This is a genomic window from Lentilactobacillus parafarraginis DSM 18390 = JCM 14109 (assembly GCF_001435895.1).
Classification (GTDB): domain Bacteria; phylum Bacillota; class Bacilli; order Lactobacillales; family Lactobacillaceae; genus Lentilactobacillus; species Lentilactobacillus parafarraginis.
On the sequence record NZ_AZFZ01000024.1, the window covers coordinates 1 to 41,132 of the forward strand.

Here is a 41,132-nt window from a genome sequence, read left to right on the forward strand (position 1 = left end):
TAATGTGTCAACTTGACAGGGTACAGTACCGCCAGGTTGGTGAAATTAATTCTTGGAAGATAAATCAGTTCATTCTGGTTTTGCGCAGCAGTTCAAGATTTGCGGCAATGATGTCGGCGTTACTTTGATTGAGTTTGTGATAATCCACCAGCTCGGGGTGTTTGAAAACGCTCCGGGTCATCCACGAAGGGACGTTTGTGAACGATGAAAAGATTTCCAGCATCGGCATTGACGACTTTTCCCACCAAGCTCAGCATTGGACGCTTAAATTAGGCTTCAAAAAAAACCGCCAAACGTTGGCGGTTTAACCCTTTATGGTAAGGGATTTGGTAATCATGATCAGAACATTGATTTTTGCTGTTATTATCTATAAACGCTCGGGTCTCATCAACTATTCTCAAATAACTTAGTTCTCATCGTTATTATCCGGAACCCCAGCAACTACTTGAAAGACATCAGATAGCGACATATTCTGATCCGCAAATTTTTTATGCAGAATCAGCTTGCGAAAATCTTCAATTGACATCATTTCCGTTTGCTTAAAGGGCAGTGCAGCCGATCCGTTTGCTCCGATTTGATTCATCCCAGTAATTAAAGTAATCACTAATCCGTCATGGCTATCCAAGCGAACAGTGTAATGCTCATAATACGACGGAATGTTATAGGAACCCGTTAATTCTTCATGATCCTTAAAGTAATTCGTAATAAATGTTTTAAAGGCTGCCGGTGACTTAAGTGCCTCTTTCCAACTTGTTCGATCTTCGTCCATCATTAACGCCCCTTCTCGTAATAACCGTTCCTAGCCATCATTTTACAAGCGGTCAACTAAATATTCTTGTAACTTAGCAGCCATTTGATCATCAGAAAATTCTCTTGCCGTTGTCCATAAGGTCATCACACGTGCTTCACTCGGCGCCTTGATGAAATTTCGTTCCCATTCATCTTGATCGTCGCCGTCACCAAAGGTTCTAATATAGTGGCGCAGGAACTTCAGCTGTTCTACTGCTAAAGGTACGTCATTATAACCATCGTTCTTGTAAAAGTCCCGCCATTTCCCCGCAGGATTGCCTTCTTGAGCAGCCAAAACATCCTTTAGTGTTTGATAGCTTTCATCCGCTAACAAAAACGGCCTTAAGAAATCTTTCTGAACTTTTGCTTCTTTGAATGCCGCGTAAGTCTCAATCAATAGGTTTAGTGCCTTTAATCCTTGAGCCTGATTCATGACACTCAAATAGTAATCATTATAAAGCAGCTCACGGTCATGCCCCTTAAGCTCTAACAGCATTTTCTTGACGTCCGTTAGCAATGCATCCCATTCAGCAAATTTCGGGAATATCATCGTATTAATTTTCTTAAGTTCATCGTCAAACTTAGCAGATCCTGTGAGCCAGCCGGTATCACTCATCTTTGGTGCGGCGGTAATCCAGGCCTTAATAATTCTTCTGATAAGATAGGGGGCAAACTCATCGCCCGCAGTTTCATCCTTATGAACACCATACTGAACAATTGCGTCCCAGTAGCGAGAATACAACCAGACAATGTCTGCTTGATGCTTGTCGTAATAGGTGGAAACATAGTCGGTTAGAATTTCTTGATCTGAACGGGCCTTGTAGTTGGCCAACCATGACTTAGCTACTTCACGAAGGTACAAAATATGGGGTTTAATACTTCCCGTATTAATCAACTCGAGCGTATCCATGTTATGCTGACGAACCTTCATTAATTCGCTGGAGACAAAGCTCGGCCTGTTCGACAACAATCCTAAAAAGTTCGACGCCTGCAAGTCATGAAATGCGACATGATAGTAAATGCCACGGGCCCGATTATGAGGGTTTGGAACATCCAGGACTTGTGAACGGGGATTGTCCAGATGCTGACGACGAGAAACCATTTTTCCGTAACCACTGTCCGCCCAAATCTCAATCACGTCGTCTGGAACTTTCAACAACCCTTTACTGTACATCGCAGTAACTTCACCATAGATATTAATCGCGGTTTTGGCTCCCGGATCAAGCTTTTTCACCATGTCATATTGCTCCTGGATAATTTCGTTAATGACATCAGCTTTTGCTTGATCGGTCCACTCGCGACTATCATCATCTAACCAGAATGGCTTATCGCCCTGCCCCCGAAATCCCAAGCTGTAAATAGTTGCCGTTCCCTTCTGTGACAAGATGGCATCTCGCCACAGTTTTTTGAAGAGCTCTGGATACTTAATGTAAGACGCTTCAAGGTTGGGATAGACCCGGGCGAACATCTGCGCTCCCAAGGGCTCAGCATGGTGTTGCGCAATGACCAACCCAAATTCCTGAGCAGGCTTCCGATAAGTATGCGAATTCACGTCCGTTCCGGGGACAATGACGTTGACCCCTGCCCGAACTGCCGTTTCAAATATCCGATCCCAAACATACGGCTTCGAGTCATGGTCTTTCCATCCCATAATCAGCAATTCATCATTCACAAACCAACCACGATAGGGAACCCGATAATTTGGCAAGTGCAAATCAAAGTTCGTCATTTCAATGACTGGCTTCGGGCTAACTGGCACGTCAAGCCAGTACCAAAAGTCATCAATTCCAAGAACGCTTCTTGAAATCGCAATTGCGCCATACATCACCCCAATTGGCGTTCTGGCGAGGACTTCAACGGTTGTCCCATCTGTTTGTGAAATCTGATAGTCGTCTCCGGCAAGCGTGGATTGCCGATTAAGCCTGAGCAAAATTGTATTATCATCAGCTTGGGTTGACGCTACCCGGTTGATATCTCGCTGCAATATCATCGCAGCATTTTTTAAGACCGGATTCAACGCGTCGCTTGTGACAACCGTTGTTGTTTGAGAAATTCTAAATGGATGTTGAGTCAAATTGATCTTCCTTTCGTTTACAAGCAATTACTAACTACTGCTTTTTCGCGCTCGTTGCTGACGTGCCTTTTTTCCAAACTGTAATTGAATCATAATCAACGCCTGTTAAATCTTCACAAACTTTCTTAGTCTCGGGGTCAACGCTGTCCATACTGCCACCCTTTTGAAGCCGAACCAATTCAGTAGCGAGCACTTTAAATGTCTTCTTGCTTAAATGGAAACGACTAGCAAAGAACAGGGCTAATAAAATCATGAATCCAACCCCACCGGAAACAATGAACAGAATCATATTGGTGGCACTGGCCGGCTGGGTCACTGCACCACTAGTTGACTGACGGAACCCGCCAAAGTCCAGCAAGTAACCAGCAACAACCGATGCCAACCCCTGACTAATCTGATTTACAAACACCATAACGGATGCAAATAAACCAGAACGGTTTTTACCAGTAATCAATGTATCCAAATCTGGAATGAACGGGAAAATATTCCATGGAACAAAGTATAGAATAGCCAATCCAATTTCATAGCAAGTCATCGCAATAATGAGTACAACCATCCATGCACTTGGCTTTGCTAATCCAACGTATGCCCATGACGCACAACTTATGAGAATTAGGGTATAGCCGAACGTATAAACTGCCCGTGGCGTCACTTTCGTAATCAAGTATCCGGCAATAATCGTGACCGGAATTGCGAGAACACTCAAACTTTGAAGGAATCCTGACGTACTTGTCGATTTACCAAGCACAAATACAATGTAGTAAACAAACGTTGTTGAAAAGAGAATTGTTCCAAAGTATGAGCTCAAATAGATCCCCATGTGGATTCTGAAACTCTTAATTCTAAAAGTTGAGAAATAGTTCTTTAGCTCGGCTTTCAAACTGTTGCTGTGGCCCTTGCCACCATTTTCGGTGGCTTGTTCAACGGCAATCTGTTTGGCTTCTTTTTTAGAAACGAAGTGTTCCCAAGTTGTAAAGTAAGTGATGAAGATCAAGAAGAACGTGACCCCGGAAAACATTGCCTGCATAATCAAATAAGGTTCAGGCGATGTCTTAGGGAAGAAACGGAACAATTGAGCAGGAACAAACTGAACAAGCATATTACCAAGCCCGGCAACCGTCATCCGAGTCGTGGACAGCGTTGTCCGTTCGTTGTAGTCCTTGGTCATTTCATTTGGTAAGGTCTCCCAAGGGATTTGTAAGATCGACATGAGAACCGTTGTGATCACATAGGTGATTAGATAGTACAGGAAGCTCATGTGAGCCACCCACATAAAGATCGCAACCAATACAGAAGGTGCGGCGATCAATACAAACAAGTGGCGTCGGCCATACTTACGCCCAAGCTTGTACTTGTAAATCCCATCCGAAAAGTTTCCCATAAACAGTGACGCAATTGCATCGGCAATCCGGCCAACCAAGAATATTGTTGCTCCTTGACCAGCGCTCAATCCACAAAAAGTCGTGTAGAAGAACATGAGCCATGCGCCCACAAGCCCCTGCATTGAGATACTGAAGAAAGAGAAAACCCCAAATCCTAGAGATCGTGTAATCCCAATTTTGCCTCGATGTTGGTAGATCTTTTTGTTCGCATATTCATCCCAGCCATCATGAACTGGCTGAGGTGACTTATTAGTCATTTTTGAATCCATTTTTGCGACACTCCTTTGTTAAGTTTAAATGTTCAGCGTAAATAGCGGACTATTCTGAAATTCTAATATATCAGTGTTTGGGAGCGATTTACCGTAAGCTGTTAATAGTGATCAATAAATAACCGATTGCCGGTAATGTAACTACCATTCGACAATTTCAGACGCGTGGTCAATCCATAACGAACAACTTTTCTGATATGCAGCACACTACCGTACTTATAGAATTTCATTCGATTCTGACGCAAGAACTTGAGACTATGATAACTAAAAATCCCAGAATGGTTGATCACTTTTAACTTTGAGACTTTTGTCGCGAAATAAAGCCGCTTGACAAACTTTGAATTGGTGGTAATGAAGCGACCATTGCTTAATTGGTAACGCCGAAATCCATTTGCTGACTTTGTCACGCTTACCACAATCAAAATCGTATGCTTGGAGACCTTTTTCGCTCTATTTGTTACTTTAAAAGTTGGTTTGCGATATTCATAGAAATGCTCACGGGCAAACACTTTAAACGGTGCCATTCGATTTTTGGCCATTGGGCGATTCGACTTATCAACAGGAACAGAAGATATGCTGCTAGATGAGCTGATTGTTGATGAAGATTGTGCCGGTGTTGCTACTGAAGAAGACGGCGTCGAACTCGATGACGTTGATGATGGTGTCGTTCCTGCTGGAGCCACATTCATAGGCTCTGAAACGCCAATACTAGGATTTGTAGAAATGGGTACTCCAAATAAGTCTTCTGTCGCAACGGCTACATTCAAACCGGTTAGTTCCATCGCCGTTCCCTTCCCTATTAATGGCGAATTATTAGCTATTTTGAGAGCAGCCAGGTCTTCAAATTGGGGATTAGTATCAAGCTGGCCTTTAAACATTGGATCATCTTTTAATGCATTGGCTTCTCCGTCAAGCGGCTTCAAAGGCCCACCAAAGTAATTATTATGGCTGTATGATACCCTTCTACCAACTAATGGATTTAAATCAGGACTATCTTGCGTGCTAAAGAAGTTATTGTTAAAAACAAATGCATGATCTTTTGTATTATTCATTCCTGGAGCACTACCAATAAAAGTCGCCTTAGGATACTGTCGGGTGTTGTAAAAATCATTATTGTAAATATAATGTTTTCCCGAATCGCCAAAAAGATCTACGTAATAAATTCCCGCTTGTCCTTTTTGATAACCTGGGATTGGCACAGCGTTATCTTTTAAAACGTTATAGCGAATAACCGATGTCCCATATCCAAATCCACAAAGTAATATGCCATCCCCATTACCATGAATGTAGTTATATTGAACGAGCATATTCGTTGTTTCCCGATCAGGGTCAATTCCAGCGGAATCTCCGCCACCAGCTTTACGCACCGCACCAGAAACATCGTTAAACTGAACCGTAATATGATCACAGTAATACATTTCTATTCCAACTGTACCGGTGCCCTTTGTAATGTTACCTTGAATCTTTGAATCCTTCGAACTTGTCAAATAGATCCCATCACAGGCAAAGTCGGACTTGGACTGATCTATATAATTATTCTTGATCGTAATATTACTATGTGGTGCCCAGTTCTTCGACTGGTAACCATTCTCTTCAGTCCCATCATCACGGGACGCCCATGCATGATCTGCTTTGCCTTCATGCTGCTTAATCGTAATACCACCGTACGAATTATCGTTAACAACGTTATCAGAAATTGTTACATCCCTAAACACGGTTGGCTTAGAATCAGGTCGGCTTGGTGTTTGAATGTCAAAAATAATTCCACCACTGTCCTTTGATCCATTCCAGCCGTTTTGATATGATGCCCCTTCTGGAGCCTTTCCGGATCCATTAATCCAAGCTACCGTCCCAGTTACATCGTGAACATAAAGGTCATGAAGGTAATAATTCGATAACGTTCCCTGATCCGCTCCGGTAATGTGAATGCCCTTCAAATCAGCCTTGAGTTTTGTTCCATCCTTACCATTAGCACCAGAAACGGTGTTACTCACATCTAAATTTGATATCTCAACGTGGTCCTCATTATTTATTCGAATAACGTCTTGAATTAGTCCATTTCCGGCAAGCTTCGGATATTCACCAGTTCCATAGCTACTAATTTTGAAATGATGACCTTTTGGAGAAAGGGTCGGTCCATCGCTCCAATAATCACCAGCCCGAAATAAAATCTGATCATTTGTAAAATCTGTTCCACTATTCACTCGGCGAATCGTTTTCCATGCATCATTAGGAGATTTCCCACTATTATTATCGTTACCATTTATCGAATCAATATAGTAAGTTGTGGAGTAATCTGACGACGGTGTCGAATTACTATCGCTTACCTTAGGTGTCGTCCCATTTACAATCGCTTGTCCTTTCTGATTTAATAGCGATAGCGCCGCTGATTCATCTTGAAAGGTGGTGTTGGCAGACGCGCGGTTAGCGCCAATCAAAAACGAGATTCCAAAAAAGACAACTGTCAAAACGCACAATCTCCATTTACTTCTCATCGACTTGCCCCTCTCTGAAAAAATTATCTGAAAAACCTTAGCTTAAAAATACAAATCAGCTGCAAATTAGTTTATCTGTATTCGCTTACAATTAGTGGAAAACTCTTATTTTGCTTTTAAATTCACATCCCCCCTCTCTTCACAAAATAAACTCAAAAAAGTTCAATTCAGATGTATCGGCTATTTACTCTGACTTAAATCTTTTGTACACTAAAATTGTAAGCGTTTTTAATGGAATGTTCTTTGCATTTTGGACATGATTTATTGCAAAAAGAGAAGTGATTAAATGAATCAAGTGAAATTGCCCCTGGATGGGACCCTCACCAAAGACATCGTCTGCTTTCATAATCGTGATAAAAATCACGATAGCCCCTTTCACCAACACAGCGATCATTACGAGTTGTATTTATTTGTTGGTGGTGACGCAACCTTTTATACCAAATCGGCCGCCTACCCATTGGTTCCTGGTGACCTAATTGCGATTCCCAATGGTCATTGGCACCGAGCTGTTACCACCAGTTCGGCTTTTTATGAGCGCGTTTTTCTTAACATTAACGTCAACTTAGTCAACCGACTATCCTCCTCAAAGACTGATTTATCAAAGTGCTTTTACTTATTTAAGGATCAAGAGGTCAGCATCAGAAAACTAACTGACGAACAATTAACGACCTACTTGGCACTCATCCACAAATTAATTGCATCACTAGAAGGTGACGCGTATGGAAGTGATCTTAACCAGCGCATCTTAATTACACAGATCCTTCTTCTTACCAATACAGTTGATCAGGTTAAACAAGCACCCACCAACATCATTCCTTCACAACTGAGCCAGATTATTGAATTTATCGACACTCATCTAAGAAACGATCTCAGTTTGGCCGTCCTCAGTAAATATTTTTACGTCAGTCCCACCTATCTAAACCGGTTTTTTAAAAGTTATATGGGATTATCACTTCACCGATACATCACTGAAAAACGACTGACACTGGCAAAAGAACTGCTTACCAAAGGAAAAAGCGTCACGGATGTTTGCGATACCTGTGGCTTTGGCAACTACAGTAACTTTATCCGGGCATTTACCCGCTATGTTGGGGTATCCCCGGGTAAATTTAAGAAACGTCAGTTTACTGGGGATAATCACTGAGCCATATGTGTTAAGCGACTGAATAAAGAAGCCTGCTTCTAAAATTGATTCATTTTTAACGCAAAAAAATAGGTCTAACCTTTCATCCGTAGAAAGACGAATGAGGGATTAGACCCTTTTTAATAGAGAATGTCAAACTAAGTGCAACATTTTATCAAAAATAACTGTTAGGGACACCACTGTGTAACAATATTGGATCAGATACCAAGACTTACCGGGTTCTAATATTTGCCAGTGTCTGTTTAATCGCCGCCTGCACCTTATGATTACCCAGCATTAGGAAGACAACCACTAATTCGATAATCCGGGTAATAATGATAAATTCAATTTCATAAGCCGATACCAATCCGGAGAATGGTCCACTGTTGGTGATGGGATAGCCAATCAAGTCAATCATTGAATGCAAGGCGACAACTATCCAAATATTTCCCGTATACAGCGTAATCACGCTGAAGACCATTCCAACCCCAAACGCCGCGAAGATTTGAAGGCATGTTTCAAGAACGCTCTGATGACCGACATTGGATGCATGGTAAAGGCCGAATATTGTTGAACTGATGAGAATGGCAACCAGGACCCGCGTTTTATCAGATTTAATTTTCATCATTAGAAGCGGCCAGAGTGTCAAATAGCGAAACATAAATTCCTCTTTTAATCCAGTCCAAACAATCGTCAACACAATCCCAACTATGGCTGTTTGCGCCACGGCTAAATCAAAATGACCAAATAATCGTGACCAACTTCCCGCAGTTAAGCCCCAGTTTAAAAGCGCGGTAATAATCGCCAGAAACAACCACCAATAATTAACCTTTGAATTGATGCCCCATCGAGGTAACCGATACCCCCACAATTTCATCACGTACATCAAAATGCCAAATATCAAAATAATCGCAAATGGCACAAGTGGTACCGTGTAGGAAAACGGGAATCCGAAAGTCTTTGAAGTGATCGCAATAAACGTGAACGAACTGATGAGTACGTACGAAGTCAGTATCCGCATGGTGATCCCGGCCGTTGGCCGAAGAACCTTTTGAATGTATAGAATAATGGCCCCTATGAAAACAACGAATGAAATGATAAGGACCAGCCATTTTTGGAAACTATGAGTGCCAATAAGCGGATGTGCCAAAATTGATATTGCAGTCATTACCGTGAATGGGAACAATGCAACCAAGATGAGTCTCAAAAAATTATTAGTGACCAAAACAAACCGATTCGACACTCTTTCCTGAAGCAAGAGCGCAGAGAAACATAAGATTCCGGCAATGATGATTTCCTTCCGTGGCGTCATCAAACTACTGCTTTTAAGCAGGAAGGCACCCCCAATAATGATGAATGCCAGAACGGCTTCGAGCTTAAATATGAATTGCATTCTATTTTTGATCAATTTAGGTCATCTCCGATTTTTAATTTACTTTCCGTGTTGATATAGTTGAAATTGAAAATACTGACTCAGCTGCCCCGTGTCCATTGAGGATTGATTACCCATATTTCAAATTGAGCACCCTGAGCCAGACCCTTCAGTGATTATTGGAGATTAGCTTGAAGACTGAAAATATCATTGACAAGAAGCCCAACAACAAAAATGACAACTGCTTCGAATGATGCTCACGGACCAATGACATCCAAACCGTCAGCAAACAGATTAGCGTTTTTCTCAAAAATGATAATCACTTTCCTTTCGTTGTTATTGTACTGCGAAAAAAATTATTGCAAGACAATAATTTATTATTGTATTACGAAAATTTTTTCTTAAGATATCATGACCATTGGTAAACCACACTTGGTGGCGGATTAGTAATTAATCATTAATCCAACCACTGAACAAGGGACACTCGCTCTTAAATTTTCCTAATTGATCCATGCTCGGTGTCAGTTAAAATTATTCTTTCACAAAAAGTAATTATTGTTTTACAATAACACATTTCCGTAATACAATAACATCGAAAGGAAAGTGATTAATATGACAAAGAATTTTTCCAACGGTTTTTTGACCGTCTTATGGGTGCTTAGCATCCTGAGTGTCGCATCCTTAACCATTGGTTTCGTTACCGTCGCGCTTGTCTTCATTGTGATTGCAATTGTAATGCTCGTTCACCCGTCATCAGCTCTTGGCATGCTCCGGTATGGTTACCCTAGCGCTCATCTCTCGGATATTTGGGTCCTAGCTTTGGCTGGAATTTTGGTTCTGGCCCTGTTAGCTTGCATGGCCCTGATTTCATATTCAGTTTTCCGGTTGATTGAAAACATTCGCCACAATATTTACTTTGAAGCCCGTAACCTGAAATTCATCCGCTATGTCCTGTGGGCATATGCTGGCGCAATCATTCTTCAATTCTTCGGCGCACTCGTTAACGATATTTGGAATCTGAATATGAATGGTCTTCTATCCGATCAATCGTCTGGCGGTCGCTGGATGATCTGGATCGTTGTCTACGTCATCTACGTGATGTTTAAACGAGGGATTGCCTTACAAGATGACGCCAACAAAATTGTTTAGGAGGTCGATAATATGATTCAAGTCAATTTGGACCGCGTTTTAGTCGACCGCAAAATCACCTCAAAGATGTTGGCGGCCGGTGTTGATATTACTCCGGCCAACCTCTCAATCTTAAAAACCGGCAAGGCCAAGGGAATCCGCTTTGAGACCCTGTCCAAGATTTGTGAAGTGCTGGATTGCCAACCAGGTGATATTTTGGAATACGTTCCGGATGAAAAGCCATCCGAAAATTAAATATATTTGCAACTCAAAAAGGCCATCAAGCACTCGCGTTCACCAGTGCAAGATGACCTTTCGATATACATAAGCCCGGTCCCATCAACATAAATCGTTTTTTGGTTCAATTTCATAAACCGATGCCGGTCCTGCAAATACGCAAGAAAGAACAAGTCAAAATATCAGAGATGTGACAATCTTAACTTGTAAAATTGTGCTGAGATTATATCTAAACTTACTGCTATAAGATTCTTGAACTCGTATGTAATTACATATATAATTACGTCTAGAAAAGGTGATAGTAATGACTGTTAAAACACGCCGTCAAGGCAACTCGATTATGGTGACCATTCCAGCTTCGTTTAACGTCGGGGAAAATGTTAAATTCGAACCAATCAAAGATGAAAACGGGGTCATCAGTTTGTTACCAGTTCGCCATAACATTTTCAGTGCAGACACAAATTATGATCTTCGAAAAGCAATGGAAGTTGAAAATATTGGAGATAATGGCACGCCGGTTGGACGAGAGGATATTTGGAATGATTAACGATATTCCGCAACAAGGCGATCTTATCTGGATTGACAGTGAGCCGCATGCAGGTCATGAATATGGTGGTCATAATCCAGCTTCTAATAAAACCTTTAGACCTTTGCTGGTCGTAAGCGATAAGGCCTACAATCAACGAACAGGGATGATTGTTGGCTTTCCAATCACCCATACGACTAGAATCAAAGCACCTTTTCAGATTGCGCTTTCTTCTCATAAGATAGAAGGTCATGTTATTTTAACGAGTTTGTTAGGCTACGACTACATTGCCCAATCCGGCAAGATTGTTGATCATGTCAATGCCGCAGAACTCACTCAAGCGATGAATGCGGTCAAGGATATATTTGGCTTTTTCGATTAAAAGCCCAAAGTGCCGACAAAAAAGCTGAGACAAATTTTCTGTTTTCTTGGAAAATTTGCCTCAGTTTTTCTATCTAATGAAGCGCTGCAAGATTATGCTGCTACATTAATTAATTATTATTCTGACAAACCGCTACTCACTAAACAATTCCATATTCTGCAAATAAGTCATTTCATCAATCGAGATCCGCTGCTGCAGCTTCTCGGCCAGTGCCGAATCGATTTTACCAGAGGCCAATGACTCCTGAATTAATTCGTACTCGCTGTGAAAGGCGCGCATGAACATCTGGTAAACGATATCGGCGTCGACATCCTTGCCGTGGATCCGTCGGTGACGGGTGCGGTAGAATCGACGGACCATGTTGGTCTCGACGCCGGAATCACCACTCTTATTTTTCAAGAAGTCCATGACCGCATCGAACCCGACCTGTTCAATTGGGAGAATGTCTTCGCCATGCTTTTGAAATTGTTCCCGCCAGTAGACTTCTTTAAGAACCACCGGGGCAGTTAGAAACGCGTCCTGAGCTCGATCCATGTTCTTGTAGAGTTTCCCAATGTGGAGACTGAATCGAATTCGCAGCATGACATTCTTCCAAATTTTTTCGTCGGCCGAAAAGTTGTTCAGCTTCAGAAACTGGGTATAGTACGTCAGCTCATCATCGGTGATCTTACCGTCGGCGTGCAGTTTTTGGACCGCCTTTAATTCGACGGCGTGGCTTTCCTTCATCAATTGCCGGCGTAATCGCAGATTGGGCGTGCTGTCCAAAACCAACTGCTGCTGCAGCGAGTCGATGACAATCTGAGCTTCGGCAGCGTGCTCCTTTTCTTTGACCAAATCACTGATAGCTGCCTGAATCATCCGTCGCACCCAGCGGAACCGCGGCTGATTTTGTTCCTGACTTGGCAATAACAGCGGCACGAAAATGGTGGGCATAATCAAACTCGTCAGGATGACAACCGCCGCCAAGAAGATCAACGGTCCCCGAAAGGTGAAGGGTTGGCCGTTCACCATGTTTGGCATTGAAAACGCCAGTGACAACGTAATGGTTCCGTTCGCTCCACTGAGGGCCATCACCATGCTGTCACGCCATTCTTGATTCGTTTTAACCCGCCTTTTCAACAAATAACGGGTCCAGACCAACCGGATAATGCCCTTCAAGAAGTAAATGAACAGACCCAGGGCAATCAGCCTGTAAACGCCAAAGTTTGGGTTGGCCGATACGTGCATTGCGGTAATGACTTCCGGTAAGGATAGCCCTAAGAGGACAAACACGGTTCCTGACAGCATCCCCGACACAATTTCCCAAACATTGCTGGTTACCAGCTGCATCCGCGACGACGTCAGCCGCAATTTGTCACGCTCCGATCCCTGAACCAGTCCAGCGGCCACCACGGCCAAAATCCCGGAGAAGGCCATTTTTTCAGCTAACAAATAAACCAAAAAAGGCGTCAGCAGCTGAATCAGCACCATGATCAGCGGTGTATCATCGTTATAGCGAATCCAAAATAACCGCGCGCTGACAATGACAACCCCGATGGCGCTCCCAAACAACAAGCCGCCAAGGAACTCCCACAGGAACGTCCAGACAGCAAGCTCCATTGAAAAGGTCCCCGAAATAAACGCGGTGAGGGCCATATCGAAGAGCACAATGCCGGCCGCGTCGTTAAACAGCGATTCGTGCTGCAAAATACCCGCCTGTTCTTCAGCAATTGGATTGGCCTCAAAAATTGAGTTAACCGCCGAAGCGTCGGTTGGCGTGACAATCGCCAAGAGTGAAAATGCCAAAGCGATCGGCAAAACCGGATAAATCAAGTGCAGTCCGGTTCCCACAATCAAAACGCTGACCAGAACCAGGCCAACCGCTAATGACAAGATGTTGGAAATGGACCGCCCAATCCACAGCCGGGAACTATTTTGGGCTTCGTTAAACAGCATGGGGGCAATAATTGCGAGCGCGAAGGTTGATGGGTCGAGGTGAAAATTTTTATAAACCGGTAACCCGGCAAGTAAAATTCCCAAAAAGATTAGGAAAAATGGCAGCGGAATTTTAGTGACGTGCCGGGCCAAAATATTGGCCAACACAACCGCTGCTAAAATAATGGTTAACAATAATACCTCGTCCATGAGTGACAATCCCCCCTTTGATTTCTTAACGATTATAGTTTAGCACTGGTAAACCCAAAAAGTGCCCAACAACACTTAGGCTTCGGGGCACTTGATCGATTAGCCGAGTTCTTGGTTCATGAGTTGCCAATATCCCAGTGCCGGGGCCAATCAGACGCCTTTCCAGTGTGTCGCAGCCGGCCGCAAAGTCAAAAATCAACTCACCAAAAAATCCCCACTCAGCATCACAGCCAGCGAGGATAAACATCGACGATTTATTAAATTAACCATCATAATTACTTCTGATCACCTTTTAAAACCGAGTTCCAGAAAAGACGTGAATTCAAATCATCTTTCAAGGTTCCTGAACGACGATTCTTTCTTTCACTGGTTCTTGCAAGCAAATTCTTTAAAGTCTTTGGCATAAAACATTCCTCCTTGGTCAATTCTTGGAAACTTATTATATCTTCTCTCTACATATATTATAGCGCGGGGCTTCTGGAGGGAGATAATAATATGCTTGAAAAATTTAGCCAATTTAAACACCCGACGCGGATGACTTTTTCCACTTCGGGTGGTTAACTGAAGGATGTTACCAATTGTTTTTCAAAAGTTTTCAGGAAATGTGATTATGCGGTGATCACCTCGGTTTTATTTGGATGAATTTGTTCAAGAAATAGCGTAACAGAGCCCGGTAAATTTGGTGTAAAAACAATGTAAAAGTTCTGTTTGTTTCAAAAATTTTATGAATTAAGATTCCAACATTTTCTTAATCCGTTTTTAGCAGATCTTACATGATAATTGCCACAAGGAAATCCTGTCTAAGGCCTCTCAAGAATCATCAAGATCCTGAAATTTAATGGTGCTGGGAGGTGCGGGCTCGCGGAAATCACCGCAACATCAACTTTTTTTAATCAACTCAAAATAATACCATTTGCTGCACAATATATGTCATTTACCGGCCATGGCAACGATGATATACTGTTGGAAGGGCTTACTAACCCTTAGAAAGTCGGGATTTTTCATGAAGCATACCCCAATTGCGATGACCTTTTTTTCACAAGTCCATCCGGTGGCCCTCACGCTGTACTTTACGGAGCTGATTATCTGCCTGCTGCTGTTTAATCACGTGGCCGTTGCCATGGCAGAATTTGTTGCCCTTATCATAATGGGGGCTTATTACCTTGGCGGTCGTTCAATCGCCCGCCAACTCAAGTATGGGCTGTCGTTTTTATTGTTAATTTTATTTTTTAATACCCTGCTTAACCAAAAGTTTCCACCAATTTTATGGCATTTTAAATGGGGAATTCTAACGTTTCAATTCTCATACCCCGCATTTTTGTACGGCATTGCGATGGCAATCGTCCTGATCGCAATGCTGTTTGTCTTCTCAGTGTTGAACCGGGTTCTGACGCCCAGCAAACTCATCTATGTGTTTTCGCCAATTGCCCCGCGGTTGGCAGTATTGGTGACAATTTCGTTTACCCTTGTGACTAATTTCACGACTAAATTTCGGCAAATTCTCCGGTTACAGAGAACCCGAAACGTGGATGCGAGCACCGGTTCTCTGAAAATTCGAACTCAAAAGATGATTCATATCTTCGAAATTCTCTTGCAAGATTCACTATCTTCGGCAATGGAAACCGCCAACTTAATGGACGCCCGGGGATTTGGGGCCACCAAACGGACTCACTATCGCTCGTATCACTGGCAGCTAAGCGATGTCACATTCATCAGCTTAGCAACAGCCATTTTGCTTACGGGCATCAGTCTGCGGGTTGTGTCAATGGGGGCCAGCCGGTCGGTTGCCAGTTTCACAACCATTTTCATGGTCAACGATGGCTGGCCAATCCTTATCACAGTCCTGTTGTTCTTATTACCACTGATATCAGAGGGGGTCTACCGTTTATGGGCGAATTAGTCACCGTCAAACACCTTACATTTTCCTATCCGGATCAGCCAACCCCCGTTTTAGATGACATCAATCTCACCGTTGACCCGGGGGACTTCATTGTCATCGCCGGGGATACCGGTAGCGGCAAAACCACCCTGCTCAACAACTTTAAAAAGGAACTAATGCCCCAAGGGACGCGCACAGGTACCGTCATGGTCGCTGGAAACCCGATTCACGAAATGGCCAAACTGGCAAGCGCGCAAACCATCGGCTACGTTGCCCAGGATCCTCAGGCTCAGCCGGTAATGGCAACGGTCATCGAGGAACTCGCTTTCCCACTGGAAAATATTGGCTGTCCCAGCAGTGAAATTGAACGCCGAATTACCGAGCTGGCTAATTTCCTTGGGCTGGATCAGAATCTGAACCGTCAAATTCACCAGCTTTCCGGCGGGCAGCTTCAACTTGTCAATTTGGCATCCGTTCTGATTCTCCGGCCTAAATTAATCCTACTGGATGAACCGACGTCACAGTTGGACCCGCTCACCGCGCAACATTTTTTAACCGTTTTAGGGCGGATTAATCAAGAATTAGGGATTACAATAATGTTGACCGAACACCGGTTAAGCACGGTGGCGGCCATGGCGAACCGCATGCTTCTCCTGCAGAACCACAAGCTCACATTTGATGGCACGCCGCAGGGTGGCTTAGAGAAAATGGCTGCTGATCCCCACTTAAAATTCTTCGTTCCATCAATTCCAAAACTATTCATTAAAAATCACGTTCAAGTCCCTCACCTGCCAATTTCGGTCACTGCCGCTCAGCAGGCAATTCGCGAGGAAGATCTCAAATTTCAAGGAGTTCCCGGCACCCCGGCATTTTCCCCAAAAGCTGATCAGAAATCAATTCTAACTGTCAACAATATTTCATTTAGTTTTGACGGTCAAAATAACGTGTTACAGCATCTAAACTTATCCGTTAATCGCGGGACTTGGTTATCAATTATCGGTAAAAACGGGTCTGGCAAATCCACCCTGCTGTCGTTGATTACCGGGCTGATGACCCCCCAACATGGTAAAATCCATTTCGATCATCAACTGGTTTGGAAAATCAAGATTGCCCAGCGAATCCGTCAGCTTTCGTTTCTATCACAAACCCCAAGCCTGCAATTTACGAGTGACACTGTTCGTGATGAACTCGTCGTTCAGGCGAACGAACTAAAGCTATCAGATCCGCAGACCCAGGTTGATCAGATGATCGCACGGCTGCATTTAAACCCCATTCAGGGCCAAAACCCGTTTGACATCAGCGGCGGCCAGCAACAATTAGTCGGGTTGGCAATTGCGCTGATGGCGACCCCTGATCTATTGGTTTTGGATGAACCAACCAAGGGGCTGGATCCCTATACCAAAATTCAGGTTGGCAATCTGTTGAAGCAGTACCAGCAAGCCGGGATGACCATCATCACTGCCAGTCACGACATGGAATTCTGTGCCAAATTTGCCAACCAGTGCGGCTTCATGTTTGCTGGTCATCTTAATACGCTGTTACCCACAAAATCATTTTTTGCCGACAACTTTTTCTTTACCACGCCAATTAATCGCATCGTCCGTGATCAGGTCCGCGACGCCCTTCTACCGGGCGACCTGAAGCTCATTAACTACCTTGAAAGGGGGTGAGCGTTACTTGAAACAATCATCGTTGTTGCAACGGTATCGCTTATTAATTGCATTAGTTTTAATGGCTGTTTTTCTGTTATTCATTGTCCTATTAAAGGGACAGCACTATCTGTTATTTAGTTTTATGTGTTTAATCTGTAGTATTTTACCCGCCTATTGGCGTTTCGAACACGATCCCATTAGTACACAAACGTTGATGTTTATCGCGGTGCTGATTGCCTTGGCAGTTGCTACCAGGGTGCCATTGGGAGCAATCCCCGGCGTCCAGGGAGCCAGCTTCGTGATTATTTTAAGCGGAGTGAGTTTGGGACCGGAATTAGGATTCATTACCGGATCGACAACAGCGCTTGTGTCCAATATGTTTATGGGTCAGGGGCCGTGGACCCCATGGCAAATGGTCGCGTGGGGATTGATGGGCTTAACAGCTGGTCTTTTTATGAAAGCCCGCCTATCTCACAGCTTAATTTTCATGATTATTTTCGCTGGGGTCTGGGGTTACTTATTTGGCTGGATTATGGATCTTTGGTACGCCCTAGCCTATGTATCTCCGCTAACCCTCAAGAGTTTCATCTTGGCCTTTGCGGCAAGCTTCTTCCCATTCGATACGTTTCACGCGGCCTTCAATGTCTTTTTGGTTGCGTTATTCTACAAACCATGGGAAAAGTTGTTTCACCGTTTAGTCACCAAATACAACATTTTACCGGATAAAGATCACTAGAAAAGGATGGATTAACCAATGAAATTATCTTCAAAATTACTCATGATCTCGGCTTCAACCTTACTTGGATTTGGCAGCGTTGCCCCAGCTTTTACAGCCAACGCAGCAAGCGTTAAAACTGCCAGCCGTAGCTACCAAAACCGTCAGATCAAAGTCAATTACCGTTATGCAAAGAACATGGTCATCAAGAATAAGACCGGGTTATCCGGCAAGACAACCGCTCTGTTCAGCCGCAAAGCCAACCCGACGACCGGAGCAGCTGGTGGTTACGCCGATTTACTGGTTGGGTTAAAGGGCTGGGGGTATAAATTCACCACCACCCAAAAGAAGCGAATTGCTTCAAGCTTGGTCATCAACTCAAAAAGTACTGCTGCCGACTACGCCAATGCGATTCAGGGCTTGAAAGCAGTTGGCCTGAACCCCACCAAGTTTAAGCCAGCGGGCGCCAAGAAGACGGTGAACCTGGTCTCTGGTTTGTACCGTCAATCAATGAGTAAGCAAACGCCAAATGTTAAGAGTCAGGTTCTGTTGGCCCTCACGATGTCATCAACATTTAAACGGCCATCAAACGCCAAGTTCTCCATCACCAGTTTGGCAAAATCTTTGGTTGCCGATCAGCAAAGTAACAATGGCTGGGCGTACAACAATACCGCTGCCAGCGTTGACAGTGATACCACGTCAATGGCCATCACCGCATTAGCCCACAGCAAGTCATCATTAAGCGCCGTTAAATCAGCCTTGGCAAAGGGCCAGGCCTACTTAAAAGCTAACGTAACCCCATCTGGTGCGTACGGCTACGTCTTCAATGGAAAGACGGTTGCTAACGCCAACTCGACCGCCGAAGCAATCATCGCACTATCATCGAAGCAGGCAACTGTGAAGTACGCCAACGGATACTTCACTACCAAGCAAGCCGCTTCCCCACTTCGGGCAATGCTTGGCTACGTTAACAAGACCGGTTCAATTAAGGGCGCTACCAGCCAATTGATCGGTGTCGGTCAGGTGAACTTGGCAACGGCTGCTTATCGGCAGGCTTTGAAGGGGCATTCGGTTTATACGATTAAGTAAAGCGAAATGGTAAGTATCCCGTCTGGAGGCAAGGTCAGTGAAAAAGGCAATGTTTATCGGCGCAATTGGGTGCGGCAAAACGTCCTTTATTCAGAAACTCAACGAATTACAAATGACTTACAACAAAACCCAAACCATTGAGTTTTATAATAATGTCATTGACACGCCCGGTGAATATGTCGAGCACCGCGCGATGTATTCAAACCTAATGACCACCGCAATTGAAGCCGACGTCATCGTCTTAATGCAGAGCGCCACTGATCCGCGAATTGTCCTGCCAACGGGCTTTAGCACGATGTTCACGAAGGAAACGATTGGCGTCGTCACGAAAACTGATATTGCAACGGACAAGCAAATTAAGTTGGTTGCCGAACGGCTGCGAGATGCCGGGGCTAAAAGATTATTCGAGATCTCAGCGAAAACTGGTGCCAATGTCCAGCAACTAATCGATTATCTGAAAAAATAAAAATAATGGATCCGAAGTTCGTTGTTTACTAACGACTTTCGGACCCATTTTTGTATGCATGCTAATGCTGGCTGTCAACAGATTCAATAAATTTTTTAATGGCGCCATTAAGCTGAGCACCAACCTGCTCATTGATAAGTCTATCCTGAGAATCAAATTGTTCGTGAACGTTGCCAACCGTAATAAAATCATTCATGACATTCATTCCGATGTACCGCAACAACTGTTGGATATGAATATTTGCATTTGCCCCACCCCGTGCGCCAGAAGAATCGGTAATTACTAACGCCGGCTTATGCGCAATATGCGGCTTTGGGGATGGAACGGACAAAACATCAATGGCGTTCTTTAGTCCGCCAGGAATTGACAAATTATATTCTTGAGTGATGAAGAGTAATGCATCCATTTGATCAATCACGCTTCGAAATACTTGCCACTCCAACAATGGTTCTTTCTCAAGATCTGGATTGTACAAAGGCAAAATTTCAAAGTTTACCTGAACGAACGTGGTCGAAAGATGTTGGCTCATCAAATAATTCGCAATCTTTTGACTATAAGAACGTTGACTGAGGCTTCCAACCAACACGCCAATATTTGTCATCACTCACACTTCCTTTGAATTGAATGGATGGAACAACAATATTTATGTACGCGGTTTTACAATCACATGAGCGTCGTAAAATATGGATCGCAATGGCCCTTCAGAATGCAAAACCACTTTCTATTCGAGTTTTAGATCATCAACAAAATCAATTAGGCATTGTTTACGCCAAAAATTTGTTCCTGATTTGCAATAAAAACGCTTCGTCGAGCCCCAACTGATCATGAAAGTAAGAATCGAAACCACCGTAACGATCGTTAATCATTGAAATCGCTTGTTGAAAGTAATCTTCTCGCACTGTTGAGAGATCAAAGATCGACTTCAAATAAGCTAAATTATTGCTGGCCAATTTGGCTTCATTTAGTCGATTGTTGATTCTCACTGCAGAAAACCGGTTACTGCGCAGATAATCAGTCTTAAGGGTTTCATCAGGAACTCTGAGCATCGCGAGGATCAAAATTGAAATGATCCCGGTCCGATCTTTACCAGTTGAACAATGAAACAGAATTCCCCCGGGATTGACATTGAGGAGAGTTAAAAAGAATTGCCGGTAGGCCTGCTGGACTTCATCGCTGGTAATCAGCTGATCGTAAATGCGCATCATCTGGTGAAACCCAGCCCGTTTGTCAGTCAATTTTCCCGCTAGATTTCTAACGTTGGTCATACTTTCGGTGAGGTCCTGTTCTAAAATTGGAATTTTTAGATATTGTGTCCGCCAATCATAATGATCAGGATACTCCCTAACTTCCACTGGAGATCTCAGATCAATAATCGTTCGAACGCCATAACGATAAAGCATCCGCTGATCGTTAATATCCAAATCAGATAAATACCCCGCACGAATCAGCCGCTTCGGTTGGACCATTAAACCATTTCGAGTTTGATAGCCGCCTAAGTCGCGACAATTAAAAGCGTTCTTTAAATTGATTTCTTGTGTGTGGTGCATTGACCCACCCCTCCTGAGATGACAAATCACCGGTTCTACTCTGCTTCAAGTGGCAAACCTGCTTTGGGTTGCAGGCCCTTCCCACCGATTGATTGAAAAAAGAGCCACGGTCAAAAAACTGGGCCCCTGGTTTTGTTTAGGTTCTCGTAATTCTAGGAATATCAAAACCTAGAAGATCATGCAATTTACTGACAACGTCCTTTAAGGCGGATTCAACTTCAGCGACTTCACCCACAATCACGACGGAACCGCTAAATCGATCGATAAATCCAAGCGTCACATTACTGGATTTAGTGGCAATATCACCAGCAATAATTGCAGCCTCACTGGGCGTAATGGTCAATATTCCCAGTGCGTTCTTGGGAGTTTGAATTCCTAACTTTTCATAAATATCAGGGGTTGGGTTAGCCACAATGTGTGCCAACGTCACCTGTTTGCCCGGAACGTACTCCTGGATTGTTCGTTCGATATCACGGCTCATAGAGCATCCCTCGCTAACCTAAACGATTCTTAACATCCTTGGTAATGCCATCCAAAAGAGAAGAACTGTCAGCATCAGAATCCGAAGATTGAGCTTGAATTTTCTCCTGAACAGAATCCCGCAGTTCTCTTAACAACGGCGAAATATCGCCATCATTTTGGGCGGGTTTGGCTGCTACGGCTGACTTCTGGCTTGCATTATTTCCGACTTCTTGGGCAATAATGTTACGAATAACTTCCTCAATTTTTCCTTGATCCATGTCCTAGTCACACTCCCTCGTAAACATATCAACAGCGATCTCACAAATTGCTTGATCCTGCTTAACAGTCCCGCCACTGACACCAATGGCACCAATGATATTGCCATCAACTTTAAGTGGGATACCGCCGCCAAATGACGTTAATTGACCATCCATCATCGTTTCAATCTGGTACAGCTCCGCTCCAGGCTGAACTTGTTTAGAAAGATCAATGGTCGGCTGTTGCATCGCCAAGGCAGTCCACGCCTTTTTGGGAGCCAGTGTACTGCTGACTAGGATTGCATTAGGCATGTGATAACTCATTTGAACAACCTGATCATTTCGCATAATGACAATCGTGATGCCAATGTTGAATTCACCGGCCCTTTTAACAGCGGCCCTGATGACTTTTTCCATTCGATCTAAGGAAAAGTAATCTGTCTGTTGCTTTTGAATCACACTTTTAACAACTTCACTTAATTGATCTTCATCCATCTTTACGCACGTCCTCAACTTTTGAATAAATTTTCATAACTTTCTCAGTCACGCTGCTGATTAGATCTTCATAATCCTCGGAACGCGCCATTATATAGAGAAAGTCTGAAAGTCGATTGATGTACCTCTCCAATTCCGGACGGAACTTAACATCTCTAGCCAGCTTCACAAATGATCTTTCTGCTCGACGACAAACAGTTCGGCAAATATGGAGTTGGGCCCCTGCCATGCTGGTCCCCGGTAAAATGAAGCTCCGAATTGGCGGCAATTCATTGGTATACTCATCAATCACCCGCTCCAGCATGTGGGTATCATCATCAGTGATTGCTTGACTTTGGTTTAAGAATTTCTCCGTATCCTTCGTCGCAATTTCACCTTGAAGATAAAACATTCGATATTCAACAGCCTGCAAAATTTTGCGATTCTTTGCACTTTTACAGAATTTATCGGCCAAACTAATATTGGCGTTAAGTTCATCAAAGGTTCCGTAGGTTTCAACTCGAATTGAATCCTTTTCAACCCGCAGGCCATCGAATAAGCTTGTTTTACCTTTATCACCACCTTTGGTATAAATAGCCACTCAGACTACCCCCTTAATACCAATCTACTTGTCAAAACGGTCAATTATCCCAACAATTGTACAATCATTTACGTCTGCTGCATCCCGTTGAGAATCGCCATCAGCTCGTCGAGCACCTGCACCTCTCACAACCAGCACATTGTCACCAATTCCAGCGTTAACCGTATCAGCGGCAACCTGCTCAAACCGAATCGGTTTTTGATCTGAGTCAATTGGGCGAACAATCATTAACTTTTTTCCAACCAGCGATGGGTCTTTTTGGGTAGATACAACACTACCAATCACTCTAGCCATATACAATTTTCATCAGTCCTAATCTTTATTTTGATATTCTTCTTATTACAGATTTCCAAGCCCTCATCCGTTAACGTCTGACTCGCAGTTTTTATTAGAAGCGCGTTATCCGGCAATGCGGCTATTTCTCCTCTAGAAATAATCTTATTATAGTTGGCTACAATAAGCGAATTTCGACCAACGATAAAATTGATTGGCCAGTCCAAGACCATGGTTCGTGGAATAAAATTAACGATCGGTTCATTGACTTGGATATAAAATTGAACATCATAGTTCAATCCACTTAGGATCCATGAAGTCCAGGCACTATCCCGTTTCAACGAATACAAATCTTTTATTAGCTGGACAGAAACATTTTTTAAAATGACACAGCCATAATCAATAAATACTTGCTTGTCCGGTGGAGATGGCAATTCATTAAAGAAAAGAATCTTATTTGAAGCCTGTCTTTTCTTCAACTTTTCAATAACTTTTTGAACTAAGTCATCCATCAGCACACCTCCGGCTCATTCAATATAATTAGATTATTGTTCCTCGGTGCTATCTGAAGCTTGAATCGTTGGTAAAATTGTCTCAACTTCGCTGTGTGGACGAGGAATGACGTACGAGGAAACAACTTCGCCGACATTTTTAGCTGCTTGAAGGCCGGCATCAACGGCAGATTTAACGGCCCCAACATCTCCTCTGATCATAACGGTTACCAATCCAGCACCAATTTTTTCTTGACCGGTCAATTCAACATTGGCGGCTTTTACCATCGCATCTGCTGCTTCAATCGAAGGTACTAATCCTTTAGTTTCAATCATTCCCAAAGCGTTGTTCATTGTTCTTCCTCCTATTTCTTCTTCGATCTATTTTTCTTCTCTAGTTCGGCTTTCTTCTTCAACTCATCATAATGGATGCATTTGTTATGTGGTTCGCCCTTCTTTCGAGGACACTTTGGATCACCACATAAATTACATGTCACCCTATCACCAGGCTTGTCATCATCTGACTCGCCGTCATCTTCCTCATCATCGTCGTCATCACTGGAATGCGTTTCCTGCATTTTCTCCTCTGGCTCTGCCGTTGGTTCTGCGGCGGCCGCTTGAACATTTGAAGATTGATGGTCCGGATGTGGCCCAAACATTGCTGATTCCTTCATTGACCCATCTGGATTGTATTTCTCAGGATTAAAGTTTTGGGGCGCAACGTCACTCGCTCCTGAGGTCCCCAACCCATCCAAGCCTTTGGCAGGACTACCAATTACAAGGCCAGCAACATATTGCTTAGGCAATGTTTGTTTAACCGTTTCCACAGCAACTTTCAGCGCGGCAATGTCACCCGTAAACTCTAGCGTAATCCAACCATTATCGGCATTGCGAATCCTGCTAAGTTTAACGTCACTTGTCTTTAACATGCGATCAGCGGCAACAGTTGCGCTGGACAATCCATTACACTCTACATATCCTAACGCTTCCATAATTTTATCCCCATTCATGATAGTTTCTTAAAGGGTATCCCCTTTACTAACCGAGCGGCATTTGCGCCTAGTCTTCGTAACTGTTGGTCATCATTAATCGTTAGATCAAACAGGGGAGCCTGCTCCGGTAAATTCTTATAATGAACAACATATCGGTTGTTCTCGTAAGCAATTCCTACCGATAATCGAGAAGCCAGTGCCGCTTGATATGCCCTGGAAACAATATTATTGATCGAAATATCCTTGGTGGAAACCGGAATTTGTTCCTCTTCGATCCCATTAAGAATTGGTTTCAAGTGGCTTTGAGACAACGATCCCGTGCCATTTATCCCAATGACAATTGTCGGTTTTTCAAGATTGTCAGCCATTTTGTTGCCCTCTTTCTTCCGCATATCGAAGAACAAGCCCCGTGGCCACCGCATTTCGCGGCCCCATGATTCCTCGAACGTTTCCCCGTCCTGAAACCAGGTTGTAGTGGGCCAGCTCATCCGTTACGAGTTGCGGAATTTCGAAGTCAAGGGCAGAACCGCCGACAATGACGACGAACGGGATATCCCGGATATTCCCTGTTGGGCTCACATATTTGAGAGCCCGAATGGCATTGGTAACAAACACCCGCTTCTTGGCACTTTGTCGAACAAGCTTAATCTTTTCAATGCTCAAATTACCTGTAACTGGTTCATATCCTTCAGGTTTGAGGACAACGATCCGGGCAAACAGCTCAGACGGCAATGGTTGTTCAAAGAACTGAACAGAACCGTCCTCGTGACGCAACTGAAACAGATTTTCAACTTTAGCCAGCGGATATCGCTTGATGTCTTCCGCAAGGTGAATATCCGACAATCCAAGTTCAGAGTTGATAATCATCGTAACCATGTCACCAGCACCAGCAAGATGAATGGCAACGGTTTGGTCCTCTTTATTAATAATCGATGCGTCCGTCGAGCCGGCACCAAAGTCCAGAATAGCAATCGGTTTAGATGTCCCCGGAGTTGTTAGAGCACCACGAATTGCGGATTCAACTTCCGCACCACCAATTTCAACCTTGGTACCTAACTCCTTTTCGATCAGCTTCGCAATCACTTCCATTTGAAGGTGATCGGATTTAACCATTGCGGCAATCCCAACGGCCGACTCATTTGAAAATTCTCCTGCCAGGCCGCCTTTAACTTTAACGGGAACCTGCGTATCAATGGCTAACAAGTCTTGAATGGCAACGTCCTTGTTTTGTTTACCGGTTAAAGTTGCCATTGTTTGGCGAACCTTTTCCAGCATGCCGCCAATATTTGTCCCCGATTCACCAGTAATATCATTAATATGACGGAAGCTGGAAACTTTATTCATGATCGCATCAGCGCCCTTAGAAACACTGACTTCTTCTTTTCCAGTTTCGCCATCAATAATAATCTTGCCCGCAGGAATTACTCTAGCTTTAACGTCGCCGGCCGGCGTCTTAATGACAACCGCAGAACGATTCCCGATGAGTGCCCGTGAAACCGGTACAATATTCTTGGTCTCGTCAGAACTCAAATTGAATAATGTGGCGATTCCGTACGGATTGGCCAATTGAGAAATGACCTGACCAGGTCCGGCAACTTCAACGGCTGCCATCATATTGAGCGGAACCTTTTCGATCATGGCAACTTCATCAACGATCGGAATCTTTTTACTCAACCGATTATCAACAAGTACCGCATCATCATTTTGAAGAATGGCTGCCGATATCTTATATCCGGCTCCAATATAGGCATTTATCAACTTGGCGCAGTTTTCAAAGTCGATTTCTTTGGAAACGACAACAATATAATTTTGATCTTTGTCGCTCTCACCCGCCAAGTCTAAAATCGGGATTGTGACGCCAGCCCCAGTCCCAATTCCACCTGGCGTATCAGGATTATGGCCAATCATGGTTGATTCCGTGACAATCGTTTCCGTGATCGTTTCCATTGCCACGTCTCCGATAACTGGAGTGGCTTCGTTAATTCTAATTAAATCAATATCATCAATTGATAAATTGGCTTTATTCAGAACTTGATTAATTGAATCACGAATGCCAACTAGGTTTTCTCTTGTCCCTTTGATACCTGTTGTTGCAGCTATCCCCGATCCAATAAAGTCAGCCTCCCCACTATCAGAAACATTAGCTAGTGCAACTTCAGTTGACGAATTTCCAATATCAACGCCAATCACTTTTTTCATTGCCATATCTCGACACCCTTTTTCGACTTTTGTTATCTGTCTCCTTTGAGCTTCTTACGACTCCAATAATATTTGGCAGCCTCTTCAAACCATGCGGCACAAATTTTAGCATCGTACTTTGTTCTTAATTCATCCGCAATGCCCAATAATTCTTCTTTCGTTGATCGGTATGGTCGTAATGCGTTATACATTTCCAACAACCGGTCATCGGGAATTTTAGTCAACTCCGCGGCGCGGTCAAAGTTCATCTGTAAGGTTTTACGGCCAGCTGCCCCGGCAACGTCCCCCTGCATTTTCAAGGCTTCTGCGGTAATCCGCAAGTCTTTTCGATCAACGCGATTATTCGCAATATCGTCCAGCGTTACATCGTCCAGCGCTTTTCCTGAAGGGGTTTTAATAATATCTCGGTGCTTTTGATAAAGTGGGTAGTCCTTCACCCCGTATTGCTTACCGTTACTACTGGTACTGCTAGTACTGGTTTTCTCGTTACTCGTACTTGCCTGCGTCGTGCTAGCCGAATTGGTAGTCGCGGTATCAGAATTGTTAACCTGTTTTAAAATATTGGATACTAAATCATTAATATCACTCATCGATACCCCTCCTTATAACGTTACTTGAATTTCTTCAGCTGGCTTGCCAGTCACTACTTGATGGGTCTCACGAATGTGCAAAATTGCTGAAATCGCCTGGAAGTTAGGCCGAGCCATCTGATCATTCGGTTGTGAAACGGGCTCTGGAGAATCCCCCTTGGCGTAACGAGCTGCATTTTTCCCGATTGCTCGAAACATCGCAGCATCAACAACCGGAGCTTCAGGGAACAATTCCAGATTATTTAAAGCTTCCTGGTCCTTCTGGTGAATAATCGCCGTTCCCTTTGACTGAATACCAATTGAAATCCCGGATCCGGACAACTGATCAGCTTCCACAGCCATGAAGGAAACATCGGAGGTATCATAAACTTTAACAACCCTGGCTTTAAGCCCTTCCTCTTCAATTCCGGCAATGACTTGCCGTAGTGCTTCCTTGTGGGAAACCTCTGACTCGGTTTTGGTCAATACGGTCGCAAATGCTGGGGCAACCGCAATCACAATTTCATCCTTGGAGTAACCGGGTTTTGCAGGCCCAATTGGCTGGAACCAAGACGGGTTCTTTTCCAAAACAGCTGTTGTGCTGCCAGAAGAGCTCTCGGAAGCGCTTTCAGAAGTGCCAACACTACTTCCCGTTTGGGCGTTATTCTTCTGGAAATCAATTGGTTTATCAATTTGCGTTTGAGCTAAAACTTCACGGACAATTTTACGAACTAAATCTTCATCAATATCGGCCATAATAATACCTCCTCCCCTTACATATCGAAGTGTTCTGGGTCAATGACTTGCGGAATGTCGGTTACTTTCTTCCATGCTTCCTTGTCATCGTATAGACGATAACCAGTACCTGGTCCTTGATAATCATTCTGCTCATTGACTGCAGATTCAACATTCCAGTCCTTATCAAAGATCGCTGAGGTTTGAAGATAATCGCCAACTACCTTTTGCTTCTGCAGATTAAGAATTGCATCAGCCACGTCGTTAAAGCCACCATCGATTAAAGCTTTGATAACATCAACAGCGGTGATCCCTCTTTCCATCAGATCCTGGGCAGCCTTCATGTCAACAACCTTGTCACGCTTTGGCATGTCTTCATGAACATCGGCATACGCTGCGGCTTCAACTTCTTCATCAGTAATTGTCGGCAATCCTAATCCCTTGAATACAGCTTGCAATGCTTTTGCAGCCTTACGGCGAACGGTAATGGCATCCTCTTCTTTAATTGAGTGGATTCCAAACGACTGACCGTAATCACGTGAAAGAAAATGAATATCATCGTAATCATAAACATCTTCGTTAGAGCCGGCAAAGGTATTATCAGGATTAGGTTCAGCACCGTAACCTGAACAAATAAAGTCAGTACCACCAATAAATTGTCCCATGAACCGCCATGTGCGGCGCATTGAAGAGTGTGAGAACGATTGATCACTACCACTGGCATTTTCCAGGTCGTACATCATGCACAGCAAGTTTTCACCAAGGACTTCCCGCAACCCATTTGGAACGGCCGTTGGAATCGAGATACAGCTTAATGACCCGTTTTGAAGTCCTTGAACCCCGGAAGCCTTTGATAATAAGATGCAGCGAGCTTCAAGGTAAAGCATTGATTTGCCTTCAGGATAACCCATCAAAACTTCTGAACCTGACCCGGATGTGAACCGCATTTTAATGCCTCGGGATGCGTAGCATGATGCTAAGAATCCTTTGGACCACGGCGTATCATCGCCATCAGTAAATGAACGGTCAGTTCCATATACCGAAATTGTTTCGGCATATGACGTTAAGCCGCGCATCCCCAGCTGCAATTCAGTTGATTCATCAACAGAACATTGATGAAGAACGCCTGGGCGCCCAGTTTGTGAGCCAACCAATACCGAAAGGGCGTTAAAAGGCGCGTCACGACTAACAGCGGTTGTCGTTTCCTCTTCAGCGAATCCTCTTAGGGCAGCTTCAGCAGCATCGGCAGCTAATTCAACCGGATTGTCAATGTAGTTGGTAACGTGACATTGATTTGCTGGTTTCCGCCGTTCACGCATCTTCTTGGCACCCATAATCATCTCGCCAAAATCTAGCTGATTAATCACGTCTTGGCCTTTGGCAGGTGTCATCGCAGTCGTATATTTCAGAACTTCTTCATGAGAAACATTGGGATCAATCAGCATCTTAGCGATCTTGGTTGAATCGGTTGCCATGACTTTTTCAGCATTTTCAATGTTAATGCCGTAGTTTGCAATATACATATCGATTAAATCGAAATCGGAACGTTTCTTGCCGTCCATTTCAGTAATAACCCCGTTTTCAACCTTGACGCTTGGTTCAGGGTCATTGGGGCTCTTCATTGCAACGAAGCCTTCTTCAGGCCACTCTTTTACAATGACGTCTTTGTTGATTGAGCGCTGTTCCAGCTTTTCAAATCTTTTCTGACGTTTCATTAATTATTCCTCCTTAAAATAAGAATTTTAATGAATGTAGGAGGGATAGTCATTTTTAGGCTTATCTCCCATTTGTCCTAAGAGCTCTAATCCGCGTTCACGGCCAGCGATAATTGCCTGGCGGACAGCCCCTGATTCGCCACTAATGGTAAGAGTCGCTTCATTGGAAGGGCTACCATTATGACTTGGAGTTGCCAATGCAATTGTTTTAACCCCTGCGGTCTTCAAAGCTGCATCTGCCATCACAATACCGATTGCGGCTGGACATCCGTTCAGAACCCCAAATGCCTTTCCTTCTTCAGCATTTAAACCCTCGCTTAGGCAACCAGCAGCTCGAGCCGTATATTGTAATTCAACGAAACCAGCATCATTACCGTAAACGTCACCAAAGAAATGATGTAAGTTCTCGAATGTGACCTTGATTGCTTGGCGAACATCTGAAGGATCATAACCGCCAATGACGATCATGCATCCTTGGCCACCGCCGCCCTTAGTATCGTTAGTCCATTCAACATCGATAACCTCGGTATTGGTGGATTTAACACCTTCATCCATTGAAAATAATTGTGGACCACCACCAGTACGATCGCTGACGATCCCAATTACTGAATATTTTTTCTTAACGTGCATCTTTTCGAGAAGCTGGGGATCAACGTTAGGAATACAGATACCAATCGTATCCCCAGCCTTATCAGCACCAACAAACTCCGGCGCAACGCTGGTGGAATTCAAAAAATCAATCATAGGACTGCCTCCTAGTATTTTTTCACGGAGAGTTTTCAATCGTAACGGTTCTTATTACTAAAAAAGGTTCTTATTTGTCCTCCACTCAAACAAAATAAGAACCAATTTCAATGATTATTCTTTGTGTGGAAGAATCTTCTCAACATCTGTGTGCGGACGCGGAATGACGTAGCTAGAGATAACCTCGCCAACATTTCCTGCGGCTTGAACTCCTGCATCAACAGCTGCCTTTACAGCTCCAACATCGCCACGAACCATGGCTGTTACAAGACCTGCGCCAATTTTCTGTTGGCCAATTAGGGCAACGTTCGCAGCTTTAACCATCGCATCTGCTGCTTCGATTGAAGGGACTAAGCCCCGTGTTTCAATCATTCCAAGTGCTTCTTGTTCCATAAAGAAAGCCTCCTAAAGTCATATTGTGCGGCGCTTGTAAGCGCTTGCTTTTTAATACATGCTTATTATATAACAAGTGATTCTGATTTTCTTGATAATGTTTAGCAGCAAATTATGGTATTTTACAAAATATTATATTTTTTTATTACACATATTTGATTTTTGTCAATATTTAGGCTACTGTGTACTCATTAACAAAGCCAGTGAGATATAAAAGGAGATTTTTTTATGAACTTTACTTCACAAGAAACTCACTACATCCGAATCAAGCGAATTCTATCTTTGTTTTTCCAACTGACGAAGACCCATCTTTCCTTTATTGACAGCACATTACACCTGGTAACGAGTGACGGTCTTTTCTTAGATTCCAAGAAGGTTGATACCTTCTTTTACAAAAAAAGTCCGTCATTATTTTTTCCACTCATCACCAATGATCAATTTAATGGCATGTTCATCGCAAGCAAGAACAACATTCCTGTAAGCGCCACTTCTTTGCATCAAGATGCTCTCCAAAATATTTCAACCAGCGTTCTGGATGCTTACTATCAAAAAATCGCCATTCTTTCGCCATTGACCAAAGAAGACTTGGAAAAGGGCGGTCAACTGTTGAACCTGCTCACCTCTGGCTTTTCAGCCAGGATTGACCCAGATGTCCATAAATTCAAACCCTCAATTGATCTCGACGGTAACGAAGGAATTAATAATATTGACATCGCATTATCCTATATTGAACAAAATATTGATCAGAAACTCACACTTGTGAACGTTTCAAAAAATTCATACCTATCCCCTGCCTACCTGAGCCGATTATTCAAAGAATACTTTAAAATCAACTTTTCTAACTATATTCGAACCCGAAAAATTGCCCTTGCTCAAAAACAACTCATCTCAACTGACGAACCGATCGACAAGATTTCAAAATCGATTGGATTTGCCCGGGCGAACTACTTTAACAAAGTGTTCAAGGAAACCACAAATCTCACCCCACTCCAGTTTAGAAAGCGCTACAACGGCGCAAAAAAGGTCTATACGATTCCCCGAGAATTGGAATGGAACGAGAATCTTTCCGTTTATGCCGTCTCACATCACTTCTTTCAAAAACAAGGGGTTATTTTAAAAGAGCAGAGCATTAACGGCTACCCCTGCATCATGTCAATTGATGGTCTTTCTTCCCTCAACAATGCCAACGGTTGGATTTATTTAATTGACGGCGTTCAACCACAAATCTTACCAAGTGAGACCTACGTGAAGGATAAGTCTGTTATTCAATGGATTTACGTCAACATTTAATTGGCCTGGAAAATCCCTGATTCTATAAACCAGGTCGCCAAAACAACGTCCAAGAGGTTGTCGCTTGACCAGAAATTTTGTGTACTCTTAAACAATTTAAAGAGCAGCTTCTTAAAAAGATTTTTGAAAAATCACAAGATATTGTAAAATCACAAGATGAAATGTTTTTTGAATTCCTGCCGGAATAACTACCAAGGCGAGTGTCTTACAAGCACCGTTGACTTCAAGTAACAACGATCACCATCCCGATAGTCATTATTGAGATTTGAACGAAACTACAAATGAAATAACGCATAGACTACCCATCTGATCTGTCGATTGGATGATTTAGAATTTGTTCATTAATGCATTATTGAGTCTTAACTGTGAAATGAATCATGAATCCCGTTAGAAACGCGATTCATGATTTTTTTGCACCCGTTGAAGTTAAATAATGGCAATATTTATTGATGACAATAAAAAAAGAGCATTTATAAATATTTTGTATTAATTTCACAAGAAAGGGGTTTTCGTCAAAATGAAAGCGCTTTACACGCTTTAAAACTGTGCTTTATAATACCTTTGTAACAAACTTTGGAATGGAGGCTTTATAATGGGACGCTTGCAAGGTAAGGTTGCATTAGTTACTGGTGGATCAAAAGGAATCGGCAAAGCCATTGTTGAACGTTTCGCCGAAGAAGGCGCTAAAGTCGTATTTACGGCAATTGAAAAAGAAGCTGGCGACGCTTTAGAAAAAGAATTAATTCCCGATCGCCTTGTATTTATGCAACAAGATGTTTCAAAAAAAGAAGACTGGGATCGCATTATCAACGCAACGATTAGCAAATTTGGAAAAATTAATATCATTGTGAACAATGCTGGAATTGGTGTATTCTCCAACATCGAGAAAATGGATGAAAAGAATTGGAATGCCACGATTGGCGTTAACCTTACTGGGACAATGTGGGGCGTCAAATATGGTATTCAAGCAATGAAGAACAACCACGAAAAGAATTCAATCATTAATCTTTGCTCAGTTGAAGGTTTAATTGGCGATCCTGATTTACTTGCTTACAATGCATCAAAAGGCGGTGTTCGTCTGTTAACTAAGTCTGCGGCGCTACATTGTGCCCGTGAAGGCTACGATATCCGGATTAATTCCGTTCACCCAGGCTATGTTGACACGCCACTGGTTGCAAATCTTGAAAAGACGGATCCAAAGGTTGCCGATCACCTCGTTTCACTACATCCAATGGGTCGTTTGGCTAAACCGATCGAAGTCGCAAATATGTCGTTGTTCCTCGCATCTGATGAATCATCATTTAGTACCGGTTCTGAGTTCATCGTCGACGGCGGTTACACGGCACAATAATACGTTTCAATAAGGCATAATGTTAATTTTCTGATTTAGGATTATGCTCTTTTTTGATTTAATAGTGATCGAACAATAGAAATGAGGAACTTTCAATGCCAGATGTAAATGAAGATTTAATTAGAGAGGTCGTTAAACAGGTCCTCGCTGAATCCAAATCTCAATCAAAATCGAGCCCCGCTAAGACGCCAACTTCAAATGGCAAAAAACGAATCTTTGCCTTTAGCATCCGCAAAGATGAAGAACCATACGTTAAAGAATGGGCTGGCAAGCACCCCGATATTGAGGTTGGATACACAGATGAACTACTATCCCCTCAAACTGCAAAGTATGCCAAGGGGGCGGATGGCGCCGTTGTTTACCAACAATTATCATACACGGCGGATACCCTCCAAGCACTTGCTGATCAGGGTGTGACTAAGATGTCGCTTCGAAATGTTGGTGTGGATAACATCGACATGGATAAAGCAAAGGAGTTAGGTTTCCAAATTACCAACGTCCCGGTTTATTCCCCGAACGCAATTGCTGAACACGCCGCCATCCAAACTGCCAGAATTCTCCGTCAATCTAAGGTCTTGGACAAAAAGGTTGAAAGTGGGGATCTTCGGTGGGCACCAACGATTGGCCGCGAAGTTCGGGACCAAACCGTTGGGGTTATTGGAACCGGTCATATTGGGCGCGTATTTATGCAGATTATGGAGGGCTTTGGCGCTAAGGTAATCGCTTTTGATCCATTTGAAAACCCGGAATTAAAGCGCAAAGGCTATTACGTTAACACCTTAGACGAGCTCTACGCGCAATCTGATGTTATCTCGCTTCACGTCCCTGCCACCAAAGATAACAATCACATGATCAATACTCAGTCCATTGCGAAAATGAAAGATGACGTTGTTCTAGTTAACTGCTCAAGGGGCCCATTAGTTGATACGGATGCCGTCATTAAAGCACTCGACAGCGGTAAAGTCTTTGGCTTCGTGATGGATACGTATGAAGACGAAGTTGGGATTTTTAATGAAGATTGGAAGGGAAAGGCCTTCCCAGACAAACGTCTCGAAAACTTGATTCATCGTTCAAACGTTCTGGTAACACCTCACACTGCCTTTTACACCACCCATGCAGTTAAAAATATGGTACTGAAGGCATTCGACAATAATCTGGCGTTAATTAGCGGTCAACCAGCTGAGACACCAGTAAAGGTTGAGTAATTATACTTGCACGTGATATTTCCAAATATTAATACCAAAGTTAATAGGCCACCAGCAAAATCAAAGTTCCAGGATTTTACTGATGGCCTATTTTTTAAATCACTCGCAACATCAACCCAGCGCTAATACCCCTTCGTCGTAAAGTACCAACGAACGTTATCACCGCTCTTGAGCTTGGTTAAGTTTGCAGCGTGGTCAATAAACTTCTTGTTAACGCTGAACATCCAACCGGAGCCGGCCTTAACGTCATTTTCTTTGAGGCCGTTAATGCCGTTCACGTAAACGGATGGGCCCGGAATATAACTGATCTTCAGGTTCGTTTGCTTTAAAATTGAAAACGCGTTGGCGCCTTTTTTAACGCGCATGTTCTTGGAATAGAAAACTTTTTTATACCCGTCAACCGTTAAATGAATTTGAATTGTATTCTTAGCACTAGGCGACTTTTTAGCCCCATGATGCGTATCCTTAACCACCTTGGTTTCTGCCTTGTGATTAATTTTACCCAGCTTATCAGATTTAGGGGTGTCTGACTGCTTACTTTTAGCGGCCTTATTAGAACTTGCCTTTGCACTGGATCCGGTCGCCTGATTAGGGCTCGTGCTTGACTGGGAACTAGCAGCTTGACGCTTGTTCGCCGTCTTTTGAGCCCGCTTATCTGTTTTCGACTTTGCTTTGCTGTCACCCTTCGCTTTTTGATGGTGGCTGGACTGCTTGGGATTACTTGAGCTAGTCGAACTTGAACTCGAAGCAGTCGCTTGTTTAGAAGTCGTCGGCTTAGGGGCTGCGTTTCTCGATGAAATCACCTGTTGGGCACCAAAAGCGATTCCGATTGTAAGAATGAACGCAAGAATGAAGCCAATTGCTTTTTTCATATCGTCTTGTCACCTCTCATTTTAAGTGTTTACCGATTAATTGATAGTATAAACCGAACGATTCTTTAAAGCAGCTTTATAAGCGGCAACCGCTAAGTTGACCTGCCCGACACCATAGAGCTGGGTAGCTGCGTTTTTAATTGAACCGGATTTGTTAACATAAGTCAGCATTGCATAGAGTGGCGTCCTAGTTTGACTTACTTTCATCGCAGCGTTATTCACATATTTCTTCATGCCGGAATCGTTTGATAAGGCAATGATTGCTTCGGCAGTTGAATTGGCATTTGGCGTTGTTTTGCCATTAAACGTGTAGCCAAAGGCACCGCTGGGCTGCGCTATCCCAGCTAGAAATTTTTGGCCTTTCAGCATGCTGGTCTTAACGTTAGTTGTATGAACATTCCCTCGAGCCAGGCCAGTGAGAACCATGCTGGTTGTGTCGGCATCCTTGGCCCCTTGCTGATTATTATACGTCCAACCGTGATTATTTAATTGGGATTTCACTAGGCGAGCGCTTAAACTTGCTTTGCTAAACTTTGCTCCCTTCGGCTGCTTGAACTTTGAACTCATCGAAACGGCAATCAGCACTTGAGACTGGGCACTCACCGTCTGTTTCGAGATGCTTGTCTTGTACAACTTGGTTACCAGATTGATTCCTTTCTTGTGGCCATATGGCTTATAATTTCGAGCATTCAGCCCCATCGCCTGAACGGCCATCACGGCATTAGCCATCATTGCAGCCGGGGTCGTTTTTTTAATCACCAGATTTTTTCGCAATAACGTTTTTTCCTTGGTAGTAAATTTATAACCGTTTCCCTTGAGCCCTAACAGGAAGTCAGAGTACCCAGCGGCCGCACCGGTATCAGGATTGAGTTTCTTACTAAAAATATCACTAGTTTGATCGGAAAGCCCGGTCTTGTTTTCTTTAATCATCTTTTTGGCATAGGAGTAGGTCCGGGCAACCCGGTTGTGAATGGTGCTGGTACTAGCTTTCTTAATCGATGCAGCGTTGGTAGTCGTTGAGAGCGTTAAAGTGGCAACGACCAAAGTGGCAGAAGCCAAAATTGATTTCATATATTGATTCATAATTGTGATCTCCTTAGATAACGCATAAAAGTGGCTGGGGTTTTCGTTTTCCCCAACCACTTTGATATTTGATTGTCAGATGCAGAGTTACTTATTGTAGGTCATCGAAATTTGATCCCCATCTTTTAGAATGTAGGCGCCCATCGATGAACCAGGTTCGGTGCCATTAATTGAATAGAGCCATCCGGTCATTGTCCCGGCTGGACCGGCAATGTAACCACTAATTCCGGTAACGTATGCGGTAGCCCCCGATCCTTTATAAGTTAAAGTCAATCCTTGTTGCTGGGCAAATGCCTGCAAGGCATCAAATGCGCTGGCTCCACTGTTAACCTTGATGCTGCCACTCGCAAGGGTCGCCCCATCAGCGTGAATACTAATAGTGGTTGTGATGGCTTTAGCATCGTTTGATGACGTAACCGGATTTGTGGGTGTCACTGGCAAAGTTGGCGTGGCACTAGGTGAATTAGTGGTAGCTGTTGTCCCCGTCGTTGTTGGCTTAGAATTCGTATTGGTTGTCGTAGTCGTTGTCGTCGACCCTGAGTTAGTTGATGGGTTACTCGTTGTGGTTCCTGTGGTTGTGGCAGCAGGTGTACTTGGCCGAGTATTTTGGGAGCTCTTTTTGATCTTAGTAGCCAAGATGAGCTTCTTGTTAGCGGTGATGTAGTGGCCGTTTGTAAGTTGCATCCGGTTGGAACGCCCATAGTTAACAACTTTTTTGACATTTAATGACGCATTCTTTTTAACATGGCGCTTTTTGCTCGTTAAGTTAACCTTACCATACTCGTTGATTCCCTTAGGATTGATAACTTTAATGCGGGTCACCTTTGCGGAATAGTAGGCATGGGCAAAATACTTCGAACCGGAAAGCGTGTAACCGGTTTTGCCAGAGTTCATATCCTTTACTCGGTAGATCGCATGACCCTGTTTGTTCGTCCGCTGACTGATGACCAGGAACATTGGGCGGTTAATCCGGGCACGTTTATTATATGTTTTCGAAAGGTTTGATTTAGTGAAATTAGTGTTCTTATATAATTTAACAGTCGTCAATGCGTAAACAACCGGTTGTTTAGCTTGCGCAGCCTTCTTGGCTGGCTTCTTAGTAACAGTTGTTGTCGTCGTTGGCGCACTGCCGGACGATGAAGTTGTTGGTGTTGAGGTGCTCGAGGACCTGGCAGAACTATTAACAACAGTCGTGTAATTGTTCGTCACCGTAGTAGCTGGCGTTGTTGGTGTCGTTGGAACTGCCGTGTGCGAAGCGTTCACATTGTTAACAGCCGTAACGCCATCTGCTTGATCGGCAATTGCGGCACTACTAGTGGTATCGGCATTTATTTTGCTTACATAAGTGGCCAAAACTTGGTCAACCAAGTTAAGCGCATCGTTTTTAGCAGCCGCCGTTGCTTGAGAATCATTAATGATGGCTTGCTTTCTGGCGGTTGCAGCTGCCTTAAAACTTGCAAGTGTACCGGGCTTTGCTGCGGCGTTTTGATCAAATGCAAAGATGGAACCTTTGCCACCGTCGTGGGTGAATTTGGCTTGCTGAAGCGTATAAGTTCCTTGTTGAATCAGCATGTAGAAACCGTCTGGAGAGGTTACATTTTGATCAAGTAAGTTCTGTACTGGTGACTTATAATCCGCTTCCCCGTTAAGAGGAGAATAAACGTCGACACCCGCAGCCGCTAAACCGTTAACCATGGTGATATCATTGTACTCATCATCGTTTATGTTCTGTGAATCATTTGAAAAGCCGCCATTTTTTTGATAATAAGTGTTAGTGATTCCAGTCACAGCTTCACTTATGGCCGTCTTAACTCCGGGCAAATTTTCATTCATGGATAACCCTAATAATATTCGGCCATCGATATCGATTGGACTATACTTCGTATTCCACAAATGTGTTTTAGAATCCTGAATTGATAGTAACTTTTCAACTAATGAGATCCGTGCCTGTTCACTAGCCGATCCGTAGTTTCCTGTGCTCAGCGCCTCTAAATCATTAGCAATATTTATTAAATCGCGATAGTCGGTTGGATCAATGTTTGGATCATTAATAATTTCTGGTACCAGATTTTTAGTATTAACTCTCGTAGGATCTTTTCCGATTGCCCTTAAACCATTGACAGCGGCAACGTTACCAATGCTACTACCAACAGGCTCTTTCCCACTAATAAACGGATTATTGGTAATTACATTATTATAAAAGTTCTGTGCTTGTGCATCTGTCAGCCCACTGTTACTAAACGCTAAAATGGATGCATCCCAACTATCCAAAGTTGTTTTATTGGACGTATAATTAACCCCAATACTGATCGCTGAATCAACATCCGAAGCAGTATCAGCCTTAACCTGACTATCACCTGCGAAAAATAACAGGAACACCCCCATTAAGAGTGCGAACCAAGAAATAAATTGCTTTTTCTTCATGAATAAACTCTCCCCTATAATGAATCAAATATTGTCAAACGCAAAGTATCGCTAAGCTAGCCAACTTTTGACACCACAAAAAAAGCCTAGCTAGTCTATCTAGCTAGAGCCAATTTTCATCATTAATAACTAACGTCCGACAATTTTGAGCAGAGAAATCCCCGGAAAGTCTATTATTAATTGACAAAGTCGACCCTAAGAAGCTTTGCAATCAGCATAATAAACGTCTCCTGACTTGACCTCATCCCAGAATTGTCCTCTTCCCAGTTTTACCCAGTGAGTGGTGACAATCTGATCGATCTTACAGTAGCGAAGGGGCTGTAAAGGCTTTTCACCTTTTTCCGGATTATTATACTTCTTAACATCGCTGATTATAGCATTTTGTGAAATCGTTTACAATACCGTCAACAATCAAGGTGCTGAATTTGAAGTAGTGATTAATAAAAATGACAAAAATGTTAATTCCACCTAAGAAATTATGATTAGCTTAGGCTTTTTCATTCCAAGTTGATCACTTCAATATAAACTGCAACCCCGCTGCCGCAATCCCACCGATCAGCGGGCCAAACATCGGCACCCATGCATATCCCCATTCAGCGCTTCCTTTATTGGGAACTGGCAAAATGGTATACGCAAGTCGTGGTCCCCAATCACGGGCGGGGTTGATCGCAAACCCGGTCGTGGTTCCCAAGCCCGCACCGATCACCAATATCAATGTGCCAACAATGAACGGTTTCATCCCCTGGGTGAAGTCCCCCAAATTTAACAAGATAAAGATGAATGCAAAGGTAGCAATGACTTCTGATAGGAAGTTAAATAGTGGCGATTTAATGGCTGGTTGGGTCGCAAAGATCCCCACCTTATTACCGGATTTTTCATCGGGAGTTGCCTTGAAATGGGGTCTAAATTGAATAATAACTAACGCTGCGCCGACAAAAGCGCCTAAAAATTGCCCAATTAAATAGGGCATCACCTGATCCCACGGGAAGAAACCGAATAGTGCGTAACCGATTGTCACCGCTGGGTTCAGGTGCCCAAGCGACCCTAAAGATCCCGCAACGTAAACACCCATCGTCACCGCCAATCCCCAAGAAACGCAGATAAACAACCAGTCTGCACCCTTGGCATAGGATTGGTTAAGGTTAAAACCCGCACTCGTCCCTGCTCCTAATAAAATCAAAATCATCGTCCCAAAAAACTCACCAATGAAACCATGCATGTGAAAGCACCTTCTCCTCTATGTTTATAAATGTCCTTATTAAGGATAGCATAGGTTCACGACGCATTCACGATATTTCGGAAAGCGCTATCATATCGCATCAAATAACAAAATTTGATTTAAAAAACCGGCAATTGTCAACCTCCTTGACAACTAATATATCTGTTAGCTGTTTATTAAGCATAAACTGTATCCAGATACTCTAGAATTTCGGGCCCATAATAACAATTGAATTATTTAATTCAGCAATTATCGCTATTGATCGACGAATTGGAAGCTTTGCGGCACCGCATTCACAATTTATGAAAGCGTTGACAAATATATCAGTTTCCAATATACTATTAATGCTGCTAATTAGTATATTAATAACTTAGTTTTTATTTCTAGGAGGAGATTCGTTTGACAGCTGACTTACTTTCACTACTGTGGGTCGTTATTGGGATTGGCATCTTAGTATTCATGATTGCCAAGCTTAAAATCCACAATATTCTGGCATTATTAATTTCCCTCAATTGTCAAGTTAAGTGCAACACT

The 41,132-nt window shown here is 43.3% G+C and carries 41 protein-coding genes and 1 riboswitch; of the genes, 13 read left to right on the forward strand and 28 right to left on the reverse strand.

Annotation, left to right across the window (positions count from 1 at the left end; genetic code table 11):
• Nucleotides 1–406: 406 nt before the first annotated feature.
• The 4 genes from FD47_RS07055 to FD47_RS07070 all read right to left on the reverse strand — a co-directional run bounded on the left by FD47_RS07055 (nucleotide 407) and on the right by FD47_RS07070 (nucleotide 6,982).
• Nucleotides 407–769 (reverse strand): hypothetical protein, encoded by a 363-nt coding sequence (locus FD47_RS07055; RefSeq protein WP_054734350.1) that lies wholly within the window; start codon nucleotides 767–769, stop codon nucleotides 407–409.
• A gap of 42 nt (nucleotides 770–811) precedes the next feature.
• A complete protein-coding gene (locus FD47_RS07060) occupies nucleotides 812–2,863 on the reverse strand; it encodes a glycosyl hydrolase 115 family protein (protein WP_054734335.1) in 2,052 nt (683 codons plus the stop codon).
• 34 nt (nucleotides 2,864–2,897) lie between these two features.
• Complete coding sequence (locus FD47_RS07065; RefSeq protein ID WP_225425080.1) at nucleotides 2,898–4,514, reverse strand: MFS transporter; 1,617 nt, start codon at nucleotides 4,512–4,514, stop codon at nucleotides 2,898–2,900.
• Nucleotides 4,515–4,615: 101 nt separating this feature from the next.
• Entirely contained in the window at nucleotides 4,616–6,982 is a 2,367-nt protein-coding gene (locus FD47_RS07070) for a DUF5776 domain-containing protein (RefSeq protein WP_056980349.1), read from the reverse strand.
• A gap of 313 nt (nucleotides 6,983–7,295) precedes the next feature.
• Here FD47_RS07070 and FD47_RS07075 point away from each other — a divergent pair, with 313 nt between their 5' ends.
• Entirely contained in the window at nucleotides 7,296–8,153 is an 858-nt protein-coding gene (locus FD47_RS07075) for an AraC family transcriptional regulator (protein WP_054734324.1), read from the forward strand.
• Nucleotides 8,154–8,364: 211 nt separating this feature from the next.
• Here the strand turns inward: FD47_RS07075 and FD47_RS07080 are convergent, their stop codons facing one another.
• The gene (locus FD47_RS07080; RefSeq protein ID WP_225352832.1) at nucleotides 8,365–9,540 is read right to left on the reverse strand and encodes a CPBP family intramembrane glutamic endopeptidase; all 1,176 of its coding nucleotides are present in this window, start codon (nucleotides 9,538–9,540) and stop codon (nucleotides 8,365–8,367) included.
• Between the two features lie 576 nt (nucleotides 9,541–10,116).
• On the opposite strand from FD47_RS07080, the gene FD47_RS07085 reads away from it, so the two are divergent.
• From FD47_RS07085 to FD47_RS07100, 4 genes are all read left to right on the forward strand, one after another.
• Nucleotides 10,117–10,653: a DUF2975 domain-containing protein gene (locus FD47_RS07085; protein WP_056980352.1), complete on the forward strand. Its 537-nt coding sequence runs from the start codon at nucleotides 10,117–10,119 to the stop codon at nucleotides 10,651–10,653.
• A 12-nt stretch (nucleotides 10,654–10,665) separates the two neighbouring features.
• A complete protein-coding gene (locus FD47_RS07090; RefSeq protein WP_054734316.1) occupies nucleotides 10,666–10,887 on the forward strand; it encodes a helix-turn-helix domain-containing protein in 222 nt (73 codons plus the stop codon).
• 286 nt (nucleotides 10,888–11,173) lie between these two features.
• Nucleotides 11,174–11,416, forward strand: a complete 243-nt coding sequence (mazE, locus tag FD47_RS07095) for a type II toxin-antitoxin system PemI/MazE family antitoxin (protein WP_054734313.1) — start codon at nucleotides 11,174–11,176, stop codon at nucleotides 11,414–11,416.
• Nucleotides 11,409–11,777, forward strand: coding sequence for a type II toxin-antitoxin system PemK/MazF family toxin (locus FD47_RS07100; RefSeq protein WP_056980354.1), 369 nt, complete (start codon nucleotides 11,409–11,411; stop codon nucleotides 11,775–11,777). The genes mazE and FD47_RS07100 overlap by 8 nt, the downstream gene beginning before the upstream one ends.
• A gap of 132 nt (nucleotides 11,778–11,909) precedes the next feature.
• On the opposite strand, the gene FD47_RS07105 is transcribed toward FD47_RS07100, so the two are convergent.
• Nucleotides 11,910–13,901, reverse strand: coding sequence for a cation:proton antiporter (locus tag FD47_RS07105; protein ID WP_056980356.1), 1,992 nt, complete (start codon nucleotides 13,899–13,901; stop codon nucleotides 11,910–11,912).
• 275 nt (nucleotides 13,902–14,176) lie between these two features.
• The gene (locus FD47_RS16085) at nucleotides 14,177–14,305 is read right to left on the reverse strand and encodes a hypothetical protein (RefSeq protein ID WP_263849883.1); all 129 of its coding nucleotides are present in this window, start codon (nucleotides 14,303–14,305) and stop codon (nucleotides 14,177–14,179) included.
• Between the two features lie 599 nt (nucleotides 14,306–14,904).
• On the opposite strand from FD47_RS16085, the gene FD47_RS07110 reads away from it, so the two are divergent.
• From FD47_RS07110 to FD47_RS07130, 5 genes are read left to right on the forward strand one after another with little or no spacing between them, the layout of a single operon-like run.
• Entirely contained in the window at nucleotides 14,905–15,801 is an 897-nt protein-coding gene (locus tag FD47_RS07110; protein WP_056980358.1) for an energy-coupling factor transporter transmembrane component T, read from the forward strand.
• Nucleotides 15,789–17,450: an ABC transporter ATP-binding protein gene (locus FD47_RS07115; protein WP_054734311.1), complete on the forward strand. Its 1,662-nt coding sequence runs from the start codon at nucleotides 15,789–15,791 to the stop codon at nucleotides 17,448–17,450. Before FD47_RS07110 ends, FD47_RS07115 begins: the two co-directional genes overlap by 13 nt.
• Before the next feature lie 7 nt (nucleotides 17,451–17,457).
• Nucleotides 17,458–18,168 carry an ECF transporter S component gene (locus tag FD47_RS07120; protein ID WP_054734308.1) on the forward strand — a complete coding sequence of 237 codons (711 nt, stop codon included), beginning with the start codon at nucleotides 17,458–17,460 and terminating at the stop codon, nucleotides 18,166–18,168.
• Between the two features lie 18 nt (nucleotides 18,169–18,186).
• Nucleotides 18,187–19,236: a prenyltransferase/squalene oxidase repeat-containing protein gene (locus FD47_RS07125; RefSeq protein WP_056980360.1), complete on the forward strand. Its 1,050-nt coding sequence runs from the start codon at nucleotides 18,187–18,189 to the stop codon at nucleotides 19,234–19,236.
• Between the two features lie 37 nt (nucleotides 19,237–19,273).
• Nucleotides 19,274–19,702 carry a EutP/PduV family microcompartment system protein gene (locus tag FD47_RS07130; RefSeq protein WP_054734305.1) on the forward strand — a complete coding sequence of 143 codons (429 nt, stop codon included), beginning with the start codon at nucleotides 19,274–19,276 and terminating at the stop codon, nucleotides 19,700–19,702.
• A gap of 61 nt (nucleotides 19,703–19,763) precedes the next feature.
• Here the strand turns inward: FD47_RS07130 and FD47_RS07135 are convergent, their stop codons facing one another.
• The 17 genes from FD47_RS07135 to FD47_RS07215 all read right to left on the reverse strand — a co-directional run bounded on the left by FD47_RS07135 (nucleotide 19,764) and on the right by FD47_RS07215 (nucleotide 31,154).
• Nucleotides 19,764–20,303 carry an NADPH-dependent FMN reductase gene (locus FD47_RS07135; RefSeq protein ID WP_054734303.1) on the reverse strand — a complete coding sequence of 180 codons (540 nt, stop codon included), beginning with the start codon at nucleotides 20,301–20,303 and terminating at the stop codon, nucleotides 19,764–19,766.
• Between the two features lie 163 nt (nucleotides 20,304–20,466).
• A complete protein-coding gene (locus FD47_RS07140) occupies nucleotides 20,467–21,249 on the reverse strand; it encodes a tyrosine-protein phosphatase (RefSeq protein ID WP_054734300.1) in 783 nt (260 codons plus the stop codon).
• Between the two features lie 136 nt (nucleotides 21,250–21,385).
• Nucleotides 21,386–21,730, reverse strand: coding sequence for a BMC domain-containing protein (locus FD47_RS07145; protein WP_054734297.1), 345 nt, complete (start codon nucleotides 21,728–21,730; stop codon nucleotides 21,386–21,388).
• 13 nt (nucleotides 21,731–21,743) lie between these two features.
• Complete coding sequence (locus FD47_RS07150; RefSeq protein WP_054734295.1) at nucleotides 21,744–21,989, reverse strand: hypothetical protein; 246 nt, start codon at nucleotides 21,987–21,989, stop codon at nucleotides 21,744–21,746.
• Between the two features lie 3 nt (nucleotides 21,990–21,992).
• Entirely contained in the window at nucleotides 21,993–22,463 is a 471-nt protein-coding gene (locus FD47_RS07155) for a GlcG/HbpS family heme-binding protein (RefSeq protein ID WP_056980362.1), read from the reverse strand.
• Nucleotides 22,456–23,043, reverse strand: coding sequence for a cob(I)yrinic acid a,c-diamide adenosyltransferase (locus FD47_RS07160; protein ID WP_054734292.1), 588 nt, complete (start codon nucleotides 23,041–23,043; stop codon nucleotides 22,456–22,458). The genes FD47_RS07155 and FD47_RS07160 overlap by 8 nt, the downstream gene beginning before the upstream one ends.
• A 24-nt stretch (nucleotides 23,044–23,067) precedes the next feature.
• Complete coding sequence (locus tag FD47_RS07165; RefSeq protein ID WP_054734289.1) at nucleotides 23,068–23,337, reverse strand: EutN/CcmL family microcompartment protein; 270 nt, start codon at nucleotides 23,335–23,337, stop codon at nucleotides 23,068–23,070.
• On the reverse strand, nucleotides 23,325–23,828 hold the full coding sequence (gene pduM / locus FD47_RS07170) for a PduM family microcompartment protein (protein ID WP_054734287.1): 504 nt from the start codon (nucleotides 23,826–23,828) through the stop codon (nucleotides 23,325–23,327). Before pduM ends, FD47_RS07165 begins: the two co-directional genes overlap by 13 nt.
• Nucleotides 23,829–23,861: 33 nt before the next feature.
• On the reverse strand, nucleotides 23,862–24,161 hold the full coding sequence (locus tag FD47_RS07175) for a BMC domain-containing protein (protein WP_054734285.1): 300 nt from the start codon (nucleotides 24,159–24,161) through the stop codon (nucleotides 23,862–23,864).
• A gap of 11 nt (nucleotides 24,162–24,172) precedes the next feature.
• Nucleotides 24,173–24,799, reverse strand: coding sequence for a BMC domain-containing protein (locus tag FD47_RS07180; protein WP_082402617.1), 627 nt, complete (start codon nucleotides 24,797–24,799; stop codon nucleotides 24,173–24,175).
• A gap of 14 nt (nucleotides 24,800–24,813) precedes the next feature.
• Nucleotides 24,814–25,167: a glycerol dehydratase reactivase beta/small subunit family protein gene (locus tag FD47_RS07185; RefSeq protein WP_225352828.1), complete on the reverse strand. Its 354-nt coding sequence runs from the start codon at nucleotides 25,165–25,167 to the stop codon at nucleotides 24,814–24,816.
• A complete protein-coding gene (locus FD47_RS07190) occupies nucleotides 25,160–27,004 on the reverse strand; it encodes a diol dehydratase reactivase subunit alpha (protein ID WP_082402614.1) in 1,845 nt (614 codons plus the stop codon). The genes FD47_RS07185 and FD47_RS07190 overlap by 8 nt, the downstream gene beginning before the upstream one ends.
• 26 nt (nucleotides 27,005–27,030) lie before the next feature.
• Nucleotides 27,031–27,588: a diol dehydratase small subunit gene (locus FD47_RS07195; RefSeq protein ID WP_054734276.1), complete on the reverse strand. Its 558-nt coding sequence runs from the start codon at nucleotides 27,586–27,588 to the stop codon at nucleotides 27,031–27,033.
• Between the two features lie 12 nt (nucleotides 27,589–27,600).
• Nucleotides 27,601–28,323 (reverse strand): propanediol/glycerol family dehydratase medium subunit, encoded by a 723-nt coding sequence (locus FD47_RS07200; RefSeq protein WP_054734275.1) that lies wholly within the window; start codon nucleotides 28,321–28,323, stop codon nucleotides 27,601–27,603.
• A gap of 17 nt (nucleotides 28,324–28,340) precedes the next feature.
• Nucleotides 28,341–30,017, reverse strand: coding sequence for a propanediol/glycerol family dehydratase large subunit (locus FD47_RS07205; RefSeq protein WP_054734273.1), 1,677 nt, complete (start codon nucleotides 30,015–30,017; stop codon nucleotides 28,341–28,343).
• Between the two features lie 27 nt (nucleotides 30,018–30,044).
• Nucleotides 30,045–30,761 (reverse strand): propanediol utilization microcompartment protein PduB, encoded by a 717-nt coding sequence (pduB, locus tag FD47_RS07210; RefSeq protein WP_054734270.1) that lies wholly within the window; start codon nucleotides 30,759–30,761, stop codon nucleotides 30,045–30,047.
• Nucleotides 30,762–30,875: 114 nt separating this feature from the next.
• The gene (locus tag FD47_RS07215; RefSeq protein ID WP_054734268.1) at nucleotides 30,876–31,154 is read right to left on the reverse strand and encodes a BMC domain-containing protein; all 279 of its coding nucleotides are present in this window, start codon (nucleotides 31,152–31,154) and stop codon (nucleotides 30,876–30,878) included.
• Nucleotides 31,155–31,382: 228 nt separating this feature from the next.
• On the opposite strand from FD47_RS07215, the gene FD47_RS07220 reads away from it, so the two are divergent.
• From FD47_RS07220 to FD47_RS07230, 3 genes are all read left to right on the forward strand, one after another.
• Nucleotides 31,383–32,444 carry a helix-turn-helix domain-containing protein gene (locus FD47_RS07220; protein ID WP_056980364.1) on the forward strand — a complete coding sequence of 354 codons (1,062 nt, stop codon included), beginning with the start codon at nucleotides 31,383–31,385 and terminating at the stop codon, nucleotides 32,442–32,444.
• Between the two features lie 592 nt (nucleotides 32,445–33,036).
• Nucleotides 33,037–33,795 carry a glucose 1-dehydrogenase gene (locus FD47_RS07225; protein WP_054734258.1) on the forward strand — a complete coding sequence of 253 codons (759 nt, stop codon included), beginning with the start codon at nucleotides 33,037–33,039 and terminating at the stop codon, nucleotides 33,793–33,795.
• 95 nt (nucleotides 33,796–33,890) lie between these two features.
• Nucleotides 33,891–35,000 carry a D-2-hydroxyacid dehydrogenase gene (locus FD47_RS07230; protein ID WP_082402612.1) on the forward strand — a complete coding sequence of 370 codons (1,110 nt, stop codon included), beginning with the start codon at nucleotides 33,891–33,893 and terminating at the stop codon, nucleotides 34,998–35,000.
• Between the two features lie 122 nt (nucleotides 35,001–35,122).
• On the opposite strand, the gene FD47_RS07235 is transcribed toward FD47_RS07230, so the two are convergent.
• The 4 genes from FD47_RS07235 to FD47_RS07250 form a co-directional block, all read right to left on the reverse strand.
• A complete protein-coding gene (locus FD47_RS07235) occupies nucleotides 35,123–35,872 on the reverse strand; it encodes a DUF4430 domain-containing protein (RefSeq protein WP_054734255.1) in 750 nt (249 codons plus the stop codon).
• Between the two features lie 36 nt (nucleotides 35,873–35,908).
• Complete coding sequence (locus tag FD47_RS07240) at nucleotides 35,909–36,955, reverse strand: fucose-binding lectin II (protein WP_056980366.1); 1,047 nt, start codon at nucleotides 36,953–36,955, stop codon at nucleotides 35,909–35,911.
• Between the two features lie 87 nt (nucleotides 36,956–37,042).
• On the reverse strand, nucleotides 37,043–39,379 hold the full coding sequence (locus FD47_RS07245) for a DUF5776 domain-containing protein (RefSeq protein WP_056980368.1): 2,337 nt from the start codon (nucleotides 39,377–39,379) through the stop codon (nucleotides 37,043–37,045).
• Between the two features lie 205 nt (nucleotides 39,380–39,584).
• A riboswitch (cobalamin riboswitch) is annotated at nucleotides 39,585–39,766 on the reverse strand.
• A gap of 124 nt (nucleotides 39,767–39,890) precedes the next feature.
• Nucleotides 39,891–40,598, reverse strand: coding sequence for an MIP/aquaporin family protein (locus FD47_RS07250; RefSeq protein WP_054734252.1), 708 nt, complete (start codon nucleotides 40,596–40,598; stop codon nucleotides 39,891–39,893).
• Nucleotides 40,599–41,132 lie beyond the last annotated feature (534 nt).

What these genes read in the sequence shown, in the direction of transcription:
- FD47_RS07055 (WP_054734350.1), bottom strand. Translation starts at nt 769, where the DNA reads ATGGACGAAGATCGAACAAGTTGGAAAGAGGCACTTAAGTCACCGGCA.
- FD47_RS07065 (WP_225425080.1), bottom strand. Translation starts at nt 4,514, where the DNA reads ATGGATTCAAAAATGACTAATAAGTCACCTCAGCCAGTTCATGATGGC.
- FD47_RS07075 (WP_054734324.1), top strand. Translation starts at nt 7,296, where the DNA reads ATGAATCAAGTGAAATTGCCCCTGGATGGGACCCTCACCAAAGACATC.
- FD47_RS07085 (WP_056980352.1), top strand. Translation starts at nt 10,117, where the DNA reads ATGACAAAGAATTTTTCCAACGGTTTTTTGACCGTCTTATGGGTGCTT.
- FD47_RS07090 (WP_054734316.1), top strand. Translation starts at nt 10,666, where the DNA reads ATGATTCAAGTCAATTTGGACCGCGTTTTAGTCGACCGCAAAATCACC.
- mazE (WP_054734313.1), top strand. Translation starts at nt 11,174, where the DNA reads ATGACTGTTAAAACACGCCGTCAAGGCAACTCGATTATGGTGACCATT.
- FD47_RS07100 (WP_056980354.1), top strand. Translation starts at nt 11,409, where the DNA reads ATGATTAACGATATTCCGCAACAAGGCGATCTTATCTGGATTGACAGT.
- FD47_RS07105 (WP_056980356.1), bottom strand. Translation starts at nt 13,901, where the DNA reads ATGGACGAGGTATTATTGTTAACCATTATTTTAGCAGCGGTTGTGTTG.
- FD47_RS16085 (WP_263849883.1), bottom strand. Translation starts at nt 14,305, where the DNA reads ATGCCAAAGACTTTAAAGAATTTGCTTGCAAGAACCAGTGAAAGAAAG.
- FD47_RS07110 (WP_056980358.1), top strand. Translation starts at nt 14,905, where the DNA reads ATGAAGCATACCCCAATTGCGATGACCTTTTTTTCACAAGTCCATCCG.
- FD47_RS07115 (WP_054734311.1), top strand. Translation starts at nt 15,789, where the DNA reads ATGGGCGAATTAGTCACCGTCAAACACCTTACATTTTCCTATCCGGAT.
- FD47_RS07125 (WP_056980360.1), top strand. Translation starts at nt 18,187, where the DNA reads ATGAAATTATCTTCAAAATTACTCATGATCTCGGCTTCAACCTTACTT.
- FD47_RS07135 (WP_054734303.1), bottom strand. Translation starts at nt 20,303, where the DNA reads ATGACAAATATTGGCGTGTTGGTTGGAAGCCTCAGTCAACGTTCTTAT.
- FD47_RS07140 (WP_054734300.1), bottom strand. Translation starts at nt 21,249, where the DNA reads ATGCACCACACACAAGAAATCAATTTAAAGAACGCTTTTAATTGTCGC.
- FD47_RS07145 (WP_054734297.1), bottom strand. Translation starts at nt 21,730, where the DNA reads ATGAGCCGTGATATCGAACGAACAATCCAGGAGTACGTTCCGGGCAAA.
- FD47_RS07150 (WP_054734295.1), bottom strand. Translation starts at nt 21,989, where the DNA reads ATGGATCAAGGAAAAATTGAGGAAGTTATTCGTAACATTATTGCCCAA.
- FD47_RS07155 (WP_056980362.1), bottom strand. Translation starts at nt 22,463, where the DNA reads ATGGATGAAGATCAATTAAGTGAAGTTGTTAAAAGTGTGATTCAAAAG.
- FD47_RS07165 (WP_054734289.1), bottom strand. Translation starts at nt 23,337, where the DNA reads ATGGCTAGAGTGATTGGTAGTGTTGTATCTACCCAAAAAGACCCATCG.
- pduM (WP_054734287.1), bottom strand. Translation starts at nt 23,828, where the DNA reads ATGGATGACTTAGTTCAAAAAGTTATTGAAAAGTTGAAGAAAAGACAG.
- FD47_RS07175 (WP_054734285.1), bottom strand. Translation starts at nt 24,161, where the DNA reads ATGAACAACGCTTTGGGAATGATTGAAACTAAAGGATTAGTACCTTCG.
- FD47_RS07180 (WP_082402617.1), bottom strand. Translation starts at nt 24,799, where the DNA reads ATGGAAGCGTTAGGATATGTAGAGTGTAATGGATTGTCCAGCGCAACT.
- FD47_RS07185 (WP_225352828.1), bottom strand. Translation starts at nt 25,167, where the DNA reads ATGGCTGACAATCTTGAAAAACCGACAATTGTCATTGGGATAAATGGC.
- FD47_RS07190 (WP_082402614.1), bottom strand. Translation starts at nt 27,004, where the DNA reads ATGGCAATGAAAAAAGTGATTGGCGTTGATATTGGAAATTCGTCAACT.
- FD47_RS07195 (WP_054734276.1), bottom strand. Translation starts at nt 27,588, where the DNA reads ATGAGTGATATTAATGATTTAGTATCCAATATTTTAAAACAGGTTAAC.
- FD47_RS07200 (WP_054734275.1), bottom strand. Translation starts at nt 28,323, where the DNA reads ATGGCCGATATTGATGAAGATTTAGTTCGTAAAATTGTCCGTGAAGTT.
- FD47_RS07205 (WP_054734273.1), bottom strand. Translation starts at nt 30,017, where the DNA reads ATGAAACGTCAGAAAAGATTTGAAAAGCTGGAACAGCGCTCAATCAAC.
- pduB (WP_054734270.1), bottom strand. Translation starts at nt 30,761, where the DNA reads ATGATTGATTTTTTGAATTCCACCAGCGTTGCGCCGGAGTTTGTTGGT.
- FD47_RS07215 (WP_054734268.1), bottom strand. Translation starts at nt 31,154, where the DNA reads ATGGAACAAGAAGCACTTGGAATGATTGAAACACGGGGCTTAGTCCCT.
- FD47_RS07220 (WP_056980364.1), top strand. Translation starts at nt 31,383, where the DNA reads ATGAACTTTACTTCACAAGAAACTCACTACATCCGAATCAAGCGAATT.
- FD47_RS07225 (WP_054734258.1), top strand. Translation starts at nt 33,037, where the DNA reads ATGGGACGCTTGCAAGGTAAGGTTGCATTAGTTACTGGTGGATCAAAA.
- FD47_RS07230 (WP_082402612.1), top strand. Translation starts at nt 33,891, where the DNA reads ATGCCAGATGTAAATGAAGATTTAATTAGAGAGGTCGTTAAACAGGTC.
- FD47_RS07235 (WP_054734255.1), bottom strand. Translation starts at nt 35,872, where the DNA reads ATGAAAAAAGCAATTGGCTTCATTCTTGCGTTCATTCTTACAATCGGA.
- FD47_RS07240 (WP_056980366.1), bottom strand. Translation starts at nt 36,955, where the DNA reads ATGAATCAATATATGAAATCAATTTTGGCTTCTGCCACTTTGGTCGTT.
- FD47_RS07245 (WP_056980368.1), bottom strand. Translation starts at nt 39,379, where the DNA reads ATGAAGAAAAAGCAATTTATTTCTTGGTTCGCACTCTTAATGGGGGTG.
- FD47_RS07250 (WP_054734252.1), bottom strand. Translation starts at nt 40,598, where the DNA reads ATGCATGGTTTCATTGGTGAGTTTTTTGGGACGATGATTTTGATTTTA.